The organism is Streptomyces sp. A1277 (assembly GCF_004795015.1).
Classification (GTDB): Bacteria; Actinomycetota; Actinomycetes; order Streptomycetales; family Streptomycetaceae; genus Streptomyces.
Genome location: NZ_SSBI01000002.1, coordinates 228,538 through 284,917, shown reverse-complemented (window position 1 = coordinate 284,917; position 56,380 = coordinate 228,538). Strand labels below are relative to the sequence as shown.

Genomic DNA, 56,380 nt, shown 5'->3' with positions numbered 1-56,380 from the left:
GACCGATGTGTGGCTCTGCTCCGCCGTCCTCGCCGTGACCCTGCTGATCTGCCTCGGCCACGCCCGGACGCTCGACGCGTTCGCCTTCGGCCAGGACGCGGCCGCCGCCCTCGGCGTCCACGTCGGACGCACCCGGACCGTCCTGCTGTGCACGACCGCGCTGCTGACCGCCGCACTCGTCAGCTCGGCCGGCGCCATCGGCTTCGTCGGACTGGTACTGCCGCACGCCGCCCGGGCGCTCGCCGGGTCCGGCCACCGCAGACTGCTGCCGGTCACCGCGCTCGCCGGGGCCGTGTTCCTGGTCTGGGCCGACACGCTCGCCCGCACCGTCCTCGATCCGCAGGAGGTACCGGTGGGCGTCGTCACCGCCCTCATCGGGGTCCCCGCCTTCGTCCTCGTCCTCTACCGCACCAGGCGGGCCACATGACCGAGACCGCATCCGGCGGCCTGCGGGCCGACCGGGTCAGCCGGGAAGCCGGCGGACGCCTCGTCCTGGACGGTGTGACGCTCGCGCCCGAGCCGGCCGGCACCGTCGGGCTGATCGGCCCCAACGGCTCCGGCAAGTCCACGCTGCTGCGCATCCTGGCCGGCGTCCTGGCCCCGCACACCGGCGTGGTCACCCTCGACGGCGACCCGCTGGCCGCCGTCGGCCGGCGCGCGGTGGCCCGGCGCGTCGCCGTCGTGGACCAGCACGCCGTCACGCAGGACGAGCTGAGCGTCGTGGACGTGGTACGCCTGGGCCGCATCCCGCACCGCCGCGCCTGGTCGCCGCCGTCGGAGGCGGACGCGGCGGCGGTGGACGAGGCCCTGGAACGCACCGGTCTCACCGGACACCGCGACCAGTCCTGGCACACGCTGTCCGGCGGGGAGCGCCAGCGCGTCCAGATCGCCCGCGCGCTCGCCCAGCAGCCGCGCGAACTCCTGCTGGACGAGCCGACCAACCACCTGGACATCCAGCACCAGCTGGAGCTGCTGTCCCTGGTCGCCTCGCTGCCGCTGACCGCCGTCGTCGCCCTGCACGACCTCAATCTGGCCGGCATGTTCTGCGACCGGATCGTGGTGATGAGCGGCGGCCGGGTGGTCGCGGGCGGCACCCCGGCCGAGGTGATCACCGAGGAGCTGATCGCGGACGTCTACCGGGTGCGGGCCGTCGTGACACCGGACGGGCCGCAGGGGCGGCCCTCGGTGCGCTTCCGCCCGCGCCGGCCCTGAGCGGGCCCGGTCAGGAAGACGCGCGAGAGGGCGGACCCGGCTGCGGGCCCGCCCCTCGCTCTTCGTGCGGTAAGGCCGGTACGGCGGGTCAGCGGCGGCGTCCGCGGCCGAACTCGCCGCCCGTGTCCTTTCCGCCCGTGTCCTTGCCGCCCTTGGTGGTGCCGTCCGCGTAGTCGATCTGTTCCTTGCGCAGTTCGGCGGAGACCTCCTTCTGCTCCGTCACCTTCTCGGTTTCCATCCGCACGCGTTCGACCGGGACGGCCTCCTTGCGCATGGTGGCGCGCTCGGCGTGCAGTGTGACCTCCACGTCCTGCTCCGTGAGGCCCCCGCGGCCGGTCGTCCGGTCGCCGGGCTGCAGGGGCTCACGGACCACCCGCACCTCTTCGTGCGAGACCGGCACACTGCGCGTGACGTTCTCGGTGACGACGTACTTGTGCAGGCGGGCCTTGCCGCTCTCGTACTCCTCGGTGCCGATGTGCAGCTGTTCCTCGGAGCGGATCAGTTCGTCCTTGCCGCCCGGGTCGGCGGCGGACCGTGAAGTGCCCGCACCGGCTCCGGCCAGCGGACGGGATGTGCCCGCGGCGTCGGCGTCCCGGTGCTTCCCGGTGCCGGCCGTCTGCGTCCGGTCGTTGCCGGACCTGCCGGCCGCACCCATGGCCCCGGCTCCCGCGGCCGCGCCGGTGCCCGCCGCGCCCATGGTGCCGGTGCCCGTGGTGGTCGGTGCTCCGGTGCCGGTCCCGGCGCGGTCGCCGAGATTGCCCTTGGTGTTCCGGGTCAGGCCGTAGTGCCGGTACAGCTCCTCCTCCTCGGACACGGACAGATGTGCGTCCGCGTCCACCCGGGGAGCTTCCTTGACCTGGTCCTTCGGGTGGGAGATGTGCAGGTCGGAGCCCACTCGACGGGCTCCGGCGAGAGGCACGAAACTCTCCTTCATGCCGAACAGGCCGGTCTTCACCGTGATCCAGTCCGGGCGGCCGGTGTTGTCGTCGACATACACCCGGCCCACGTTGCCGATCTTCTCGCCCTCGGTGTCGTACACCGTCAGGCCGTCGAGCTCTCCGGAATCCGTGAAACCGTCAGCGGCTCCCATGTCCGATTCCTCCTCGCCCGGGCGCGTCCTGTGGGTGGGTCCAGCAGAGAAGGCGCGTCCGGATTCCATCGCGCCTCACCCGGATGGACGCTGCAACCGCCCGGCCGCCGGGGGCGGCGCGCCGCATCCGCCTCGGACGGGCGCAGGCCCGGCGTCACGCGGCTGCGGGCCTCCTGAGTCCATTACGCCAATCGAGTGAACGGGCCGGTCGGGGAACGACGGGCACGGGGGAACGGGGCGGCCCCCGGAAGCCCGCGCCCCGGCACATATGATCAGCGGGTCCCATGCCGACCCACGTCCTGCCGCGCCAACCGGGGGTGCCCCATCCGTTCCGTACGCATCCGGCTCCCCGAACAGCGCGGAGAGCTGCTGGCCCGGCGGGAGGACGGCCTGGACCTGCACCACCTCGTGTGGCGGCTGGGACCGGGGTGGCGGGTGTGCAGCAGCGCGGTGCTGGGCGGCGGCATCGGCCCGCGCGAGTGGATCCTCAACGCCCAGGTGCCCGGCGGTTATCCGCGCACGGACCCCGACCGCCACCTGGCCGAGATCGCCGCCGCCGCGCACCTCACCGGCCCCGGCGCGGGACTGATGACGGCCGCCGACGTCACCGCGTACACGGTCGCCGCCGACGAGGGCGTGAGCGCGACCGCCACCTGCGGCCTCGGCGTACGCGGCTGGGCCGCCGCCCCCGCCGAGGGAACCGACGGACCGCCGCGACCCGGCACCGTCAACATCGTCGTCACGCTCCCCGTGCCGCTGTCCGACGCCGCCCTCGTCAACGCCGTCGCCACCGCCACGGAGGCCAAGGTGCAGGCGCTCCTGGACGCGGGGCTCGACTGCTCCGGCACTCCCACCGACGCCGTCTGCATCGCCGCTCCCGACCCCACCGCGGCCCCCGGCCCGGGCGAACCCTTCGCCGGACCGCGCTCCCGCTGGGGCGCGCGACTCGCCCGAGCCGTGCACGCTGCCGTGCTGGAGGGCGCGTCCCGGCAACCCTGAGAGACCAAGCCGCCGCGCACCGGGCCCGGCGCGCGGCCGACGAAGGGAACCCCATGACCTCAGCAGTCCCCGCAGCTCCGCAGCAGCCGGTCGTCGCCGTCCTCGGCACCGGGATCATGGGCGCGGCCATGGCCCGCAGCCTGCTCCGCGCCGGTCTGGAGGTCAGGGCCTGGAACCGTACGCAGGCCAAGGCCGCGCCGCTGGCCGACGACGGCGCCACCGTCACCGGGACCGCCGCCGAGGCCGTGCGCGGCGCCCACCTCGTGCTCACCGCGCTCAGCGACAAGACGGCCGTCGCCGCCGCGCTCACCGGCGCGTCCGAGGGGCTGCACCGGGGCCAGGTGCTGCTGCAGACCTCCACGGTCGGCCCGGACGGCGCCGTCGAACTGGCCCAGCGCGCCGCCGACCTCGGGCTCGTCCACCTCGACGCCCCGGTCTCAGGGACGCGCCGGCCCGCGGAGGCGGGCGCGCTGACCGTCCTGGTCTCCGGCCCCTCGGCCGCCCGCGCGGTGGCCGAACCGGTGCTGGAGGCGATCGGGCAGCGCACGATCTGGGTCGCCGAGGAGCCGGGAGCGGCCTCCCGGCTCAAGCTCGTGATCAACACCTGGGTGATCAACACGGTGGGCGGCGTCGCGGAGTGCCTGAACCTCGCCGAGGGGCTGGGCGTCGATCCGCGTACCTTCCTCGACGTCGTCAAGGGCGGGCCGCTCGACTCGGGTTACCTGCAGACCAAGTCCGCCGCCGTTCTGGACGGTGACCTGACGCCGAGCTTCGGCCTGTCCACGGCACTCAAGGACACCCGGCTCATTCTCGAAGCGGCCGGGCAGGCCGGTGTCCGGCTGGACCTGACCGCCGCGTCGGCCGCCCGGTTCGAGCGGGCGGAGGCGGCCGGGCACGGCGACGAGGACATGGTCGCCACCTACTACGCGGGCCGGGCCCCGGAGCGGGACGGCGACTGATCCGGCCTCGCGCCGCCCGGTCGTACGACGGCGAAGACCGCCCCACCGGTACGGGGGAGCCCGGTGGGACGGCCGCCACCAGAGTGCCACAGGCCGGGGCGCGGCAGGAGCCGACCGGCTCATATCAGGCTGTAGTTGAGTCGAAATCGACGGTCCGGGGAATGGCCGCACGCCACGCGTCCTTGCCGCAGCTGTGGCGCCGGACAGCAGGGCGCCGGAGCACGGAACAGGGGAGAGGGAGCTCATGCCGCGTCCCGGGAGCCCCCGCCCGCCGACTGGGAGGTCGTCTTCCACGCCGAGGGCGTCCAGCTCGTGGACGCGGGCGTGGCGGCGGCCCCGCACCCGGAAGCCGTACGGCTCGGCCCCGCCGACGTGCCGGAGATGCTGGACCTGGTCGCCCGCACCCGGCCGGGACCGTTCGAACCCCGTACCGTGGAACTCGGCACCTACCTCGGCGTCCGGAGGGGCGGAGCGCCCGTCGCCATGGCCGGTGAACGCCTGCGGCCACCGGGCTGGAGCGAGATCAGCGGGGTCTGCACCGACGAGTCGGTACGCGGCCAGGGACTCGGCGGCGGGCTGGTGCGTGCCGTCGCCCACGAAATCGGGCAGCGCGGCGAGACGCCGTTCCTGCACGCCGCCGCCTCCAACACCGGGGCCGTCCGGCTCTACGAATCGCTCGGGTTCGCGCTCCGCCGCCGGACCGTGTTCCTCGCCGCGCTCGTCCCCGGCCGGCCTGTGGTGCCGAAGCCCGGCCGACCGGCCGACGCGACGGTGTCCGGCCGCTGAGGCCACTGCCTTCGCGCCCCGGCCCCGGGGCCCGAAGGCGGCGGCGCGGCACTTCCCGGGACCTTCGGCAGGGGCCATGAGGCCGTAAGCCTCGTGTGCCCCACCCCCTCCACCAGGTCGAATGGAAGGGAACGCCGGCGCCCGGCCGGCAGATTCCGGAAGGAGAGGGCCTTGACGATCGGACTCCTGCGCCGGCCTGCGACACGGCGAGTGCCGCTCCCCGGCACCGACGCGGTGGAGGCTGCCGTGCGCGCCCCGCGTGTCGGGAACGGGGCTCTGTTCGGCGGACTGGCCCTGCTGACCGCCGTGATCGGCGGCCTCGATCTCCTCTCCGGGGACGACCTGCGCCTGGTGCCGCTGCTGGTGGTCGTGCCCGCCCTCGTCTCCGTCTTCGGGACGATCGCGCAGACCGTGGGCGTCGCCTCCTGGGTCATGGTGGTGGCCGTCGTCTCGCGGCTGGTGGCCGGTGGGACCTTCTGGGACATCGTCAGCAGCATCGTCTTCACCGTCCTGGCGTGCCTCCTCGGGATCGGCGCCTGCGCCCTGCGCATCCGGCACGCCACCGAGATCGCCAGGCTCCGGTCCGCCGCCGTCGCGCTCCAGCGCCAGATCCTGCGGCCCCTGCCCATCCCCACCGACCAGATCACCGCCCACGGCACCTACACGCCGATCGAGGAGGACCGCCTGGTCGGCGGTGACATCTACGAGGTCGTCCAGTCGGCCCACGGCACCCGCGTGATCATCGGCGACGTCCAGGGCAAGGGCGTCCCCGCCATCGGGGCGGGCTTCGCCGTCCTCGGCGCGTTCCGCGAGGCGGCCATCCGCGAACCCTCCCTGACCGGCGTCGTGGATGCCCTGGAGGACGCGGTCGTACGGCACAACGCCTTCTCCGCCCAGACCGGCGATACCGAACGCTTCGTGACCGCCCTGGTGCTCGGCTTCGACGGCGACGGCCGGGCCCAGGCCGTGAACTGCGGCCACCTGCCACCCCGCCTGGTGCACGACGGAGTGGCCGTCGCGGTCCCGCTGCGCCACACCTCGGTGCCGCTGGGCATGGCGGAGCTCAGCAGCGAGGGGCGCACGGCGGAACGGCTGGACTTCCCGCCCGGCGCGACGCTCCTGATGTTCACCGACGGGGTGACCGAGGCCCGTGACGCCGACGGCCGCTTCTACCCGCTGGACACCCGGCTGGGCCGTTGGGCGCGCCTGGAGCCCCGGGAACTGCTCGACGCGCTGGAACACGACCTGGAGGAGTTCTCCGGCGGGGTGCGACGCGACGACGTCGCCGTACTGGCACTGCGCCGGACCCCGTGCGCCGTGCCCCGCCCGGCCGAGCCCTCGGGGCGCGACGCGATGCGGGCCGCCGAGGTGGTCAGCGCGCTGTAGCGCAGGCGGACAAGGCACTTCATGTCCCGACGAGACTCATGTCGCGTCGGGACATTTTCGGGTGTACGGTGAAAAACATGCAAGCGGAACAGAAGCTTCCGGAAAGGCGGAGCCGCAAGGCCCGCCGGACCCGGGACGCACTGGCCCGGGCCGCGTTCGAGCTCGTGCTCGACCGGGGCCTGAGGGACGTGACGGTCGAGGAGATCGCGGAACGCGCGGACGTCGACCGCCGCACCTTCAGCCGGTACTTCGCGAGCAAGGAGTCCGCCGTCCTGGACTCGGTCCGGGGCGACGGCGACCGGATCAACGACGCCCTGCGCGCCCGTCCGGCCGAGGAGCCGCCGCTCACCGCCTACCGCCGGGCCGTTCTGGACTGGCTGGCGGACCCCGCCGCACCGGCCTGGCACCGCCGCCCGAGAATCTTCGAACTGCTGGTCCTCGCCGAGCGGGAGCCGACCCTCTACGCCGCGTTCCACCACATCCGGGTGGACGCCCAGGAGGACTCGGTCGCCATCGTCGCCGACCGGCTCGGGGTCGACCCCCGCAGCGATCTGCGGCCCGCCGTCACGGTCGCCGCCGGAGCCGGCGCACTCCTCGCCGCCCAGGCCGCCTGGGTGCGCGGGAACCGCCCCGACGAGCTGCCCCGGCTCGTCGAGCGGGCCTTCGACGCACTGGCCGGCGAGCTGTTCACCTCGCCCGCGTCACAGAGCACCACCAGCACCACGGAAGGAAATGGGACCTCATGAGCACCACCACCCCCGCCCCCGCCGACCAGGAATTCGCCGGCCGAACCGCCCTCGTCACCGGAGGGGCCTCCGGCATCGGCCTGGCCCTCTCCCGCCGGCTCGCCGGCGCGGGCGCCTCGGTCGTCGTGGCCGACTACGACGAGGACAGCGCGCGCAAGGCGGTCGCCGAACTGGAGAGCGCCGGCGGCCGGGCCGCCGCCGTGGTCATGGACGTCACCGACCCCGCGTCCGTCGAGGCGGGCGTGCGGTTCGCCGTCGACACCTTCGGCGCGCTGCACCTCGCCGTGAACAACGCGGGCATCGGCGGCCCCAGCAACCCCACCGGCGAGTACGCCGTCGAGGACTGGGACCGGGTCGTCGCCACCAACCTCAGCGGCGTCTTCTACTCGATGCGCTACGAACTGCCCGCCCTCCTCGCCGCGGGCGGCGGCGCGATCGTCAACATGTCCTCGATCCTCGGCACCAACGGCTTCGCCGGCTCTCCGGCCTACGTCGCGGCCAAGCACGGCGTCGTCGGCCTCACCAAGACCGCCGCCCTCGAATACGCCGCTCAGAACATCCGGATCAACGCGGTGGGCCCCGGCTTCATCGACACCCCGCTGCTGCGCGACACCGAGGGACCGGCCCGCGACCACCTGATCTCGCTGCACCCGGCCGGGCGCCTCGGCACGTCGGAGGAGGTGGCGGAACTCGCCGCCTTCCTGCTCTCGGACCGCGCGTCGTTCATCCACGGCAGCTACCACCTGGTGGACGGCGGCTACTCCGCCTCCTGACCGGCGATCGGGGGCACAACAGGGGGAAACGGGGGGCTCGGGGGCCAGTGAACGAGCGACAGAGGTCAAGGAGGACCCCATGAAAGCCGTCCAGTACCGCGAAATCGGCGCCGCACCCGAGGTCGTCACCGTGCCCGACCCGGAACCGGGCCCCGGACAGGTGCTGCTGAAGGTCACCGCGGCAGGCGTCTGCCACTCCGACATCGCCGTGATGGGCTGGCCCGCCGACCAGTTCCCCTACCCTCTGCCGCTCACCCTCGGCCACGAGGGCGTCGGCACGATCGCCGCGCTCGGTGACGGCGTCAGCGGCCTCAGCGGGCTCACGACCGGCCAGTCCGTCGCCGTCTACGGCCCCTGGGGCTGCGGCACGTGCGTCAAGTGCGCCGAGGGCAAGGAGAACTACTGCCTGCGCGCCCAGGAGTTGGGCATCAACCCGCCCGGCCTCGGCTCGCCCGGTGCCATGGCCGAGTACATGATCGTCGACGATCCGCGCCACCTGGTGCCCATCGGCGACCTCGACCCGGTACGGACGGTGCCGCTCACCGACGCCGGCCTCACCCCGTACCACGCCATCAAGCGCTCCCTGCCGAAGCTGGTGCCCGGGGCCACCGCCGTCGTCATCGGCACCGGCGGCCTCGGCCACGTGGCCATCCAGCTGCTGCGCGCCCTGACGGCCGCCCGGGTCATCGCCCTCGACGTCACCGAGGACAAGCTCGCCCTCGCCCGCACGGTCGGGGCGCACGAGGCGGTGCTGTCGGACGAGCACGCGGCGGAGCGCATCCGTGAGCTGACGGGCGGCATCGGCGCCGAGGTCGTCCTGGACTTCGTCGGCGCCCCGCCGACCGTCGCCACGGCCGGCGCGGCGGCCGCCATCGACTCCGACGTCACGATCGTCGGCATCGGCGGCGGAGTGCTGCCGGTCGGCTTCGGCGTACTGCCGTTCAACACGACGGTCACCGCCCCGTACTGGGGATCGCGCTCCGAACTGGCCGAGGTCCTCGACCTGGCCCACGCCGGCGCGGTCGACGTGCACGTCGAGACGTACTCGCTGGACGAGGCGCCCCTCGCCTACGAGCGACTGCACGCCGGCAAGATCAACGGCCGCGCCGTCATCCTCCCGCAGGGCTGAGCCCGCGAGAAGACCCACGAAAGGAGGCGGGCCGTCGCACGGACGACGGCCCGCCTCCGCCCGTGCGCCCGGTTCAGTCCCCGCCACCCGTCAGATGCGCGCGCAGCCGCTCCACGAAGACCCGCTGCCCCTTCACCAGACGCTCGGCCGCGACCTCGGGGGTGCACCAGGCGAACCGCTCGATCTCCGGGAACTCCCGCACCACCCCGGAGTCGCGCGGCCACTCCATCGTGAACGTGCCGGGCACGGCGGACGCCGGATCGATGTCGGCCCGAAGCGCCCACACCGTCACCGTCTTGCCGCTGGGCTGCCGGGCCTCGCCCAGCTCCACCCACTCACCCTCCGGCACGGGGTGGCCGAACTCCTCCTCGAACTCCCGCCGGGCCGCCGCCCGGGGCGCCTCCTCGGGGGCGTACTCACCCTTGGGCACCGACCACGCGGCCTGCTCGCGGCCCTCCCAGAACGGGCCGCCCATGTGCCCGATGAGGACTTCAAGCCCCTGTTCGGCGCCGGTACGGAACAGGAGCAGGCCGGCGCTGCGGCGGGTGTTCTTCTTGGCCGTCATACCGCCCAGTGTGCGCGGCGCCCGCCCGTTCGTCTCCGAGACAGGCCCTACGCCTTGCGGTAGTCGTACGCCTCCGAGGCGGCGGCCGCGACCGCGTCGAGGTTGCCGCCCGCCGAGGCCGTGACCACGGCCGCCACCGCGCCCTCGACGAAGGGGGCGTCCACCAGCCGTGCCCCGTCCGGGAGTTCGTCCCCCTCGGCGAGCATCGCCTTCACCGTGAGCACCGCGCTCCCGAGATCGACGAGCACGGCGACCCCCGCGCCGCCGTCCACCGACCGGGCGGCCTCGGCGATGAGCTCCGCGCTCGTACCGAGCCCGCCCGCCCGCGTGCCGCCGGCCGCGGCCACCGGCGCGGTCGCACCGCCCGCCGCGAGCCCCCTGGCCAGCTCCGCCACGGCCTCGGCCACCGGTCCGCTGTGCGAGACCAGCACGATGCCCACCTGCGCGTCCGTACTCATGCCCCGCCCCCGGCCGTCTCCTCGGTGTCCGCGAGCGCGGCGATCAGGAGCGCGGCGGACGCGGCCCCCGGGTCCTGGTGTCCGATGCTCCGCTCGCCCAGATAGCTGGCCCGGCCCTTGCGCGCCTGGAGGGGCACGGTCGCCTCCGCACCTGCCCGCGCCGCCTCCCGCCCCGCGGCGAACGAGGTCCGAAGCGCGTCCACGGCCGGCAGCAGCGCGTCGAGCATCGTCTTGTCACCGGCCTGCGCCCCGCCGAGCTGGGCCACCGCCGCGACGCCCGTCCCCAGGGCCCCCGCCAGCTCGTCGGCCGTCACGGCGGGGGCGTCGCCGAGCGCCTTGCCCGTACGCCGCAGCAGCGTCCCGTACAGCGGCCCCGAGGCCCCGCCGACGGTCGAGATCAGCTGCCGTCCGGCCAGCGTCAGCACGGCCCCCGGGGTCTGCTGCGGTTCCTTCTCCAGGGCCGCCGCGACCGCGGTGAACCCGCGCCGCAGGTTGCTGCCGTGATCGGCGTCCCCGATCGCGGAGTCCAGCACGGTCAGACGTTCCGCCTCGCGGTCCACGGCAGCGGTGGCCGCGGTCATCCAGCGGTGGAAGAAATCGGCGTCGAGCACATCATCTCCTTGGTCCGTGGAACGTGCGGTTCAGCGGCCCCAGCGCAGCGCCGGCGTCTCGACCGGCGCGTCCCACAGCCGTACCAGCTCCTCGTCCACCTGGCAGAGCGTCACCGAACAGCCCGCCATGTCGAGCGAGGTCACGTAGTTGCCCACGAGGGTACGAGCCGCCACCACACCCCGCTCACCCAGCACCCGCTGCACCTCGGCGCTGAAGCCGTACAGCTCCAGCAGGGGCGTCGAACCCATGCCGTTGACGAGGGCGAGTACCGGGCCTTGCGGCCGCAGGTCGTCCAGGACGGCGTTCACCGCGAAGTCGGCGATCTCCCGCGAGGTCATCATCGCCCGTCGCTCCCGGCCCGGTTCGCCGTGGATGCCCACGCCCAGTTCGAGTTCGCCGGCGGGCAGGTCGAAGGTGGGGGAGCCCTTCGCGGGGGTGGTGACGGAGCTCAGGGCCACCCCGAAGCTGCGCGAGGACTCGTTCACCCGGCGGGCGATGGCGGCCACCCGGTCCAGCGGGGCGCCCTCGTCGGCCGCCGCACCGGCGATCTTCTCCACGAACAGGGTCGCCCCCGTGCCCCGCCGTCCGGCGGTGTAGAGGCTGTCGGTCACCGCTATGTCGTCGTCCACGAGCACCTGGGCGATGCGCACCCCCTCCTCCTCGGCGAGTTCGGCGGCCATCTCGAAGTTGAGGACGTCACCGGTGTAGTTCTTGACGACGAACAGCACACCCTCGCCGCTGTCCACGGCCGCCGCGGCCCGCACCATCTGGTCCGGCACCGGCGACGTGAACACCTCGCCGGGGCACGCGGCAGACAGCATCCCGGGGCCGACGAACCCGGCGTGCAGCGGTTCGTGCCCCGACCCGCCGCCGGAGACCAGGGCCACCTTGCCCGCCACGGGTGCGTCACGGCGTACGACGACACGGTTGTCCACGTCCACGGTCAGTTCGGGATGGGCGGCCGCGATGCCGCGCAGCGCGTCGGCGACGACGGTTTCGGGCACGTTGATCAGCATGCGCAACGGAATCTCCCAGGAGGGCTGTCGGACCCGGACGGCGTGGACACCACCGTAGGCCGTCATCGGCCTCGTGCGAAGGGCCGCCGGGCTACGCTGACGGGCATCTCCGCGCCCCTCCCTGCCCGTCTGCCTACGAACAGGTGATCGCACTTGCTGTACGTCGCGTTCCTGCGAGGACTGAACGTCCCGGGCCGTTCCGTGAAGATGGAGCGCCTGCGCGGACTGTTCACGGAGCTGGGCCTCACCTCGGTGCGCAGCTACATCCAGAGCGGCAACGTCTTCTTCGAGACCGACGAGACCGACCGGGCCGCGCTCGCCACCCGCATCGGTGACCACCTCGCCGACGCCCTCGGCTACTCCGTCGCGGTGTGCCTGCGTACGGTCCCGGAGCTGGAGGCGCTGATCGCGCTCGACCCGTTCAAGCACGTCACCGTCACCGACGACATGCGCTGCTGCGTGGTGTTCACGAGCGAGCGGATCGATCCGGACCTGGCGCTGCCGCTGCTCTCCCCGAAGAAGGACATGGAGATCATCGGCACCACAAAGTACGACGCCTTCGTCGTCTGGCACCTCGTCAACGGCAAGGCGCCGGCCGCGAAGGGCTTCCAGGAGGGCGTCCTCGGACGGGACGCGACGACCCGCTTCTTCCACACCGTGGTGAAGATCCTGGCCGCGGCCAAGAAAGGCGCGGCCTGAGCCGCCGCCCGTGTCAGGCGCGGTCGATGTGCACGCTGGTCGACTTCACCCGGGCGGTGGCCTGCACGCCGACCTCCAGGCCCAGTTCCTCGACGGCCTCCCGGGTCAGCAGGGACACCAGCCGGTGCGGGCCGGCCTGGATCTCGACCTGCGCCGCCACATCGCCGAGCTTCACGGCGGTGACGATGCCCGCGAACGCGTTGCGGGCGGAGGTGTAGGAGACGTCCCCCTCGCCCGCGCCGCTCTGGGCCACCTCGACGGAGAACGCCGCCAGGTCGCGGCCGTCGATGAGGCGCCGGCCGCCCTCCTCCCGGTGGGTCGCGACGCGCCCGGCGTCGGCCCAGCGCCGGGCGGTGTCGGGGCTGACCCCGAGGAGACGGGCCGCCTGCCCGATCGTGTAGGACTGCATACGCCGTACCTTAACCGGCCCCGGAAACGGCCGTCCGGGCACGGCCGGGTGGACTTGCCGGGATGAGGAATCGCCGCGCGCGGCCTAGGGTGCGAACCATGGCAGAGAGCGCGGCGGACCGGGGTTCTGCGGGGCGGGGTGCGGACTCCGCCTCCGGCCATGACACACCCGACCCCCGGCGATGGCGGGCGCTCGCCGTCTGCCTGGTCGCGGGCTTCATGACCCTCCTGGACGTGTCGATCGTCAACGTGGCGCTGCCGTCCATCAAGGAGGGCCTGCACACCCCGGAGTCCGACCTGCAATGGGTCCTGTCCGGATACGCCCTCGCCTTCGGCCTGTTCCTGATCCCGGCCGGGCGACTCGGCGACGCGCGCGGCCGGCGTGCCGTGTTCATGGCCGGGCTGACACTCTTCACCCTCTCGTCCGCGGCCTGCGGCGCCGCCCAGTCCAGCCTCTGGCTGGTGATCGCCCGACTGGTCCAGGGGCTGGCCGGCGGGATGGTCTCACCGCAGATCTCCGCCCTCATCCAGCAGATGTTCCAGGGGCGCGAACGCGGCCGGGCCTTCGGCATGTTCGGCACGGTGGTCGGCATCTCCACCGCCGTCGGCCCGCTCCTCGGCGGCCTGCTCATCCAGGCGGCCGGAGCCGATGAGGGCTGGCGGTGGGTGTTCTACGTCAACCTGCCGCTCGGCCTGATCTGCCTCCTGCTGGCCCGCCGCCTGCTGCCCGACACCCCGTCCGCAGGGCCGGTCCGGCTGCGGGACCTCGACCCGCTGGGCGTCCTGCTGCTCGGTGCGGGGGTGCTGGCGCTGCTGCTGCCGTTCGTCCAGGCCCGCCAGTGGCCCGGCGACGGCAAATGGCTGATCCTGATCCTGGCCGCGGCGCTGCTCGCCGCCTTCGTCGGCTGGGAGTCCCGGTGCGGGCGGCGCGGCACCCAGCCGGTCGTGGACCTCAGCCTCTTCCGGGTGCGCTCCTACTGGCTGGGCTGCCTGCTGATCCTGCTGTACTTCGCGGGATTCACCTCGATCTTCTTCATCACGACCCTCTATCTGCAGAGCGGTCTGCACTACACCGCCCTCCAGGCCGGTCTGGCCATCACCCCGTTCGCCCTGGGCTCCGCCGTCGCGGCGAGCCCCGGCGGCAGGCTCATCGGCCGGTTCGGCCGCCCCCTCGTCGTCGTCGGACTCGCCGCCGTCGCCGTGGGGCTCGGGGCCACCGCACTCGCCGTCCACCTGGTGCCCGGCCGGGGCGCCGGCTGGGCGATGGCCGCCCCGCTGCTGTTCGCCGGACTCGGCAGCGGCCTGGTCATCGCGCCCAACCAGACGCTGACCCTCTCCGAAGTGCCGGTGGCCACCGCGGGCAGCGCCGGCGGCACCCTGCAGACCGGCCAGCGCGTCGGCTCCGCGATCGGGATCGCCGCCGTCGGCTCGGTGTTCTTCGCCCGGGTCGGCTCCGACGGCTGGCCCACCGCGTACGACCACGGGCTCGTCGTCTCGGTCGCCTTCGTCGTCGCCGGACTGCTCGTCGCGCTGGCCGACGTGGGCGGCTCCCGACGGGGCAGAAGCCGTGGACAGCACTCACCACCTCCCGCAGCCGCCTCGTAAGCCTCGTGAAGGAGAACGCGATGAACGACTCCGCCGGCACCGGATCCGACGGCAACAGCGCGTACGGGCACAAGCCCTTCAAGCGCTCCCGCAGCCACTTCGCCGACCGCGTCACCGCCGACGGCCGCGACGGCTGGCCCGTCGAGGCGGGCCGCTACCGGCTCGTCGTCAGCCGCGCCTGCCCCTGGGCGAGCCGCGCCCTGGTCTCCCGCAGGCTCCTCGGCCTGGAGAGCGCCCTCTCGCTCGCCGTGACCGACCCGCTGCAGGACGACCGCAGCTGGCGCTTCACGCTGGACGCCGGCGGCCGTGACCCGGTGCTCGGCATCCGCTACCTGAGCGAGGCATACGACGCGAGGGAACGCGACTACCCGGGCGGCGTCAGCGTCCCGGCCGTCGTCGACGTACCCACCGGCAAGCTCGTCACCAACGACTACCAGCAGATCACCCTGGACCTCGCCACCGAGTGGACCGCCCTGCACCGGCCCGGCGCGCCCGACCTCTACCCCGAACCGCTGCGCGCGGAGATCGACGAGGTCATGGAAGGCATCTACCAGGACGTCAACAACGGCGTGTACCGAGCCGGATTCGCCGACGACCAGAGCACCTACGAGGCCGCGTACGAGGCGCTGTTCCGCCGGCTGGAGCAGATGTCGCAGCGGCTCGCGGACCGGCGCTACCTCGTGGGGGACACGATCACCGAGGCCGACATCCGCTTCTTCACCACCCTGGTCCGCTTCGACGCCGTCTACCACGGCCACTTCAAGTGCAACCGCCGGAAACTGGCCGAGGACCCGGTGCTGTGGGCGTACGTCAGGGACCTCTACCAGACCCCCGGGTTCGGGGACACGGTCGACTTCCACCACATCAAGCAGCACTACTACCGCGTGCACACCGGCATCAACCCCACCGGCATCGTCCCGGCGGGGCCGGATCTGTCCGGCTGGCTGACCCCGCACCACCGGGAACAGCTCGGCGGCCGCCCCTTCGGCGACGGGACCCCGCCCGGACCGGTGCCGGAGGGTGAGGTGGTCCCGCCCGGCGGCCGCCCGTAGGACGTCTTCCGGCCGGTGTGGGGCAGGGCCCTGTCGAGGCGGCGCCGCTCACGAGATATCTTGATGTCAAGCAATGTTGCAGACGTGGAGCGGAGCACAGGGTGACTGACTCGACCATCATCTATACACACACCGACGAGGCCCCGGCCCTGGCGACGTATTCGTTCCTGCCCGTGATCGAGGCCTACGCCTCCAAGGCCGGGATCACCGTGGAGAGCCGGGACATCTCCCTGGCGGGCCGGATCATCGCCAGCTTCCCCGACCGCCTCCAGGAGAACCAGCGCATCGACGACGCTCTCGCCGAGCTCGGCGAGCTGGCCACCACCCCCGGCGCCAACATCATCAAGCTGCCCAACATCTCGGCCTCGATCCCGCAGCTCAAGGCCGCGATCGCCGAGCTCCAGGGCCAGGGCTACGCCCTCCCGGACTACCCGGACGACCCGAAGACCGACGAGGACAAGGACGTCCGCGCCCGCTACGACAAGGTCAAGGGCAGCGCCGTCAACCCGGTCCTGCGCGAGGGCAACTCCGACCGCCGCGCCCCCGCGTCGGTCAAGAACTACGCCAAGACCCACCCGCACCGCATGGGCGCCTGGACCGCCGACTCCAAGACGAGCGTCGCCACCATGGGCGTCGACGACTTCCGGTCCACCGAGAAGTCCGCGGTCATCGCGGAGCCGGGCAGCCTGCGCATCGAGCTCGCCGGCGACGACGGCACCACCACCGTCCTGCGCGAGTCCGTACCCGTCCTGGCGGGCGAGGTCGTGGACGCCTCCGTGATGCGGGTCGCCGCGCTGCGCGAGTTCATCACCGCCCAGATCGCCCGCGCCAAGGCCGAGGGCGTGCTCTTCTCCGTGCACCTCAAGGCCACGATGATGAAGGTCTCCGACCCGATCATCTTCGGCCACGTCGTGCGCGCCTTCTTCCCGAAGACCTTCGCCGAGCACGGTGACGCGCTCGCCGCGGCGGGACTCACCCCGAACGACGGCCTCGGCGGCATCCTCAAGGGCCTGGACGCGCTGCCCGAGGGCGCGAAGATCAAGGAGTCCTTCGAGGCCGAGCTCGCCGAAGGCCCCGCCCTCGCGATGGTCGACTCCGACAAGGGCATCACCAACCTGCACGTCCCCAGCGACGTCATCGTGGACGCCTCCATGCCGGCCATGATCCGCACCTCCGGCCACATGTGGGGCCCGGACGGCCAGGAGGCCGACACCATCGCCGTCCTGCCGGACAGCAGCTACGCCGGTGTCTACCAGGTCGTGATCGACGACTGCCGCGCCAACGGCGCCTTCGACCCGTCCACGATGGGCTCGGTGCCCAACGTCGGCCTCATGGCGCAGAAGGCCGAGGAGTACGGCAGCCACGACAAGACCTTCGAGATCCCCGCCACCGGCACCGTGCGCGTCGTCGACGCCGCCGGCAACGCCGTGCTGGAGCAGGCCGTCGGCGCCGGTGACATCTTCCGGATGTGCCAGACCAAGGACCTGCCGATCCAGGACTGGGTCAAGCTCGCCGTCACCCGCGCCCGCGCGACCGGCAACCCGGCCGTCTTCTGGCTCGACGAGGGCCGCGCCCACGACGCGAAGCTCATCGAGAAGGTCAGGACGTACCTCGCCGAGCACGACACCGAGGGTCTGCAGATCGAGATCATGACCCCGCAGGACGCCACCGCCTTCTCCCTGGAGCGCATCCGCCGCGGCGAGGACACCATCTCCGTCACCGGCAACGTGCTCCGTGACTACCTGACGGACCTCTTCCCGATCCTGGAGCTCGGCACCAGCGCGAAGATGCTCTCCGTCGTCCCGCTGATGAACGGCGGCGGCCTCTTCGAGACGGGCGCCGGCGGCTCCGCGCCCAAGCACGTGCAGCAGCTCGTCAAGGAGGACTACCTGCGCTGGGACAGCCTGGGCGAGTTCCTCGCCCTCGCGGTCAGCTTCGAGCACCTCGCGCAGACCACGGGCAACGCCCGCGCCCAGGTCCTCGCCGACACGCTGGACCGCGCCACGGCCACGTTCCTCAACGAGGACAAGTCGCCCAGCCGCCGCCTCGGCGGCATTGACAACCGCGGCAGCCACTTCTACCTGTCCCTGTACTGGGCCCAGGAGCTGGCGCAGCAGACCGCCGACGCCGACCTCGCCGCCGCGTTCGCCCCGCTCGCCAAGACGCTGGCCGAGCAGGAGCAGACGATCGTGGACGAGCTGATCGCGGTCCAGGGCAAGCCGGCCGACATCGGCGGCTACTACCAGCCCGACCCGGCCAAGGCCGCGGCCGTCATGCGTCCCTCCACGACGTTCAACCAGGCGATCGCGAGCCTCGCCTGACCTGACGCGTGATGCCCCGGCCGGCCCCGCCGCGCCGGGGCATCGCCGTTCCCGCGGCGACCACCCTGACGGGTGAAAGTCGCGCCACGGCGGGTGCCGGGCCGCGCGCGGGGAGCCCTTCACTGGTTTGCTGCATCCGATAACGCGCGGATGACCAGACCGAAGGAGCGGCCCTGTGACGACGACGGGCACAGCAGGTACGGCGGAGGACGAGGAGTCGTACGCCAACGAGCTACCGGTGCAGGGCAGGGAGCCCGGCAACGTCGTCATCAAGTGGGCGACCACCACGGACCACAAGACGATCGGCACGCTCTACCTGATCACCTCGTTCGCGTTCTTCCTCGGCGGCGGGCTCCTCGCGCTCTTCATGCGCGCCGAGCTGGCCCGCCCCGGCATGCAGATCATGTCGAGCGAGCAGTTCAACCAGGCGTTCACGATGCACGGCACGATCATGCTCCTGATGTTCGCGACGCCGCTGTTCGCCGGATTCGCGAACTGGATCATGCCGCTGCAGATCGGCGCGCCCGACGTGGCGTTCCCGCGGCTGAACATGCTGGCCTACTGGCTCTACCTCTTCGGCTCACTCATCGCGGTGGCCGGCTTCCTCACCCCGAACGGCGCCGCCGACTTCGGCTGGTTCGCCTACTCCCCGCTGACCGACGTGGTCCGCTCGCCCGGGGTCGGCGGCGATCTGTGGATCATGGGTCTGGCCCTCTCCGGCTTCGGCACGATCCTCGGTTCGGTCAACTTCATCACCACGATCATCTGCATGCGCGCCCCCGGCATGACGATGTTCCGCATGCCGATCTTCGTCTGGAACGTTCTGCTGACCGCTGTGCTGGTCCTGCTGGCCTTCCCGGTGCTCGCCGCGGCGCTGCTGGCGCTGGAGGCGGACCGCAAGTTCGGCGCGCACGTCTTCGACGCCACCAACGGCGGCGCGCTGCTGTGGCAACACCTCTTCTGGTTCTTCGGGCATCCGGAGGTGTACATCATCGCCCTGCCGTTCTTCGGTATCGTCTCCGAGATCATCCCGGTCTTCAGCCGCAAGCCGATCTTCGGCTACATCGGCCTGATCGGTGCGACGATCGCCATCGCCGGCCTCTCGATCACGGTGTGGGCGCACCACATGTACGTCACCGGCGGTGTGCTGCTGCCGTTCTTCTCGTTCATGACGTTCCTCATCGCGGTGCCCACCGGGGTGAAGTTCTTCAACTGGATCGGCACGATGTGGCACGGCTCGCTCTCCTTCGAAACACCGATGCTCTGGTCGGTCGGCTTCCTCATGACCTTCCTCTTCGGCGGCCTGACCGGCGTGATCCTGGCGTCCCCGCCGCTCGACTTCCACGTCTCGGACTCGTACTTCGTGGTGGCGCACTTCCACTACGTCGTCTTCGGCACGGTGGTCTTCGCGATGTTCGCCGGGTTCCACTTCTGGTGGCCGAAGTTCACCGGCAAGATGCTGGACGAGCGGCTCGGAAAGATGACTTTCTGGACGCTGTTCGTGGGCTTCCACGGCACGTTCCTGGTGCAGCACTGGCTGGGCGCGGAGGGCATGCCCCGCCGGTACGCCGACTACCTCGCGGCGGACGGCTTCACCGCGCTCAACACCATCTCGACGATCTCCTCGTTCCTGCTCGGCCTGTCGATGCTGCCCTTCCTGTACAACGTGTGGAAGACCGCCAAGTACGGCAAGAAGGTCGAGGTCGACGACCCGTGGGGCTACGGCCGTTCGCTGGAGTGGGCGACCTCCTGCCCGCCGCCGCGCCACAACTTCGTCACCCTGCCCCGCATCCGCTCCGAGTCCCCGGCGTTCGACCTGCACCACCCGGCCGTGCGTGAGCTGGAGGAGGCAGCCACCCGCCCCGACCGTTCCGTGACGGTGGCACCGGGGGACAAGCAGGCGTGAGCGTCAGGGACGGCGGAAAGGAGAACCGGGCCGCCTGCGGCCCGGACACCGAGAGCGCCCGGGGGCTGGCCCAGATGGAGGGCTACCTGCTGTGGAACGCCGAGGTCGAACAGGCGCGCAGGCTCGCCCGCCGCTTCACCGACCAGCTGCCCTGGCTCACGACGGCCCAGCGCGAGGACGTGGAGCGGGCCTACACCGCGGAGCGGACCGCCGAATCCCGGGTGATGCTCGCGCGCATCTCGGCCCGCGCCATGCAGCTGCGCGGCGAGTACAGCGAGCGCTACCGCAGGCTCCGCGCCCGCTGTGTCGCCACGGCGGTGGTGTGCGCGAGCGCGGCGGGCGGAGCCTGCGGCGTGGTGACGTACCTGGCCAGATGAGCGGTAGGTCGTCCGTTCTGCCGTCCCAGCAGGCGGACTCGCACCCCTGTCGTAAAGATGAGAGGTGACGGGCGCGTGTGACGGGGCAGGCGAACGGACGACCGTGCAGACCCCCAGAAGGGACGATCACTGTGGCACGACCCAGGATTCTCGTTGTCGGAGCCGGTTTCGCCGGGGTCGAGTGCGTACGCCGACTGGAACGGGGGCTGCGGCCGGGTGAAGCGGACGTCGCGCTCGTCGCCCCGTTCTCGTACCAGCTCTACCTGCCCCTGCTGCCCCAGGTGGCCTCGGGTGTACTGACCCCCCAGTCCGTCGCGGTGTCGCTGCGCCGCAGCAGCCGCCACCGCACGCGCATCATCCCCGGCGGGGCCATCGGGGTGGACCCCGAGGCCAAGGTGTGCGTGGTTCGCAAGATCACCGACGAGATCGTGGACGAACCGTACGACTACCTCGTACTCAGTCCCGGCAGCGTCACCCGCACCTTCGACATCCCCGGGCTCCTCGACAACGCACGCGGCATGAAGACGCTGGCCGAGGCCGCCTACGTACGCGACCACGTGATCGCGCAGCTCGACCTGGCGGACGCCAGCAACGACGAGGAGGAGCGGGCCTCGCGGCTCCAGTTCGTCGTGGTCGGCGGCGGGTACGCCGGCACCGAGACCGCGGCCTGCCTCCAGCGGCTCACCACCAACGCGCTGCGGCACTACCCCCGCCTCGACCCCAAGCTCATCAAGTGGCACCTGATCGACATCGCGCCCAAGCTCATGCCCGAACTGGGCGACAAGCTCGGCAAGAGCGCGCTGAAGGTGCTGCGCGACCGGGGCATCGAGGTATCGCTCGGGGTGTCGATCGCCGAGGCGGGGCCCGACACCGTGAAGTTCACCGACGGCCGGGTGCTGCCGTGCCGGACGCTGATCTGGACGGCCGGGGTCGCCGCCAGCCCGCTGGTCGCCACCTTCGACGCGGAGACCGTGAAGGGCCGGCTGGCCGTGACCCCCGAGATGACGCTGCCGGGTCACGACGGCCTGTTCGCGCTCGGCGACGTGGCCGCCGTGCCCGACCTGGCCAAGGGCGACGGCGCGGTCTGCCCGCCCACCGCCCAGCACGCCATCCGCCAGGGCCGCAAGCTCGCCGACAACCTCCTGGCGACCCTCCGCAACCAGCCGCTCCAGCCGTACGTCCACAAGGACCTCGGGCTCGTCGTGGACCTCGGCGGCAAGGACGCCGTCTCCAAGCCCCTCGGCATCGAGATGCACGGGATCGGTGCCCAGGCCGTGGCCCGGGGCTACCACTGGACGGCGCTGCGCACCAACGTGGCCAAGGCCCGAGTCATGGCGAACTGGCTGATCAACGCCACCGCCGGCGACGACTTCGTGCGCACGGGGTTCCAGATGCGCAAACCGGCGACGCTGCGGGACTTTGAATATACCGACAGCTACCTCACCCCGGAGCAGGTCCGCAAGCACACCGCCGCGCTGCACGCCCGGATGTGACCGCGCGCCGGTCAGGCGGACGGCACGGTGGTGTGGATCAGCCGCAGGAAGGCGGCGTTGTCCGGGGTGTGCCGGATGCGGTCCAGCAGGGTCTGAAGGGACGTCTGCGCGTCCCGGCCGTGCAGGGCCCGGCGCAGCCCCCGTACGGCGGCCAACTCGTCTGCCGATACGAGGAGTTCGTCGCGGCGAGTGCCGGAAGCGGCGATGTTCACCGCCGGGTGGACGCGCTTCTCGGCCAGTGAGCGGTCGAGCCGGAGCTCCATGTTGCCGGTGCCCTTCAGCTCCTCGAAGAAGTACTCGTCCGCCCGGGAGCCGGTCTCCACGAGCGCGGTGGCCAGGATGGTCAGGGAGCCGCCCTCCTCGGTGAGGCGGGCGGCCCCGAAGAGGCGCTTGGGGCCGAGCAGCGCCGAGGCGTCCACGCCGCCGCTCAACGTGCGCCCGCCGCTGCTCGCCGCGTTGTTGTGGGCGCGGCAGAGCCGGGTGAGCGAGTCGAGCAGCAGGACGACGTCCCGGCCCTGCTCGACCAGCCGCTCGGCGCGTGCGAGCGCGAGGTCGGCGAGGGCGATGTGCTCCTTGGCGGGCCGGTCGAACGTCGAGGCGTAGACCTCGCCACGCACCGAGCGGCGCATGTCGGTGACCTCTTCGGGCCGTTCGTCCAGGAGCACCACCATCAGATGGCTCTCGGGGTGGTTCTCGGCGACGGCGGCCGCGATCTGCTGGAGCAGGACCGTCTTGCCGGTCCTGGGCGGCGCGACGATCAGTCCGCGCTGGCCCTTGCCGACCGGGGCGACGAGATCGACGATCCGGGTCGACGGGCTGCCGGAGGGGGTCTCCAGGCGCAGCCGCTGCCGGGGGTGGAGCGGGGTGAGGTCACGGAAGTGCGGGCGGCCGCGCAGTGCCTGCGGGGGGAGGCCGTTGACGCGTTCGACGGTGCTCAGGGAGCGGGCGCGTTCGCAGTGGCCCTCCACCACGTCGCCCTTGCGCAGGCCGTAGCGGCGGATGAGCGCCGAGGGGACCTGTACGTCGTGGGGGGCCGGGTGGCCCTGGGGCGAGCGCAGGGCGCCGTTCTGCTGGTGCGTGACGTCGAGGATGCCGGCGGCGGCCGTGGGAGCGGGGGGCCGGGAGGTGACGGGGTGTTCGAGTGTGGTGGTCATGCGGGTGGTCCTTTCGCGGACATGCGAATGAAGGGGCCCGGCAGAGACGGGGGCGGATGGTCACGCCCCGGACGACGGGCGGGAAAGCCCGGTGGAGGAGTCCGTACCGGACTGGGGAAACGGTGTGACAAAGCTGGATCACCGGTCGCGAGCGACGGGTGCGTCAGCGTGAGAGAAATGCAAGGGCACCGGCGTCTGAGGAACGAGACGTGCACAGGTACCGATGGAAATGTACCACGCCCACTGGGCAGGACCGCGGAAGCCGCCCGGCCACAGAAGGCCGGGCGGCTGGGTGGATCAGGTGTTCCGGCTGGTCAGGGCGTCGGCCCGGACCCCCTGAACACATCCAGGATCTGTTCGGCGGCCAGGGTCGCCGGCAGCGTCCCCTCCCGCACCCCCCGTTCGAGCTCCGGCGCCAGTGCCCGCACTCCGGCGTGCCCGCGCAGGCTCTCCAGCAGCTCGTCCCGGACCATCGTCCAGGTCCAGTCGACCTGCTGCTCGCTGCGCTTCTGCGCGAGCCTGCCGGTCGACTCCAGCAGTGCCCGGTGCTGTTCCAACCGCTCCCACAGGGTGTCGAGCCCGCTCGACTCGCGGGCGCTGCACGTCAGGACCGGCGGGGTCCACGCCGCGTCCGCCGGATGCATCAGCCGGAGCGCGCCCGCGAGTTCACGGGCGGCGGCGCGGGCGTCGCGCTCGTGCGGGCCGTCGGCCTTGTTGACCGCGATGGCGTCCGCGAGCTCCAGGACGCCCTTCTTGATGCCCTGCAGCTGGTCACCGGTGCGCGCCAGGGTGAGCAGCAGGAACGTGTCGACCATGTTGGCGACCGCCGTCTCCGACTGGCCGACACCGACCGTCTCCACCAGCACCACGTCGTACCCAGCGGCCTCCATCACCACGATGGACTCGCGGGTCGCCTTGGCCACCCCGCCCAGGGTTCCGGCGGTGGGGGAGGGGCGGACGAAGGCTGCCGGGTCCACCGCGAGCCGCTCCATCCTGGTCTTGTCGCCCAGGATGGAGCCGCCGGTACGGCTGGAGGACGGGTCGACGGCCAGCACCGCGACCCGGTGCCCGAGCCCGGTGAGCATGGTGCCGAGCGCGTCGATGAACGTCGACTTGCCGACCCCGGGCACACCGCTGATGCCGACGCGCCGGGCGGTGCCCGAGTGCGGAAGCAGTTCGCGCAGCAACTCCTGTGCCAGCGCCCGGTGGTCGGGGCGGGTGGACTCGACGAGGGTGATGGCGCGCGCGATGTGCGCGCGCTTCCCGTCGAGCACCCCCTTCACATAACTGTCGAGATCGATCCTCGGGGCCATCGGTCAGCGGCTCACAGCTCGTGACCGAGAGCGGAACCGAGGCGCGTCACCAGGTCGTGCGCCGCCTCCGGGATCACCGTCCCCGGCGGGAACACGGCCGCGGCCCCCGCCTCGCGCAGCGCCTCGATGTCCTGCGGCGGAATGACCCCGCCGACCACGATCATGATGTCCTCGCGCCCCTCGGCGGCCAGCTCCTCGCGGAGCGCCGGGACGAGCGTGAGGTGGCCGGCGGCCAGGGACGAGACGCCCACGATGTGCACGTCCGCCTCGACCGCCTGCCGGGCGACCTCGCCCGGCGTCTGGAAGAGCGGGCCGACGTCCACGTCGAAGCCCAGGTCGGCGAAGGCGGTCGCGATGACCTTCTGGCCCCGGTCGTGCCCGTCCTGGCCCATCTTGGCGACCAGGATGCGCGGACGCCGCCCCTCCGCCTCCTCGAACGCGTCGACAAGCACGCGGGTCCGGTCCACGGACGGTGACTGACCTGCCTCGTTGCGGTACACACCGGAGATCGTACGGATCTGGCCGGCGTGCCGGCCGTACACCTTCTCCAGCGCGTCCGAGATCTCGCCCACCGTCGCCATCGCACGGGCCGCGTCCACGGCCAGCGCCAGCAGATTGCCTTCGAGACCGGGGCCGGGGTCCCGTCCGGCGGCGGCCGTCAGGGCGCGCAGCGCGTCCTGGCAGGCATGCTCGTCGCGTTCCTCGCGCAGTCGGCGCAGTTTCTCGATCTGCTGGGTGCGGACGGAGGAGTTGTCGACCTTCAGGACGTCGATCTTCTCGTCGGTGTCGACGCGGTACTTGTTGACGCCGATGACGGGCTGGCGGCCGGAGTCGATGCGGGCCTGGGTGCGGGCGGCGGCTTCTTCGATGCGGAGCTTGGGGATGCCCGCGTCGATGGCCTTGGCCATGCCGCCGGCGGCTTCGACCTCCTCGATGTGCTGCCAGGCCCTGCGTGCCAGGTCGTACGTGAGCTTCTCCACGTATGCGCTGCCGCCCCAGGGGTCGATGACCCGGCCGGTGCCGGACTCCTGCTGGAGGAGGAGCTGGGTGTTGCGGGCGATGCGGGCCGAGAAGTCGGTGGGCAGGGCCAGTGCCTCGTCCAGGGCGTTGGTGTGCAGTGACTGGGTGTGGCCCTGGGTCGCGGCCATCGCCTCCACGCAGGTCCTGGTGACGTTGTTGAACACGTCCTGCGCGGTCAGCGACCAGCCCGAGGTCTGGGAATGGGTGCGCAGGGAGAGGGACTTGGCGTTCTTCGGGCCGAACTCCCTGACCAGCTTGGCCCACAGCAGCCGGGCCGCCCGCAGCTTCGCGATCTCCATGAAGAAGTTCATGCCGATCGCCCAGAAGAACGACAGCCGGGGCGCGAACGCGTCGACGTCCAGACCGGCCTCCCGCCCCGCACGGATGTACTCCACCCCGTCGGCCAGGGTGTAGGCCAGCTCCAGATCGGCCGTGGCCCCGGCCTCCTGGATGTGGTAGCCGGAGATGGAGATCGAGTTGTAGCGCGGCATCTTCGTCGAGGTGTAGGAGAAGATGTCGGAGATGATCCGCATCGAGGGCTTCGGCGGGTAGATGTAGGTGTTGCGGACCATGAACTCCTTCAGAATGTCGTTCTGAATGGTCCCGGCCAGCTTCTCCGGCGCTACGCCCTGTTCCTCGGCGGCCACGATGTACAGCGCGAGGACCGGCAGCACCGCGCCGTTCATCGTCATCGACACCGACATCTTGTCGAGCGGGATGCCGTCGAAGAGCCGGCGCATGTCGTAGATCGAGTCGATCGCCACACCCGCCATGCCGACATCGCCCGTCACCCGGGGGTGATCGCTGTCGTAGCCGCGGTGCGTCGGCAGGTCGAAGGCGACCGACAGACCCTTCTGCCCGGCCGCGAGGTTACGCCGGTAGAAGGCGTTGGACTCCTCCGCGGTGGAGAAGCCCGCGTACTGCCGGATCGTCCAGGGCTGGTTGACGTACATCGTCGGGTACGGACCGCGCAGATACGGCGCCATACCCGGATACGTACCCAGGAAGTCCAGCCCCTCCAGGTCACGGCCGGTGTACAGCGGCTTGACCGCGATGCCCTCAGGGGTCTCCCACAGCAGGTCGCCGTCGGAGCTGCCGCAGGACTCCTTGACCGCGGCACGCCACTGGTCCTCGGTCACCTCGGCGCCGCCGCCCGGACCGAGCTCGATGTCGGAGAAGTCGGGGATCCGCATTACGCCACACCCATACGGTCGAGAAGGGAAGAGAGCACGGCCACCGCGTCGCAGCCGGCGAAGACGTACTCGTCGACGCCGCTGTACTCGCCGGGCCGCCCCGCCAGGTACAGGCGCCGCGCGCCCGCCGCGACCAGCGCCCGGGCGACCTCGTCGGCCTGTTCGGCGTAGAGGGCGTCGGTGGAGCACAGGCACGCCACATCCGTCCCCGAGGCCGCGAAAGCCTCGGCCACCGACGACGCGTCCACCCGCACCGGCTCGTGCACGGGCTCGATGCCGCCCGCCTGGAAGAGATTCGCGGCGAACGAGGCCCGCGCGGTGTGCGCCGCGGCCGGGCCGAGCGCCGCGATGAACACCCGCGGCCGGCTGCCGGTCGCCGCCAGACGGGCGTCCGAGCGCGCTCGCAGCGCCTCGAACGCCTCGTCGCGCCGGACCACGGGAAGCCCGCCGCCCACGGGGACCGCCGGCAGCGGCTCGCGCTCCACCGGGCGCTCGTTCAGCGAGGGGAACTCGCTGACGCCGGTGATCGGCTCCTTGCGCCGCGCCAGGTCCTTGCTGCGCGCCTCCCAGGTGGCCGCGATCCGCTCCGCGACCAGCCCCGAGCCCAGCGCGGCCGCCTGGCCGCCCGCCCGCTCGATCTCCTGGAAGAACGCCCAGGCGGCGCCCGCGAGTTCGTCGGTCAGCCGCTCCACGTACCAGGAACCGCCGGCCGGGTCGATGACCCGGGCCAGATGCGACTCCTCCAGCAGGATCGTCGAGGTGTTGCGGGCGATGCGCCGGGCGAACGCGTCGGGCAGGCCCAGCGCGTGATCGAAGGGCAGCACGGTCACCGCGTCGGCTCCGCCGACCCCCGCGCCGAGACTCGCCAGCGTGGTGCGCAGCATGTTCACCCACGGGTCGCGCCGCGTCATCATCACCGGCGACGTCACCGCGTGCTGCCGCTGGGCGCCCGTGCCCGGGGCTCCGCATGCCTCGGCGACCCGCGCCCACAGCCGGCGCGCCGCGCGCAGCTTGGCGATCGTCAGGAACTGGTCGGCGGTGGCCGCGTACCGGAATTCCAGCTGCCCGCACGCCTCTTCGAGGCCGAGCCCCGCATCCGTCAGCGCCCGCAGATAGGCGACGCCCGTGGCCAGCGACGCGCCCAGCTCCTGGGCCGCCGAGCCGCCGGCCTCGTGGTACGGCATGGCGTCCACGACGATCGCCCGCAGCCCGGGGTACTCCTGCGCGCAGCGCCGCGCCCAGCCGACGGCCGCCGTCAGCTCCGGCTCGGTCCCGGTGCGCGCGGCCCGCCCCAGCGGATCGGCGCCGAGGCTGCCCCGCACCTGCCCCGCCGGTACCCCGCGCTCCGCGTGCAGCCGCAGCAACTCGGTTGCCGCCGCGTCCAGTTCGGCGCCCGCGTCCAGGACGATGGGCGCCAGGTCGAGGAGTACGCCGTCCAGAGCCCGCTCCAGACCGGACACCGGTACGCCGTCGGCGCCGCCGACGGCCAGCCACAGCGAGGTGACACCGTTCTCCAGGTCCGTGAGCACGGCCTCGTTGAGGCGGGCGGGATCCGTGTACGCGTGCCGCTGGCGTACCCCCCAGCCGTCCGTCGTGGACCCCTCGGGCTTGCTGCCGCGAGTGAAGGGGGCGAAGCCGGGGAGACCGGTATCGGGCGCGTCGTCGCGCGAGGTGTAGAGGGGGCGGGTGATGAGCCCGTCCTCCACCGTGGTGGACAGCGCTTCCTCGGCGGCCGGTCCCGAGACATCCTTGCCCGATTTGCGAAGCACACCCTCGACGAGGCTCTGCCATTGCTCATGGGCGGGGTCAGGGAATCCGGCGGCCAGCGAAAGCCCGTCAGCAGGCTGGACCGTCATGGCCCAGATGCTAGGGCAGGTCCCGTGGGTGCAGCAGTGCGTCGGCCTGTGACCTTGCCCTCCCTCACAGCACCTGATCCTTCACACACGGTCGCGTCGGCCCTGCCTTTCGCCGGGTGGCGCTTTGTCATAGTGCACCACTGAATGCCCGAAGTTATGCTGCTGGCAATCCATCCATCCGGAGAGGACACGCCCGTGGCTGTGGGACCAGTGGAGCACCTCGTCGCCGCCTTCCCGGCAGCCGGTTCGGCGATGCCCTCGCGCCGGCCCCGGCCCCGGAGCAGGCCGTCGCGCTGAAGCGGCGGGGCGTTCTCGCCGACGCGGAATCCGAGGCCCGGAGGGAGTGGGCAATGGCGGAATGAGGGGGGTTTGCGGGCGCCACGCCCCACAGGCACTCCATTCCGCCGCTATTCCGCCTCCAGGTCATCTCCAGGTGAACAGGAGGGGGAGCGGGAAACGGCGCCTCCGCCGGCCGTCCGCCCTGCCGCGCCCGATCGAAGATCCCCGGCGTTTTACTTTGTCGATTTGCCGACATCATGCGACTTTTGATCCGGCCAAGCCGAACAGTCGATTCGGATTCGTGTCGGGAAAAGAGGAAACCCATCGTGCAGACCGTCAGGGCCGTCCCGACCGCTTCCGCCCTCAATCTGCGCGACCTGGGAGGCATCCCCCTGGGCCCCGGCCGGCAGGTGCGACAGGGTGTGCTGCTGCGCTCCGGCCGGCTCAGCGGGCTGGACCCGGTGGACGACGCCGCCGTGGCCGCACTCGGCATCCGTACGGTCGTCGATCTGCGCAGCGCGGACGAGCGCGGCTCGGCGCCCGACACCCTCCCGCCCGGCGCCCGGCTGTTCGTCGCCGACGTGCTGGGGGAGAACCCGGGTGTGGCCCCCGCCCGTTTCCGCGCGCTGCTCGCGGACCCGGTGGAGGCCGAACGACTGCTCGGGAACGGCAGGGCCGAGGAGGTGTTCGCCCAGTCCTACCGGCAGATGGTGCTCTCACCGGGTGCCGCGGCCGCGTACCGCGCCTTCATCGACACGGCCGCCGACACCGCCGCGCGCCCGGTGCTCTTCCACTGCGCGACGGGCAAGGGCCGCGCCGGCTGGGGGGCCGCCCTATTGCTCCTGATCCTCGGCGCCTCACGGGACGTCGTGCGCCAGGAGTTCCTGGCGGTGAACCCGGTGGTGCGGGCCGCCTACCGGCCGTACGTGCAGGGCTTCCTCGACGCGGGCGGCGACCCCGAGATCGCGTCCGCCATCATCGAGGTCCGCCCCCGTTACCTCGACACGGCGCTGGACGCCATGGACGAGCGCTGGGGCGGTCTGGACGGCTATGTGCGCGACTGCCTGCGCGTCCCCGGCCCCACGCTGCGGCGCCTGCGCAGCGAACTGGTCGTCTACGCCCGCCCGTAGCGGCCTCCCGGCACGGCACTCTGCCCCCGGCACGGGATGTGCCGGGGGCAGAGTGCCGGGTGTGGGGGAGCCGCGCCCCTCACACCTTCAGAAGCCGTTCGGTGATGTCGCGGTAGTGCTGCAGGGTGACCCGCAGCTCCTCGGTCCGCGTCCCGGGGTCCCCGTCGTCCTGCCCCGCGACGTGCAGGGTGCGGCGGCGCTCCTGGAGCGCGTCCGTGAGCCCGGTGACGACCGCGTCGAAGGTGGATTCGGCCTCCTCGACGGCCCGGTGCGGGCTTTCGACGAAGTCCGCGACCGCCTGCTGGAGGCGGTGGGCCAGCTTGTCCTGGTCACCGGTCGGCAGCAGGGGCTGCGCCGCGTCGGGCGCGCCGTGCGCCGTGGCGCCGTCGGCCGGTTCGTGTCCGGTCGCCGTTCGGTCGGTGTCCGTTGCGCCGGTCGGGGTGTCCGGTGCCGTGCGCCCGGTGTCAGCGGCCCGGGTCGAGACCTCCGGCGCCGCGTGCCCGGTGCCCGAGGGGGCGGGGGCCGCCATCTGCGGGGGGCGGGCCGGGACGTCGTCCGAGGGGCGCGCGGCCCCCGTACCGGTGTCGGCGACGGCCGGGCGGTTCGTGGGCGCTCCGGGAGCCGCGGCGGGGGTCCGCGGTGTGCGGTCGGTGTCCTTCGTCATGCCGTGCCACTTCCTTCCGCATGGTGGGGGTCCCGGCTAACCGGGGCGTCCGTGCCGTTCGATACGAGGACGTCGAAGAGGCCGCGGGCCTCGACCAGGGCCTCCCTCATCTCCTCCGTGTCGCCCTCGCCCCGCCGGGCGGCGTGGACGCGCCGGTAGCCGTGGACGTGTTCGGCGTGGTGGACGGAGAGCGCGTCGCTCTGCTCGCCGAAGTCCTTGCCGTCGGGGAAGCCCAGGTCCCGGGCCAGTTCCGCGAGGAGCGCGTCGGCATCGGCCACCGCCTGCTGCGGCGAGTCGACGAATCGGTCCTGGATCCGCGCCCAGCGGGCGGTGTACTCGTCCCTGGCCTCGGGGGTCAACGGGCGCTCGTCCAGCGAGCGGTGACGCTTCAGCCGCTCGCTCAGCTCGTGTTCGGCGGCCTTGGTGTCGCCGTCGTGCCGGTCGACGGCACGGTCGTACTCGGGCCCGAAGCGGCGCCGCAGCCCATGCCCGCCGGTCTTCCGGCCGAAGGCGAAGAACAGTCCGGCGGCCACCACCACGACGACCGCGAGGATGATCACGAGGGTCGTCATGGTCACCACCCCCGGCGGTAGTCGGTCCGCAAGTCGCTGTGTTCCACTCCCACCATCCCTTTCGGTTGGTCGCCCGGCTCCGTTCTCGGCCGGGCGTGACGCTCGTGTACCCCTGCGAACGCGTTCGACGCGTTCGGGACGCGCCCGTCGCCGATGGGCCGCCCCGGTAGGCTGGTGGGGCCGCAGCAGGAGTCCTCCGAGAGGGGCGGATCACGGTGACCGAGCGCAAACCCGCGGGTGTCAGCTTCGAATCCTGGGTCGACCAGCAGATCCGGGAGTCGGAACAGCGTGGTGACATCTCCCGGCTGCCAGGATTCGGCAAGCCCCTCGAAGCGCTGAGCGCCCCGTACGACGAGACGTGGTGGATCAAGGCGAAGATGCAGCGCGAAGGGGTGTCGGTGCTCCCGCCGGCGCTGGCGCTGCGCAAGGAGGCCGAGGACGTCCTCGCCCGTCTGCCGGAGATCCGGACGGAGGCCGAGGTGCGGCGGGTGCTGACCGAGGTGAACGAGAAGATCCACGCGGCCGTGCGCCGTCCACCGCCCGGACCGCTGCTCAACCTGCGGCCGTTCGACGTGGCCGCCCTGGTCGAGGAGTGGCGCGAGGCGCGCGCCTCCTGAGACCGGCCCGAGTCCCTGTCGCCGGCGGATGCGTAATACTCGCCCCATGAGATCAAGCGTTACGCCGACGGGCCGCCGCACGTCCGGCGGCCCGGTCCGTATCCGGCGGGCGACCGCGCGGGACGCGAAGCGCCTCACCCGGCTGGTCCGGTCCTCGCGTGCGTACGAGGGCCCGTACGCACCCATGGTCGCCGGATACCGGGTGGGGCCGGACTACATCGAGGCGCACGCGGTCTTCGCGGCCGAGCAGGAGACGACGGGGCGGGTGCTCGGTTTCTACGCGCTGGTCCTGGACCCGCCCGAGCTGGACCTGCTCTTCGTCGCCGACGACGCGCAGGGCACCGGCACCGGGCGGCTCCTGATCGGCCACCTGCGCCAGGAGGCCGTCGCCCGGGGGGTGCCCGGCGTACGCGTCGTCTCGCACCCTCCGGCGGAGGGCTTCTACCTGAGCGTGGGCGCGCAGCGGACCGGCACCGTGCGGGCCACGCCCCCGGCGGTGATGTGGGACCGCCCCGAGCTGGTGCTGCCGGTCGCCTGAGCGTGCTGTCAGGCCGGGCCGGCGTCCGAGGCGCGGTGGACGTCCGTGACGGTGAACAGTCCATCGACCTGGTGCTGCCGGTCGCCTGAGCGTGCTGTCAGGCCGGGCCGGCGTCCGAGGCGCGGTGGACGTCCGTGACGGTGAACAGTCCGCCGTCCGGGTCGATCAGCGTCGCCTCCCGGCCCTCGGCGCGGGTCAGCTCCTCCACGAGCGAGCCCCCGTGCTCGCGTGCCGTTTGGATCGTGGCGCCCACGTCGGCCACGGGGAAGTTCACCTGCCAGTGCGGGCGGACCAGCGGGTCCGGGGCCGTCTCGACCGCACCCGAGCTGATCCGGGCCAGCTGGCGCCCCCCGCACCGCACGACGACCTCGTCCTTGGCGTAGGCCACCTCGCAGGCGCCCGGCTTTCCGCTCGCCCAGTCTAGGACCTCGCCGTAGAAGATCGCGGCGTCGAAGGCGCTGCGGGTGCGCAGCCGCAGCCACGCGTGCGCATGGCCGTCCGGCGCGGGCGGTGACGTCGTCGGCTCGGTCCGCTCCCAGATGCCGAACCCGGCACCGTCCCGGTCGGCGGCCAGCGCGCCGCGCCCCTTGCCGAGCGCCAGCGGCCCCACCGCCACCGTGCCGCTGCGCTCCCGGATGCGGGAGGCGGCCACGTCGGCGTCCCGGACGGCGAAGTACGGGGTCCAGGCCACCGCGACGCGGAAGGCTGTGGCCACGGCGCCGATACCGGCGACCGGGACGTCACCGCGGCGGGCCACCGAGAAGTCCTGGCCGAGCCGGCCCGGGCGGAAGGTCCAGCCCATCACCGGGCCGTAGAACTCCTGGGCGGACTCCAGGTCCCGGGTCATGAGATTGACCCAGCAGGGGGCCGCAGACCCGGTCAGAGCCGCCCGTGCGGGCGCCGCGCCGGAGGTGCTTGGGGTCATGGTGCTACTGCCTTCATCAGGGGTGCGGCAGGTGTGCCGGGGCCCTCACCAGCCTCACCGCGGGCGGCGGCGCCCGCAACACGCGCCGCCGCCCGCCGCTCGGGGGTCACTCGCGCTTGTCGTCGTCCTCGTGGCGGATCGGCTCGTTGCCGCTGTCGCCGAGCTCGTACGGCGAGAGTCCCCTGCCGTCGGCCGGGAAGTGGTCGTCGCCGTGGACGTCGTTCTGCTCGGCGTGGCTGCGGTGCTCCGGCCCGACCGGCTGCTCGTCCGGCCGGGGCGGGGGCAGCTCCTGGTCGTGCCGTCGCTTGCCCAGCCAGAAGGCGCCGATCAGCAAAGCCACCAGGAGCACACCGATCACCCCCAGCACGATTCCGGTCGCTCCGCGTCCGTCCGCGAGGGTGACTGCCAGGGAATTCAGGGCTCCATCCGAAACATCCATGCTTGCCGGATACCCCAGGACGCGGGCGTCACTCGGAGTGGAGATCGAATTCATGTTTTAAGTGGATATACATACAGAAAAAGTTTCGGCCGGCGTACGGTCCGATCGGCCGCCGTGGCGGGGCCCCGGGCCGCTCATGTCGCACCCGCCTGCTCACGGGGTAAGCCTGGAGGGGACGGCATTGATCCCTTCGGAAGGAACAGCGTGAACAGCACACAGGAGCAGCAGGCGGCGGAGAACCACCACGACCAGGAGGTCTCGGTCGTCGTCAGCGACTGCCCGGAGGACGACGCGCGTACGGTCTTCGACGTGCTGCGGGCCGCCTTCACCACCGACCGGTCCTCGGCCGACATTCCCCACGAGGCCGCGTCCAAGCGGCCCACCGCCTGGACCGCCACCGTCGATGTGTCCGAGACCCGGACGGTCTCGGGCTCCGTGACCCTAGGTGCTCCCGTCACCGCCGAGGTCCAGGGCGGCTACCAGGCCGTGGACCGGCTCCGGCAGGGCCTGGCCGACGCCTTCGCGGTGCAGGTCGTGGGCACCGTCTCCGGCGACCAGGAGGAAGAAGTGCGGCTGCGGCTGGACAACAAGTAGGCCGAACGCCTGCGGCGGTCCCGGTGGGGCACGGTACGACGACTCACATCTGGTAGAAATCGGACAAAGTGACTTCGTCGAAAGGTGCCGCACGTGGACCCGACCAGTGGGTGGGAGGGCGGCGCCGGACAACCGCAGGCGCCCGGCGACCTCCCCTCCGCCACCCTGACCCTGAACATCAACGGCGCGGAGCGGACCCTGACGCTGGACCACCGCACCACCCTCCTGGACGCCTTGCGCCACCACCTGGACCTGACCGGGGCCAAGAAGGGCTGCGACCACGGCCAGTGCGGCGCCTGCACCGTCCTGGTGGACGGCCGCCGCGCCAACAGCTGTCTGCTCCTGGCCGTCGCCCAGGAAGGCTCCCGCATCACCACGATCGAGGGACTGGCGGACGGCGACCGGCTGCACCCCCTCCAGGAGGCGTTCCTGGACCGCGACGCCCTCCAGTGCGGCTACTGCACACCCGGCCAGATCTGCTCCGCCGCCGGCGTCCTCACCGAGGCCGGCCAGGGCTTCCCCTCGCACGTCACCCCGCCGGGCGCCCCCGTGGGCCTCCCGGCACGGCTCGACGCCGAGGAGATCCGCGAGCGGATGAGCGGCAACCTCTGCCGGTGCGGCGCCTACCCCCGCATCGTCGAAGCGATCGAGGACGTGGCGTCGTGAAACCCTTCGGCTACCTGCGCGCCGCATCCGTCGCCGACGCGGTCCGCGCCTGCGCCGCCCACCCCGGGGCCAGATTCCTGGGCGGCGGCACCAACCTGGTCGACCTGATGAAACTCGGCGTCGAGACGCCCGGCATGCTCGTGGACGTGAGCCGGCTGCCGCTGGACCACGTCACGGACACCGCAGACGGCGGGCTGCGCGTCGGCGCCACCGTGCGCAACAGCGACCTGGCCGCCCACCCCGCCGTACGCACCCGCTATCCCGCCCTGTCCCAGGCCCTGCTCGCCGGCGCCTCCGGGCAGCTGCGCAACATCGCGACCACCGGCGGCAACCTCCTCCAACGCACCCGCTGCACCTACTTCCAGGACCCGTCCAAGCCCTGCAACAAGCGGGAACCCGGCACCGGCTGCCCCGCCCGCGAGGGCGCCCACCGCGACCTCGCCGTCATCGGCCACTCCGAGGAGTGCGTCGCCACCCACCCCTCCGACATGGCCGTGGCGCTGGCCGCCCTGGACGCGGACGTCGTCCTGCACGGACCGGAGGGCGAACGGACCGTCGCCGTGACCGACTTCCACCGGCTGCCGGGGGACAACCCCGACGCCGACACGGTCGTCCGGCCGGGCGAACTCGTCACCGAGGTGCTGCTGCCGCCCCTGCCCGACGGCACCGTCTGCCTCTACCGCAAGGCCCGCGACCGCGCCTCGTACGCCTTCGCCCTGGCCTCCGTCGCCGCCGTCCTGCGAGTAAGCGACGGACGCATCGAGCACGCCGCGCTGGCCTTCGGCGGGCTCGCCCACCGGCCCTGGCGGGCCCGCGCCGCCGAGCAGATCCTCCGCGGCGCGCCCGCCACCGACGCCACCTTCCTGCGGGCGGCCGACGCCGAACTCGCCGCGGCCCGCCCCCTGCGCGACAACGCCTTCAAGGTCCGCCTCGCCCGCCACCTGGCAGTCGACGCCCTCGCCGAACTCGCCGCCCGATCCTAGGAGGTGTCTTGCCATGAGCCACGCCCCCCAGCCACTGGGTGCCCCCGTCGTCCGCCGCGAGGGCCGGGACAAGGTCACCGGCGCCGCGCGCTACGCCGCCGAGCGCGGCCTGCCCGGCTGCCTGTACGCCTGGCCCGTGCCCGCCGCCGTGCCGGCCGGCCGGGTCACCGCAGTCCGCACCGTCGACGCCCTGGCGCAGCCCGGCGTCCACAGCGTCCTCACCCACGACAACGCGCCCCGCATCGAGGATCCGGACGACCCGGTCCTCGCAGTCCTCCAGAACGACCGGGTGCCCCACCGCGGCTGGCCGGTCGCGCTCGTCGTGGCCGACACCCTGGCGAGCGCCCGGGCCGGTGCCCAGGCGCTGCACATCACTTACGAGACCGCCCCGCACGACGTCGTGCTGACCGAGGACCACCCGGGCCTCTACACCCCCGAGAACGCCAACGGCGGCTACCCGGCCGTCCGTGAACGCGGCGACTTCGACCGGGGCTTCGAGGCGTCCCCCGTACGCATCGACGTCACCTACACCCTTGAGGCGCTGCACAACCACCCGATGGAGCCGCACGCCTCGACCGCCCACTGGTCGCCCGAGGGCCACCTCACCGTGTACGACTCCAGCCAGGGCGCCACCACGGTGCGCGACAGCCTCGCCGCCGCCTTCCGGCTGCGACCGGACCAGGTCACCGCGGTCTCCGAACACGTCGGCGGCGGTTTCGGCTCCAAGGGCACCCCGCGCCCGCAGGTCGTGCTCGCCGCGATGGCCGCGCTCCACACGGGGCGTCCCGTCGAACTCGCCCTGCCCCGGCGCCAGATGCCCGCGATCGCCGGACACCGGGCGCCCACCGTGCAGCGCGTCAGGCTCGGGGCGCGGCCCGACGGCACCCTCACCTCTCTCGCCCAGGAGGTCGTCACCCACACCTCCACCGTCAAGGAGTTCGTGGAGCAGGCCGCCGTACCGGCCCGCGTCATGTACGGCTCGCCGGACAGCCGGACCGCGCACCGGGTCGTCGCCCTGGACGTGCCGACCCCGTCGTGGATGCGCGCCCCGGGCGAGGCCCCCGGAATGTACGCCCTCGAATCCGCCATGGACGAACTCGCCTCGGAACTCGGCATCGACCCCGTCGAACTGCGGCTGCGCAACGACCCGGCCGACGAACCCGACTCCGGGAAGCCCTTCAGCAGCCGCGGCCTGGCCGCCTGCCTGCGCGAGGGCGCCGCACGCTTCGGCTGGCCCGAGCGCGACCCCGCCCCGGGCGCCCGCCGCGAGGGCGCCCTTCTGCTCGGCTCGGGCGTCGCCTCCGCCACGTACCCCGTCTACGCCAGCGCCTGCCACGCCTCCGCGCACGCCGCAGCCGACGGGTCCTACCGGGTCGCGGTCAACGCGACCGACATCGGTACCGGGGCCCGCACCGTCCTCGCGCAGATCGCCGCGGACGTGCTGCGCACCCCGCTGGACAACGTGGTGATCGACATCGGCGACAGCGACCTGCCCGACGCCCCGGTGGCCGGCGGCTCCTCGGGCACCGCCTCCTGGGGGTGGGCCGTGCACAAGGCCGCCTCAGGGCTGGTCGAACGGCTCGCCGCGCACACCGGGCCGCTGCCCGCCGAGGGAGTGACCGTCACCGCCGACACCTCCGAGGAGACCGCCGAGGAATCCCCGTACGCCCGCCACGCCTTCGGCGCGCACTTCGCCGAGGTCGCCGTCGACACCCGCACCGGCGAGGTCCGCATGCGGCGCATGCTCGGCGTCTTCGCGGCGGGCCGCATCCTCAACTCCCGTACCGCACGTTCCCAGTTCATCGGCGGCATGACCATGGGGCTCGGCATGGCACTGACCGAGGGCAGCACCATGGACCCGGTCTTCGGCGACTTCACCGAGCGCGACCTCGCCTCCTACCACGTGCCCGCCTGCGCCGACGTGCCCGACATCGAGGCGCACTGGATCGAGGAGGACGACCCGCACCTCAACCCCATGGGCAGCAAGGGCATCGGCGAGATCGGCATCGTCGGCGCAGCCGCGGCCGTCGCGAACGCCTTCCACCACGCCACCGGAGTCCGGCTGCGCACCCTGCCGCTCACCCCCGACCGGGTACTCACCCATCTGCCCTGACCGCCGCGCGCACCCCGGAGACGCCAAAGCGCCGGTCACCCGGGGTGCGGGCCCGACGTGTTGCGCGACCGGCTCAGCCGGGTCACCCTGTGGAGTGACCCAGAAGAGACATCTGCTCACTCTTCGTATTCGGGGGTCGTTGGTTCAACGGGGCGAAGAACGTGGGCCTCGATGTGAGGAGCCTCGACGATGACCGTTCCACTCGACCGGCACTATCTGGTCGAACTCCAGGTTTCCGCAGACCGTGTGGACCAGCTGCGACGGATAGTCGCCGCCCACCTGCGCCACTGGAGTCTCGAACTCCACATCCGGCCCGTGTGCCGTGCTGTGGAGGAGCTGCTGACCAATGTCCAGCGGCATGTCGGCGACGACAACCGCTGCGTCGTCGAACTCCGCTGGACCGGACGGCACCTCACGGTCTCCGTCGCAGACAACGGTTCCGAGATGCCGCGCCTGCTCCATGAGGGCGGCGGCCTGAGCCGGGTCATGGCCCTCAGCGACAGCTGGGGCACCTGCCGGACCGCCGAGGGCAAGGTCGTCTGGTTCACCCGCTACGCCCAGGAGCCGCAGCACATCGAGCTGGTCCCGCTGCCGCCGCTGCCCGGCGTCCGCGAGTTCCGCCGCCCGCCGGCCGTGGTCGCGGAGATCCCCGACCCCGTCCCGGCAGGCACCGACGAGCCCGTCCGCGTCCACGACGCCGCCCCCGCCCTCGTCTGAGGCGCGCGGCCCGGCACGGTGGCGCACACCGGCCCCCGCACCGCAGCCCTCCCGGCGCGGATCGCGTGCGCACCGCACGCATGATCCGCGCCGGCCGGGTACGCGGCGGCGGGGGCCGGTGTGCGCCACGGCCCGCGTTGCGGCCCGGCGTGCGGCGCGGCACGGTCGAAGTACCGAGGCAAGGAGGCCACAGTCATGCCCATCGCGACGGTCAATCCCGCGAACGGCGAGACACTCAGGACGTTCGACGCGCTGGAAGCCGACGGGATCGAGCGGCGGCTCGCCGCGGCCGACGCCGCCTTCCGCGAATACCGCACCACCACATTCGGTGAACGCGCCCGGCTGCTCAACCGGGCCGCCGACCTCCTCGACGAGGACCAGCAGGACATCGCGCGCACCATGACCCTGGAGATGGGCAAGCCCATCACGGCGGCCCGCGCCGAGGCCGCGAAGTGCGCCAAGGCCATGCGCTGGTACGCGGCGCACGCCGAGGGACTGCTCGCCGACGAGCACCCCGCGCCCGCCGACGTCGAGGACTCCGGCGCCTCCCGCGCCTACGTCCGCTACCGCCCGCTCGGCCCCGTGCTCGCCGTGATGCCGTGGAACTTCCCGCTCTGGCAGGTCGTGCGCTTCGCCGCCCCCGCGCTCATGGCCGGCAACACCGGACTGCTCAAGCACGCGTCGAACGTGCCGCAGACCGCGCTGTACCTGGGCGACCTCTTCCACCGCGCAGGCTTCCCGGCCGGCTGCTTCCAGACCCTCCTGGTCGGCTCCAAGGCCATCGAGGGCATCCTGCGCGACCGCCGGGTGGTCGCGGCCACCCTGACCGGCAGCGAACCGGCCGGACGCTCCGTCGCATCCATCGCGGGCGACGAGGTCAAGCACACCGTCCTGGAACTCGGCGGCAGCGACCCCTACCTCGTCCTGCCCTCGGCGGACGTCGCCAAGGCCGCCCGCACCGCCGTCACCGCCCGGGCCCAGAACAACGGGCAGTCCTGCATCGCCGCCAAGCGGTTCATCGTGCACACCGAGGTGTACGAGGAGTTCGCCGAACGCTTCACCGTCGGCATGCGCGACCTGGCCGTCGGCGACCCGCTGGAGGAGTCCACCGACGTCGGGCCGCTCGCCAGCGAGCAGGGCCGCGCCGGCCTGGAGGAGCTGGTGGACGACGCGGTGCGCCAGGGGGCGAGCGCCCTGTGCGGCGGCGGCCGGCCCGAGGGCCTGGGCGGCGGGCTGGAGAACGGCTGGTTCTACGCCCCCACCGTCCTCGCCGGAATCACGCCCGCCATGCGCATCCACCGCGAGGAGACCTTCGGTCCCGTCGCCGCCCTCTACCGGGTGGACAGTCTGGACGAGGCCGTGGAGCTGGCCAACGACAGCCCGTTCGGCCTCAGCTCCAACGTGTGGACCCGCGACGCCCAGGAGACCGAGCGCTGCGTCCGCGACCTGGAGGCGGGCGGTGTGTTCTTCAACGGCATGACCGCCTCGCACCCCGCGCTGCCCTTCGGCGGGGTGAAGCGCTCGGGCTACGGGCGCGAGCTCGCCGGACACGGCATCCGCGAGTTCTGCAACCCCACCACCGTGTGGTTCGGCCCCGAACCGCAGTGACCGCACGCGAGACGCCCCCGCACCCGCCCGCTGAGAGGTGACCATGAGCGATGCCCCACCGTCCTCGCCGACGGCCGGCCCTTCCGACGAGGAGCTCGACGCGCTGGACGCGCACTGGCGGGCCGCCAACTACCTGGCCGTCGGGCAGATCTACCTGATGGACAACCCGCTGCTGACCCGGCCGCTCGCACCCGAGCACATCAAGCCGAGGCTGCTCGGGCACTGGGGCACCTCACCGGGCCTCAACCTGGTGTACACCCACCTCAACCGCCTCATCAGGGCGCGCGGCACCCACGCCCTGTGCATCTGGGGCCCGGGCCACGGCGGGCCCGCCGTCCTCGCCGGCTCCTGGCTGGAGGGCAGCTACTCCGAGACGTACCCCGACGTCAGCCGGGACGCCGAGGGCATGGGCCTGCTGTTCAAGCAGTTCTCCTTCCCCGGCGGCGTACCCAGCCACGTCGCGCCCGAGACACCCGGCTCCATCCACGAGGGCGGCGAACTCGGCTACTCCCTGGGCCACGCCTACGGCGCCGCCCTCGACCACCCCGAGCTCCTGGTCACCTGCGTCATCGGCGACGGCGAGGCGGAGACCGGGCCGCTCGCCGGGTCCTGGCACGCGAACAAGTTCCTCGACCCGGTCCACGACGGGGCCGTCCTGCCGGTGCTCCACCTCAACGGCTACAAGATCGCCAACCCCACGGTGCTCGCCCGCCTCCCGCAGACCGAGCTGGACGCCCTGCTGCGCGGCTACGGGCACGAGCCCCTGTACGTCGAGGGGGACGACCCCCGCGCCGTGCACCGCGAGATGGCCCTCGCGATGGACCGGGCCGTCGACCGCATCCAGGAGATCCAGGCCGCCGCCCGGACCGGCGGCGCGACGCAGCGGCCCCGGTGGCCCATGATCGTGCTGCGCACCCCGAAGGGCTGGACCGGCCCCGCCGAGGTGGACGGGCTGCCCGTCGAAGGCACCTGGCGCGCCCACCAGGTCCCGCTGCCCGGCGTCCGGGACAACCCCGACCACCTGCGCCAGCTGGAGGCGTGGCTGCGCTCCTACCGGCCCGATGAGCTCTTCGACCCCGAGGGGCGCCCCACCCCGCAGGTCCTGGCCTGCGTACCCGAGGGCGCCGCCCGGCTCGGCGCGTCCCCGTACGCCAACGGCGGCCTGTTCCTGCGGGACCTGCCCATCCCGGACCTCGACGGGTTCGCCGTCCCGGTGGACCGGCCCGGCACCTCGCTGCGGGAGCCGACCCGGGTGCTCGGCGGCCTCCTGGAAGCGGTCATGGCGGCCACGGCCGACCGCAGGGACTTCAGGGTCGTTGGCCCCGACGAGACCGCGTCCAACCGGCTCGACGCGCTCTACGAGGCCAGCGGCAAGGCATGGCAGGCCCGTACGCTCCCGACCGACGAGCACCTGTCCCGCGACGGCCGCGTCATGGAAGTCCTCTCCGAGCACCTGTGCCAGGGCTGGCTGGAGGGCTATCTGCTGACCGGCCGGCACGGGCTGTTCTCCTGCTACGAGGCATTCGCGCACATCGTGGACTCGATGGTCAACCAGCACATCAAGTGGCTGCGGACCTCGCGCCGCCTCGCGTGGCGCCGGCCCATCGCCTCGCTCAACTACCTGCTCACCTCGCACGTCTGGCGCCAGGACCACAACGGCTTCTCGCACCAGGACCCCGGCTTCGTGGACCACATCCTCAACAAGAGCCCCGAAGTCGTACGCGTCTACCTGCCGCCCGACACCAACACCCTGCTCTCGGTGGCCGACCACGCCCTGCGCAGCCGGGACTACGTCAACGTCATCGTGGCCGGCAAGCAGCCCAGCTTCGACTGGCTCAGCCTCGACCAGGCCCGGGTGCACTGCGCGCGCGGCGCCGGGGTGTGGGAGTGGGCGGGCACCGAGGACGGCACCCGGGAACCCGACGTCGTGCTCGCCTGCGCCGGGGACGTACCCACGCTGGAGACCCTGGCGGCCGCCCAGCTTCTGCGGCGCCACCTGCCGGAACTCGCCGTGCGGGTGGTCAACGTCGTGGACATGGCCCGGCTCATGCCGCACTCCGAGCACCCGCACGGGATGCCGGACTCCGAGTACGACGCGCTGTTCACCCGGGACAGGCCCGTCATCTTCGCGTACCACGGCTATCCCTGGCTGATCCACCGGCTGGCCTACCGCCGGGCCGGCCACAGCGACCTGCACGTGCGGGGCTACAAGGAGGAGGGCACGACCACCACGCCCTTCGACATGGTCGTCCGCAACGACCTGGACCGCTACCGCCTGGTCATGGACGTCATCGACCGGGTGCCCGGCCTCGGCGTGCGTGCCGTGGCGGTGCGTCAGGAGATGGTGGACACCCGGACCCGCCACCACGCCTGGATCCGGGAGCACGGCACCGACCTGCCCGAGGTGGCCAACTGGGCCTGGGAGGGCTGAGGCGGCGCGGGTCACGGCGAAGGCCCGGACGGTGCGATCCCGTCCGGGCCTTCGCCGTGACCCGCGCCGACGCCTCAGAAGCGCAGCGCCGCGGCGACCCGGCCGTGCTCCTTGAGCGAGTCGTCCGCGACGAAGACGACGTCCGCGCCGTTGTCCAGCGCCGCCTCGACCAGCTCGTCGACGATGTCCTCGCGTACGTCCGGGTCCGTCAGGTCCGCGCTGTCCGCGCCGACCGGCTTCAGGTGCTCCTGGTCGACCCGGACCGTCTGCTGGTAGTGCTCCTCCACCGCCACCAGACCGGCGCGGCCCTCGCGGACGGCGGCCCACACCTCGTCGAGTCCGCCGGCGAAGGCCCTGCGCCCGCGCGCCTCGTCCAGCTTCCCGTCGATCTCCGCCGCGAACCGCTCGCGCCGGGCCTCCAGGGCCGGGCGCAGCTCGGTCAGCAGGTCGCCGGGCCCCGAGTTCTCGGCCGGAGCGCCCTTGGTGACCCGGCCGGCCGCGCCCTTCGCGCTCTCGCCGACCTCGTCGAACAGGGCGAGCGCCGGGGCGAGCCCGACCAGGTACAGCGGGCGGGGGTCGGTGGCCAGGACGGCGCGCAGCTTCTCGTCCACATCGCGCAGGAAGTTGCGGGTGTCCTCGTTGGTGAAGTTGCTCGGCGTGTCGCCGATCCGCTCCACGCGCTGCGGGTTGGGGTCCCAGTGCGGGGCGGCCAGCGGGAAGCCGCCGACGTGCGCCTCCTGCGCGGAGTCGGCCGTGCCGCTGTAGAGGGCGGCGTGGTCGGACGACACGGTGAGCGCCCAGAAGGGCTGGGCCTGCGCCTTCGCGGCGACGAGGTTGCGGGTCAGGTAGCTGTCGCTGAGCACCACCCGTTCGGGTGCGGTACGGGGCAGCCGCCAGATCTGGTACTCCTCGGCCGTCGCCAGGAGCACCAGCGCGTCCAGGGCCCGGCGCTGATCGAGTTCGCCCACCGCGCGGTCGAGCTGCTGCCTGATCGCGGTGCGCGCCTCGCGGGTGACCGCCGGGTCGGCCTCCAGCCTGTTGCCCGCCTCGGAGAGCAGGTTGCGCAGCCGGACGGCGTCCTGGGCGTTGTCGGGGGCACTTCGGTGGGTCGGCATGGTCAGGGAGAGGGCCGGATAGGGCTTGGCCGCGCGCAGTTCCTGCAGCAGGCCGGCGGTCAGGGCGTCCGTGTCCATCAGTTCCCTCCCGGGGGAATTACGCGCACGGCGTGCGGAGCGGGTGATTCAACGAGTCAATTCATACCTTTTGATCGTAATATGGGCGAGTTGGTCATTCCGGGTGCGGGAGGCCCTGCCTCCGTGCGTCCCTTCAGCAGGCGGAGCGCTTGTGGACCGGACCAGCCCCGTGCGGCGAGCCCTCGGCGGCGCAGTGGGGCCGACGCCCTGGCCCACGGGCCAGGGCGTCGGCCGCCCCGGTCACCAGATGGCGTCCACCCATTCGGGGTGGTCGATGAACGGGTTCCGGTTGTGCTGGTACTGGTCGAATATGACGTCGTTGCGCCGCTTCTCGAAGGAGTCCGGCGGGTCCTGCTCGCTCCAGGTCTTGAGCACCGAGAGCCGGCCGATGTGCGGGGCGGAGCCGTTCGACACGCTGTCGTTGGGCTCCAGGTCGGCGAACGAGTCGCCGCCCTCGTAGCGCACCGCCATGTACAGGATCATGCGCGCCACATCGCCCTTGACGGCGTCGCGCGGCTCGAAGGAGTCGCCGTCGGTGTAGTTGCCGGGCGCGCCGCTCACCGCGCTGCCGCCGTTGTCGAAGTCCTTGTTGCCGCGCGTGGAGTTGACCTGGACGTCCGACGGGCGCAAGTGGTGGATGTCGGTCCCGGGGCCGGTGGCCGTGCCGAAGTCGCCGTGGGACTTGGCCCAGACGTGCTCGCGGTTCCATTGGCCGACGCTGCCGCCGTTGTTGCTCTTGGGCTCGGAGCGGCCCGTGTACAGCTCGATCACATTCGAGGAGTTGGCGGGATCCTCGTCGGTGTCCTTCAGGGCGTCCCACACCTGGCTGTAGGTGAGCTTGCTCTGGTCGCTGATGATCGTGTGCAGCGAGCTCTTGAGTGCCGTGCCGGTCTTGCCGACCGCGTCCTGGTAATAGGTGTCGTCCAGCGAGGCGAACGGGCCGGCGGCGGCGGTCGGCGGGGCGGGGGCCGGTGCGGCCGCGGCGGTGCCGGTGAGTACCGCGAGGACGGCGAGCGCGGCGGGCAGTGAGCGCCGCAGGGGAAGGTGGCGACGGGACATGTGGGGTGTCCTCTCCGGGAATGCGCACACCGCGGCGCCGACGCGAGGTGGGGGAGGCGGCTCCGCGGTGGTCGTGTTCGCTATGTGGTACGCGGAGCCTTCCATGCGGACCGTGACGATGTGTGAACACGGCGTATCTATCATGTGCAGGTCAAGTAAGGGTCCGGAGTCTCCTCTGCGGCCCCACCCGGCATCGGATGCGCGCCCGGCGGCGGAGGGCGAGAATGACGGGAAGGACAAGGAGGCGGCATGAGCGACGAGCCCGAATCCGTATCCAGTACCCGGGGCGTGACCCCGGACGGCCTGCTGCACACCGGCGCCAGCGACGATCCGTCGGCGGAGGACCTGGTGCTCGCGTCCGGGCGCGATCTGACCCCGGAGAACATCGAGTGGGCACGGCGCACCCTGGCCAGAGAGGGCCGGGCGGCCATCGACAAGCGACTGCCGTAGGAAGGGGCGTGGCGCGGCGGCCACGGCCGTCGCGCCGCGGCGCTGGTTCGGGCGCCGGGCGCCGCTCGGTTAGCCTGAACGGACAATGAACCGTTTGACGACGTCAGGGGCCGGTTACGACCTCGCCCGACACCCCGAGGACCCTCGCGACCCCTTCCGTGCCTGGGATGCGGCCGACGCCTATCTGCTCCAGCACCTGGAGGGGACGGACGGGGCGGACCCGGTCGACCTCTCCGGGCGCGTCGTCGTGGTCGGGGACCGCTGGGGCGCGCTGAGCACCGTGCTCGCAGCCCACCGCCCCGTACAGATCAGCGACTCCTGTCTCGCGCAGCGGGCGACCGAGGCGAACCTCGAACGCAACGGGGCGGACGCGGACGCCGTGCGCCTGCTGTCCTCGCGCGACACCCCACCGGACCGCATCGACGTGCTGCTCGTACGCGTGCCCAAGAGCCTCGCGTTCCTGGAGGACCAACTGCACCGGCTGGCACCCGCCGTGCACGCCGGCACCGTCGTCGTCGGCACCGGCATGGTCAAGGAGATCCACACCTCCACGCTCAACCTCTTCGAGCGGATCATCGGCCCCACCCGCACCTCCCTCGCGGTCCGCAAGGCCCGGCTCATCCACTGCACGCCCGACCCCGCCCTGCCCCGCACCCCGAGCCCCTGGCCCCTGCGCTACGCGCTGCCCGCCGACGCCGGACCGGTCGCCGGGCGCACCGTCACCAACCACGCCGGCATCTTCTGCGCCGACCGGCTCGACATCGGCACCCGCTTCTTCCTGAAGCACCTGCCGGCCCGCAGCGGCCCCGACCGGGTCGTCGACCTCGGCTGCGGCAACGGCGTCGTCGGCCTCGCCGCCGCCCTTACCAACCCCGACGCCACCCTCACCTTCATCGACGAGTCCCACCAGGCCGTCGCCTCGGCCGAGGAAACCCTCCGGGCCAACACCGGCCCCGGGGCCCGCGCCCGCTTCATCGTCGGCGACGCCCTCGCCGGCGCCGAGCCCGGCAGCGCGGACCTCGTCCTGAACAACCCGCCGTTTCACTCCCACCAGGCCACCACCGACGCGACCGCCCGGAACATGTTCTACGGGGCGCGTCGCGCCCTGCGCCAGGGCGGCGAACTCTGGGTGGTCGCCAACCGGCACCTCGGCCACCACACCGCCCTGCGCCGCATCTTCGGCAACTGCACCACGGTGGCGGGCGACCCCAAGTTCGTCGTGCTGCGCGCCGTCAAGCGCTGACCCGCGCACCGGGGGCCGTGCCCCTTCCGGATTCTTGCAACACGTTCTACTGTGTGCGCCGCCGCACACCAGCGACGCGACCGTAAGCATCCCGGAGGGGCCGTGCACCTCGAATACACGCCGCAGCAGCAGGAGTTGCGCGCCGAACTGCGTGCGTACTTCGCCGCCCTGGTCCCCGACAACGCCTACGCCCGCTACGGGGACCCGGCCGCCCAGAAGCGCTTCTACCGGGACACGATCCGGCGCCTGGGCGCCGACGGCTGGCTCGGCGTCGGCTGGCCCACCGAGTACGGCGGCCGGGGCCTGTCGCCGACGGAGCAGTTCATCTTCTTCGACGAGGCGGCCCAGGCGGGCGTGCCGCTGCCGCTGATGGCCCTCAACACCGTCGGCCCGACGCTCATGCGGTTCGGCACCGACGAGCAGAAGGCCGCCTTCCTGCCCGGAATCCTCAAGGGCGAGACCGACTTCGCGATCGGCTACAGCGAACCCGGCGCGGGCACCGACCTCGCCGCCCTCAGGACCCGGGCCGTACGCGACGGCGACAGCTATGTCGTCAACGGGCAGAAGATCTGGACGACCAACGGCGACACCGCCGACTGGGTCTGGCTCGCCGCCCGCACCGACCCGGACGCCCCGGCCCACAAGGGCATCACCATGCTCCTCGTCCCGACCTCCGACCCCGGTTACTCCTGCACCCTGATCAACACCCTCGCCTCGCACGACACCACCGCCAGCTACTACGAGAACATCCGCGTCCCCGTCTCCCACCGGGTCGGCGAGGAGAACAAGGGCTGGCGGCTCATCACCAACCAGCTCAACCACGAACGCGTCACGCTCGCCGCCCACGGCACGATGGCCATCCGCGCCCTGCACGACGTCCGCCGCTGGGCCGCCGAGACCCGCCTCGGCGACGGCCGCCGCGTCATCGACCTCGGCTGGGTCCGCACCCGCCTCGCCCGCACCCACGCCCGGCTCGACGCGATGAAGCTCCTCAACTGGCAGATGGTCTCCGCAGTCCAGCACCAGACCCTGACCCCCCAGGACGCCTCCGCCGTCAAGGTCTACGGCTCCGAGGCGCGCCGCGACGCCTACGCCTGGCTCATGGAGGTCGTCGGCTCCGCGGGCCCCCTCAAGGAGGGCTCGGCCGGCGCCGTCCTGCACGGCGAACTCGAACGCGGCTACCGCTCCGCCGTCATCTTCACCTTCGGCGGCGGCAACAACGAGATCCAGCGCGAGATCATCTCCTGGGTCGGCCTCGGGATGCCGCGCGTACGGCGCTGAGAGATTCCAGGCGGGCCGGCTGGTCCGCGAGTGCGACCGGTTCCTGAGCGCCGGCCCTCAGGCGCGAGCCCGCCCCCGGCCTCAGTCCTCGCCCACCGCGGGCAGCGGTTCCCGGGCCTCGTGCCAGGCGGGCGGGAGCGCGGCGACACCCGTGCGGGCGGCGATCACCCCTCCCGCGATGGCGCACGTGGTGTCGATGTCGCCGCGTCCCGCCACGGTGAACCACAGGCCCTCCTGCAGATCGTCCAGGTGCCCCGCCGCACACCACAGGGCGAAGGGGACGGTGTCGGGCCCGGACATCCGGTAGCCGGAACCCAGGACCTCCGCGGCATGCCGGAGCGAGGTGCGGGCCGGCATCCGGGCCGCGACCCGCACTCCCGACCGGACATCGCTGTCGGGGAGCCGGGCGGCGACGGCCTGGAGGAAGTCCGCACGGGCCGGCGCCGGCCCGCCCCGGCTGCGCGTGGCCAGCGCCGCCGCGAGGGCGACCGCCACCGCGCCGGCGACCGCCTCCGGGTGGTGGTGCGAGACCTCGCTCTGGCGGGCGGCCTGCTCGGCGGCGGCATCGAGGTCGGCGGCGTGCCAGGCGCCGAGCGGGGCGACGCGCATCGCCGCGCCGTTGCCCCAGGAACCCATGCCTTCGAACTGCCCGGTCACCACATCCCGCCATGGCTCACCCGCGCCGATCCGGCGGAGCACGTCGTGCATCGAGGCGCCGTAGCCGCGGTGTGCGTCGGCGGCGTAGGCCCCGGCGAGGCGCCGGGCGAAGCGGTCCTGGTCGACGGTGCCGCCGCCCTCGACGAGTTCACGGACCAGCACGATCGCCTGGGCGGTGTCGTCGCTCCACTGCCACACCGGCTCCGGCGGCAGGACCCGTGCCTCCAGGGCCGCTGTGCCCTCGCGGCGCAGGATCCCGAACCACCGGTCACCGAAGGCGTCACCGAAGGCGAGCCCGGACAACGAATCCAGCGCGGGGACAGGCAGATCGGTCATCGGAGCAGTATGACAAGGCGGGGGCTTCGACGGGGCCGCCGGCTCCCGGTCAGCCCGTTCCGGTGCGCCGGGCGCAGGCCGCCGCACCGGCCGCGCCGAGGGACAGCAGGGCGCAGAGCAGCCAGACCGCGACGTACCCGGACTCACTCGCCGCCTCCGCCGCGTCGAAGACGGCGGCCTCCGTCTCCGGCGCGGGGGTCGCCAGGATGACGGCGATGACGGCCCAGGCGACCGCCCCGCCCAGGGCCTTGACGTCGTTGTACAGGGCCGAGGCGATGCCCGTGCGGGAGGGGGCGCCGGCCTCGGCGATCACCGTGGGCAGCGCGCCGAGCGCCACGCCCATGCCGATACAGGGGGCCGCTCTTCGCCGCCGAGATACCGGTCAGCAGCAGAAGCACGGCCAGGCTCAGCAGGCCCACGCCGGGCCAGTCGAGCCGGCCGCCCGGCGTCCTCGTGGACCCCACCTCGCCGAGCGCACCGGCCTCGGCCCCACGACCGTCCGCCGCCGCCTGGACCGCCTCGACGCCGACCAGGCGCTCTCCTACCGCTGCGAGGTGGCCCGGTCGCTCTCCGGCCGGCCCGTCTCCGTCTCCTACTGGGGCGCGGTGCCGCAGAGCCGGGCGCCCCAGCTCGCCAAGAGCATCAGCCAGATCCGCGAGATCCGGCTCTGCGCCTCGCTCACCGGACCCCGCAGCCTGCTCCTGGCTGCGCTCGGCCGACGACATCGGCACCCTCGAGTCCAGGCTCACCGCCCGCCACCCCGAGCTGACCGCGGCGGACCGGGCGATCACGCTCTGGCCGATGAAGCTCGCCGGCCACCTCCTCGACCCCCGGGGCCGCCACCTGCGGGCGGTCCCGCTGAGCAGCCGGCAGGACACCCGGTCGGACACCGCGGAGGCGTCCCTCCTCGCCCGGCTGCGGACACCGCCGGTGTGACGTCCGCGCCGCACGGGTGCCCCCGGGCGCACCCCCGGCCACACTGGGGGCGTCCGGCGGACCGCCCCCGGACCGCCGCCGAGCCGGAGGTACACGCACATGACGGAAGCCGACCCCGGGCTCTTCGGCCCCGCATCGGTCACCTGGCAGCTGCACGGTGACCCGATGATGTGGGTCGCCGGCGTGCGCGCCCTGTACCTCCAGGCGCTCCACCCGCTCGCGGTGCGCGGGGTGATGCAGAACTCCGACTTCCGCGAGGACGCCTGGGGCCGGCTCATGCGCACGGCGGACTTCGTCGGCACCATCACCTACGGCACCACGGACGCCGCCGAGAAGGCCGGGGCCCGGGTCCGCAGGATCCACCGGCTCCTCAAGGTCACCGACCCGGAGACCGGGCGGACGTACGGCGTCGACGACCCCGGCCTGCTGCTGTGGGTGCACTGCGCCGAGGCCGACTCCTACCTCCAGGTCCTGCGCCGCTCCGGCTACCCGCTCACCGCCCGGCAGGCCGACCAGTACATCGGCGAACACCGCCGCGGCGCGCGCCTCGTCGGCCTCGACCCGGACCGCGTACCCGCGACGACCGCGCAGCTGGCCGCCTACTTCGCACGCGTACGCCCGCAGCTCGCCCGGACGCCGGAAGCCCAGGACGTCGACAGCTTCCTGCGCAAGCCGCCCGTCCACCCCCTGCTCGTACCCGCACGGACCCTGTTGTGGCGGCGCGTCGCGACACTCGCCTACCAGTCGCTGCCGCCGTTCGCGCATGAGCTGTACGGCAGATCCGCGCCGCCGCCGGCCGCCGTGGACCGCCGCCTGCGGGCCACCGGCACGGTCCTGCGCGCCGTCCCCGCGCGCCTGCGCCGGCGGCTTCCGCCCGGTCACATCATGAACGCGATGGCGCGCCTGGGACCCGGCAGCCGCCCCACCCCGTACACACTGAAGAGGCAGGCAGCCATACTGGACGCTCCGGGGAGGGTGCGGCGGCGACAGCAGGCGGAATGACGGGGGCGGCAACGGGGATGGCGGAAACCAGGCTGATCCAGAGCCGGTACCGACTGCTCGACCTGATCGGGCGCGGCGGCATGGGCGAGGTGTGGCGCGCCCGCGACGAATCGCTGGGCCGCCAGGTCGCCGTCAAGTGCCTGAAGCCGATGAGCCCGCAGCACGACGAGGACTTCACCCGCATCGTCCGCGAACGCTTCCGCCGCGAGGCCCGCGTCGCCGCCGCCCTCCAGCACCGGGGCGTCACCGTCGTCCACGACTTCGGCGAGTACGAAGGCGTGCTCTACCTCGTGATGGAGCTCCTGGACGGCCGCAACCTGAGCCAGCTCCTGGAGGACAACGAGCAGCACCCGCTGCCGGTGGACGACATCGTCGACATCGCCGAACAGGTCGCCGACGCCCTCGGCTACACCCACCAGCAGGGCATCGTCCACCGCGACCTCAAGCCCGCCAACATCATGCGGCTGTCCGACGGGACGGTGAAGATCTGTGACTTCGGCATAGCCAGGCCCGGCCACGGCATCCCCATCACCTCCCGGCTCACCGGCGTCGGCGTCGCCATGGGCACCCCGCACTACATGTCGCCGGAGCAGATCAGCGGCGGCCAGGTCGACCACCGCAGCGACCTCTACTCGCTGGGCTGTGTGCTCTACGAGATCGCGACCGGGGCCCCGCCCTTCGACCTGGAGGACTCCTGGGGCATCCTCGTCGGCCACCGCGACACGCCACCGGAACCGCCGCGCTCCCACCGCGCCGAACTCCCCGGATTCTTCGACCGGGTGGTCCTGGACCTGCTCGCCAAGACCCCGGAGGAGCGGCCGGCCGACGCCCACGACCTGCGCCGCCGCATCGCCGTCGGCCGTACCGGCGAGCAGCCCTTCCTGGAGCCGACCGGCCAGGTGCCGCTCGCCCCGCCCGTCCCCGTCGCGTTCCCCGGCCCGCCCCACGCCGCACCGCGGCTGCCCGCATGGGCGGCGGCGATGACCGGCGGCCACAAGGCGACGGGTACGGCGGACCCCGCCCTGACGCCGCCCGACCGCTCGGCCGGCCTGACCTGCGCCTGGACCACCGGTACCGGCCCCGCGACGCCCCCTGCGCACGGCACCCTCGCCGGCCGCCACGAGCGGGAGACCGGGCCGAGCCGCAAGTCCCGGGCGCAGGACGCACTGCGTGAATTCGGCCGGATCGCCGAGGACCGCGAACGCACCCTGGGTCCCGACCACCCGGAGACCGTCGCCGCCCGGCAGCAGACGGCGTACGCGCTGGGCCGCCTCGGCCGCCACGCCGAGGCCCACGAACTGCACGTGGCCGTGCTCATGTCGCGGGAGCACGCGCTGGGCCCCGAACACCCCGACACCCTGCGCTGCCGCCACAACCTGGCCTTCAGCCTCAGCAGGCTGGGACACCTGGAGGACTCCTACCGCACGGCCCGCGACGTGGCGGCGGCCCGCGCCCGGGTGCTGGGGGCCGGCCACCCCGACACACTGGTCACCCTCTACGAGGTCGGTTACGCGCTGGGGCGCCTCGGCCGCTGGACGGAGGCCCTGCACACCTACCGGCAGGTCGCCGAGGCACGGACCCGGCTGCTGGGCGCCGACCACGCGGACACCCTCGCCACCCGCTACGAGGTCGGCATCAGCCTGGGGCGGCTCGGCCGCAGCGCCGACGCGCTGGAGCTGTACCGCGTGCTCGTCGCCGACCGCACCCGGGTCAACGGCCCGGACGACCCGGAGACCCTGCGAGCCCGCCACGGACTGGGCGTCAACCTCGGCCGGCTCGGGCGCTGGGAGGAGGCCCTGGCCGAGGCGCGGGCGGTGTGCGGGGCCCGCGAGCGCGTCCTGGGCGCCGACCACGCCGACACCCTCGTCAGCCGCCGCGAGGTCGCCGTCGCCCTCGGCTGGCTGGGCCGGTGGACACAGGCCCTGCACACCTACCGGCAGGTCGCCGACGCACGCACCCGGCTGCTGGGCCCCGGCCACCCCGACACGCTCGCCGGCCGCGACGACGAGGCGCACTGCCTCGAACAGCTCGGCCGCAGCCGCGAGGCGGCCGACCTGTACCGCGAGGTGGCGGCGCTCCGGCAGCGGAGCGGCCAGCCGCCGCCCCCGTGACCGGCACCGGGTCCGGCCGGGCCGCCGCCTCCGTGTTACCAAGGGGCATGACCGTACGGGACAGCTATGACGCGGTGATCGTGGGCGGCCACAACGGCCTGGTCGCGGCGGCCTATCTCGCCCGCGCCGGACAGACCGTCCTCCTCCTGGAGCGGCTCGCCACCACCGGGGGAGCGGCCGTCTCGACCCGCCCCTTCGCCGGCGTGGACGCCCGGCTCTCGCGCTACTCCTACGGAGCCGGTCGCCGACTGCCTGGCGCTCGACGCCTACGGCGAGCCGTGCATCGAGGCGAAGACCCCGCTGGACCTCGAACGGGACCTGCGGCTGCCCGGCGGCCACATCTTCCACCGCGACCTCTCCTTCCCGTACGCCACCGAGGGGACCGGCCGCTGGGGCGTGGAGACCGCGCACCCCAACGTCCTGCTGTGCCGGGCGGGCGCGGTGCGCGGCGGCGGGGTGAGCGGCGTCCCCGGCCACAACGCCGCGATGGCGGCGCTCGGCGGCTGAACCGGGCACGCCACGCGGGGCGGGCGGCCGGGCCCGTCCGCCCCGCGTACGCGGTGGTGCGCCGGTCAGTCGGCCGACGCGGCCCAGCCGTTCGCCTCGATGCGCCGTGCGTCCGAGGGCCGGGCCTCGTCGAAGACCGTCCGGTTGCCGTCCTCGACCCGGATGGCGTCCACGTACACCCCCCGGCCCACGTACAGCTGGTCCGTGGTGTAGCGCCACCTGAGCCGGACCCCGGCGCCGCGCCGGTCGCCGAGGGCGGCTTCGAGGCGGTGCCAGACCCGGCCCGACCAGCCGGAGAGTGAGCCCGCCGGATGCGGCTCGGGCTGCGGCCGACGGCCCTGCTCCGTGGGGGTGGTGGTGAACGGGACGGGCTGCCAGGTGGCCCCGGCGTCCGTCAACGCCTCCAGGAAGAGGAAGTCCGACGCGGGTTCGGTGTCCCACCACAGCGCGCAGCTCAGCCGGGCGCGCGAGGAGGTGAGCGCCAGGGACGGGAGCGCCAGGGTGGCGGTGGCGGCACTGGCCATCCCGGAGAACCAGGCCGTACGGCCCCGGGCCGGCCGGACCGCGACGGCCCGGGCCATCTGGTTGGCGGTGGCGACGCGCGGCGCGCTGCCGGAGCGCCAGTTGCGCACCGGGTGCACCGAGTTGCCGAGCACGATCAGGAACGAGTCCGTGCTCGGGTCCAGGACCAGGCTGGTGCCGGTGAAGCCGGTGTGGCCGGCCGTCCGCGGCGTCGCCATCGCGCCCATGTACCAGTGCTGGTAGAGCTCGAAGCCCAGGCCGTGCGCGTCACCGGGGAACGCCGTGTTGAAGTCGGTGAACAACAGGTCGACCGAGGCGGCCGAGAGGATGCGCGCCCGCCCGTAGACCCCGCCGTTGAGCAGGGTGCGGGCGAGGACCGCCAGGTCCCAGGCGCACGAGAACACCCCGGCGTGGCCGGCGACCCCGTCGAGGCTGTACGCGTTCTCGTCGTGCACCTCGCCCCAGACCAGGCCGCGGTCGAGACCGGACCAGGGGAGCCGGGCGTCCTCGGTCGCGGCGATCTTCGGCTTCCAGGAGGCGGGCGGGTTGTAGCGGGTGCGCTGCATACCGAGCGGAGCGGTGATCCGTTCGCGGAGCAGTACGTCCAGGGTCCGGCCGGTCAGCTTCTCCAGCACCAGCTGGAGCGAGATCAGGTTGAGGTCGGAGTAGAGGTAGACCGTGCCGGGCGGGTTCTCCGGCACCTCGTTCCACAGGAGCTCCAGCTTCCCTTCCCGGGTCGGCGCGCTGTAGAGCGGAATCCAGGCGGTGAACCCCGAGGTGTGCGTGAGCAGCTGACGGATCGTGATGTCCTGCTTGCCGCCGCCGGCGAAGTCCGGCAGATAGGAGGCGACCGTCGCCTCCAGCTCCAGCGTGCCGCGTTCGATCTGCTGCACGGCCAGGATCGAGGTGAACAGCTTCGACACCGACGCCAGGTCGAAGACCGTGTCCTCGGCCATGGGGATCTGCTGGTCCGCCGGGAACTCCACACCGGTGTCGGTCGTCTCGTCGTACGCCGCGTAGCGCACCGCCTTGCCGATCGGCCGGTGCAGTGCCACCGTCCCGCCCCGGCCCGCGAGCAGCACCGCCCCCGCGTACCACGGGTGTTTCGGTGAGGCGGCCAGATAGCGCTCCGCCTCCGTGACCAGCTGGTCGAGCGGTTCCGGCAGCAGGCCCGCACGGGCGGCGGAGCCGCGCCGCAGGGTCGGCCGCGCGCCGTGCCCCGGCCCGCTTTGCGCGCTCATGTCCGACGACCCCGCCCCCGACTCCGTGGCAGACGCCGTGCCCGCGAACGGGATGGGCGCCAGGGCGAGTGCTCCGCCCAGGGCCAGCATCCCACCCCCCAGCCGCCGCCGGCTGATGCCCCCGCCCGCCGTGTCCTCCGTCATCCACATCCCCTTCCCACTGCCTGAAAGTAACTTTCGAAATCTCTTCCGAGCGTGAAACTTCCTGCCGAGGCAGAGAGTACTGTCGGCGCCCGCCGTCCCGTAGGGGGTGGAGCCACAAAGAATCTGACGCAGCATCAGAAAATGTCTTCCCTCGACCGCCGGACTGCGGCATCCTGCCGCCCATGGAGACGGAGCTGAGCCAACAACTGGGGATCGAGCACGCCATCTTCGGCTTCACGCCGTTCCCCGCGGTGGCCGCGGCCATCACCCGGGCCGGCGGATTCGGCGTGCTCGGCGCGGTCCGCTACACCGCCCCCGCCGACCTCGCACGCGACCTCGACTGGATGCAGGAACACACAGACGGCAAGCCCTACGGCCTCGACGTCGTCATGCCCGCCAAGAAGGTGGAGGGCGTGAGCGAGGCCGATGTGGAGGCGATGATCCCGCCCGGCCACCGGCAGTTCGTCCGAGAGGCCCTGGCCAAGCACGGTGTGCCCGCCCTCGCCGAGGGGGAGCCCTCCGGCTGGCGCATCACGGGCTGGATGGAGGAAGTCGCCCGCAACCAGCTCGACGTGGCCTTCGACTACCCCATCAGACTCCTCGCCAACGCGCTGGGCTCCCCGCCCGCCGACGTCGTCGCCCGCGCCCACGACCGCGGCGTCCGCGTCGCCGCACTCGCCGGAAGCGCCCGGCACGCCCGCCACCACGCGGACGCCGGCATCGACATCGTCGTCGCCCAGGGCTACGAGGCGGGCGGCCACACCGGCGAGATCGCCTCCATGGTCCTCGTTCCGGACGTGGTGGACGCGGTCGGACCGCTCCCGGTCCTCGCGGCCGGCGGCATCGGCAGCGGCGAGCAGATCGCCGCCGGGCTGGCCCTCGGCGCCCAGGGCGTCTGGCTCGGCTCGCTCTGGCTCACCACCGAGGAGGCCGACCTGCACTCCCGGGCACTGACCGCCAAGCTCCTCGCCGCCGGCTCCGGCGACACCGTCCGCTCCCGGGCCCTGACGGGCAAACCCGCGCGCCAGCTGCGTACCGAGTGGACCGACGCCTGGGACGACCCGGCCGGGCCCGGCACCCTGCCCATGCCCCTCCAGGGCCTCCTGGTCGCCGACGCCCTCTCCCGCATCCAGAAGTACGAGACACCGGCCCTGCTCGGCACCCCTGTCGGCCAGATCGTCGGCCGGATGAACACCGAACGCCCGGTACAGGCCGTCTTCGACGACCTGACCCGCGGCTTCGAACGGGCCGTGGACCGGATCAACCGCATCGCCGGACGGAGCGCCTCATGAAC

General features: G+C 72.8%; 52 protein-coding genes and 2 pseudogenes (2 of these 54 running past the window's edge). 35 read left to right on the top strand and 19 right to left on the bottom strand.

The features are described from left to right. Together E6R18_RS02700 and E6R18_RS02695 are read left to right on the top strand one after the other, a co-directional pair. A protein-coding gene (locus tag E6R18_RS02700) for an iron chelate uptake ABC transporter family permease subunit (RefSeq protein WP_136315183.1) crosses the window boundary here: on the top strand, positions 1 to 427 show its end. It extends 665 nt beyond the left edge of the window; 427 of the gene's 1,092 nt are visible here — the last part of the coding sequence; its start codon lies beyond the left edge, outside the window; it ends in the stop codon at positions 425 to 427. After that, complete coding sequence (locus tag E6R18_RS02695) at positions 424 to 1,212, top strand: ABC transporter ATP-binding protein (protein WP_136315182.1); 789 nt, start codon at positions 424 to 426, stop codon at positions 1,210 to 1,212. The genes E6R18_RS02700 and E6R18_RS02695 overlap by 4 nt, the downstream gene beginning before the upstream one ends. An 88-nt stretch (positions 1,213 to 1,300) precedes the next feature. Here the strand turns inward: E6R18_RS02695 and E6R18_RS02690 are convergent, their stop codons facing one another. After that, the gene (locus E6R18_RS02690) at positions 1,301 to 2,302 is read right to left on the bottom strand and encodes a PRC and DUF2382 domain-containing protein (protein ID WP_136315181.1); all 1,002 of its coding nucleotides are present in this window, start codon (positions 2,300 to 2,302) and stop codon (positions 1,301 to 1,303) included. 366 nt (positions 2,303 to 2,668) lie between these two features. Here E6R18_RS02690 and E6R18_RS02685 point away from each other — a divergent pair, with 366 nt between their 5' ends. The 7 genes and pseudogenes from E6R18_RS02685 to E6R18_RS02655 all read left to right on the top strand — a co-directional run bounded on the left by E6R18_RS02685 (position 2,669) and on the right by E6R18_RS02655 (position 9,080). Continuing rightward, positions 2,669 to 3,301: an adenosylcobinamide amidohydrolase gene (locus tag E6R18_RS02685; RefSeq protein ID WP_168712268.1), complete on the top strand. Its 633-nt coding sequence runs from the start codon at positions 2,669 to 2,671 to the stop codon at positions 3,299 to 3,301. Positions 3,302 to 3,354: 53 nt separating this feature from the next. Beyond that, positions 3,355 to 4,260, top strand: coding sequence for an NAD(P)-dependent oxidoreductase (locus E6R18_RS02680; protein ID WP_136315180.1), 906 nt, complete (start codon positions 3,355 to 3,357; stop codon positions 4,258 to 4,260). A 249-nt stretch (positions 4,261 to 4,509) separates the two neighbouring features. After that, positions 4,510 to 5,046, top strand: a pseudogene (locus E6R18_RS02675) (GNAT family N-acetyltransferase); the annotation flags it as partial. A gap of 171 nt (positions 5,047 to 5,217) precedes the next feature. Continuing rightward, positions 5,218 to 6,432 (top strand): PP2C family protein-serine/threonine phosphatase, encoded by a 1,215-nt coding sequence (locus E6R18_RS02670; RefSeq protein ID WP_136315179.1) that lies wholly within the window; start codon positions 5,218 to 5,220, stop codon positions 6,430 to 6,432. A 77-nt stretch (positions 6,433 to 6,509) separates the two neighbouring features. Further along, complete coding sequence (locus tag E6R18_RS02665; RefSeq protein ID WP_136315178.1) at positions 6,510 to 7,178, top strand: TetR family transcriptional regulator; 669 nt, start codon at positions 6,510 to 6,512, stop codon at positions 7,176 to 7,178. Next, entirely contained in the window at positions 7,175 to 7,951 is a 777-nt protein-coding gene (locus tag E6R18_RS02660; protein WP_136315177.1) for an SDR family NAD(P)-dependent oxidoreductase, read from the top strand. The genes E6R18_RS02665 and E6R18_RS02660 overlap by 4 nt, the downstream gene beginning before the upstream one ends. 79 nt (positions 7,952 to 8,030) lie before the next feature. Further along, positions 8,031 to 9,080, top strand: a complete 1,050-nt coding sequence (locus E6R18_RS02655) for an NAD(P)-dependent alcohol dehydrogenase (RefSeq protein ID WP_136315176.1) — start codon at positions 8,031 to 8,033, stop codon at positions 9,078 to 9,080. Positions 9,081 to 9,153: 73 nt separating this feature from the next. Here the strand turns inward: E6R18_RS02655 and E6R18_RS02650 are convergent, their stop codons facing one another. From E6R18_RS02650 to dhaK, 4 genes are read right to left on the bottom strand one after another with little or no spacing between them, the layout of a single operon-like run. Further along, on the bottom strand, positions 9,154 to 9,645 hold the full coding sequence (locus E6R18_RS02650) for an NUDIX domain-containing protein (RefSeq protein ID WP_136315175.1): 492 nt from the start codon (positions 9,643 to 9,645) through the stop codon (positions 9,154 to 9,156). Between the two features lie 47 nt (positions 9,646 to 9,692). Continuing rightward, on the bottom strand, positions 9,693 to 10,103 hold the full coding sequence (locus E6R18_RS02645) for a PTS fructose transporter subunit IIA (protein ID WP_136315174.1): 411 nt from the start codon (positions 10,101 to 10,103) through the stop codon (positions 9,693 to 9,695). Continuing rightward, positions 10,100 to 10,714 carry a dihydroxyacetone kinase subunit DhaL gene (gene dhaL, locus E6R18_RS02640; RefSeq protein WP_136315173.1) on the bottom strand — a complete coding sequence of 205 codons (615 nt, stop codon included), beginning with the start codon at positions 10,712 to 10,714 and terminating at the stop codon, positions 10,100 to 10,102. Before dhaL ends, E6R18_RS02645 begins: the two co-directional genes overlap by 4 nt. A gap of 30 nt (positions 10,715 to 10,744) precedes the next feature. Beyond that, on the bottom strand, positions 10,745 to 11,737 hold the full coding sequence (dhaK, locus tag E6R18_RS02635; protein WP_136315207.1) for a dihydroxyacetone kinase subunit DhaK: 993 nt from the start codon (positions 11,735 to 11,737) through the stop codon (positions 10,745 to 10,747). Between the two features lie 147 nt (positions 11,738 to 11,884). On the opposite strand from dhaK, the gene E6R18_RS02630 reads away from it, so the two are divergent. Next, entirely contained in the window at positions 11,885 to 12,430 is a 546-nt protein-coding gene (locus tag E6R18_RS02630) for a DUF1697 domain-containing protein (RefSeq protein WP_136315172.1), read from the top strand. Between the two features lie 13 nt (positions 12,431 to 12,443). On the opposite strand, the gene E6R18_RS02625 is transcribed toward E6R18_RS02630, so the two are convergent. Next, the gene (locus E6R18_RS02625; protein ID WP_136315171.1) at positions 12,444 to 12,839 is read right to left on the bottom strand and encodes a helix-turn-helix transcriptional regulator; all 396 of its coding nucleotides are present in this window, start codon (positions 12,837 to 12,839) and stop codon (positions 12,444 to 12,446) included. 98 nt (positions 12,840 to 12,937) lie between these two features. Between E6R18_RS02625 and E6R18_RS02620 the strand changes: the two genes are divergently transcribed. From E6R18_RS02620 to E6R18_RS02595, 6 genes are all read left to right on the top strand, one after another. Continuing rightward, entirely contained in the window at positions 12,938 to 14,443 is a 1,506-nt protein-coding gene (locus E6R18_RS02620) for an MFS transporter (protein WP_136315170.1), read from the top strand. 20 nt (positions 14,444 to 14,463) lie between these two features. Then, positions 14,464 to 15,495, top strand: coding sequence for a glutathione S-transferase C-terminal domain-containing protein (locus tag E6R18_RS02615; protein WP_136315169.1), 1,032 nt, complete (start codon positions 14,464 to 14,466; stop codon positions 15,493 to 15,495). A gap of 101 nt (positions 15,496 to 15,596) precedes the next feature. Then, entirely contained in the window at positions 15,597 to 17,816 is a 2,220-nt protein-coding gene (locus E6R18_RS02610; protein WP_136315168.1) for an NADP-dependent isocitrate dehydrogenase, read from the top strand. A gap of 175 nt (positions 17,817 to 17,991) precedes the next feature. Further along, complete coding sequence (ctaD, locus tag E6R18_RS02605) at positions 17,992 to 19,722, top strand: cytochrome c oxidase subunit I (protein ID WP_136315167.1); 1,731 nt, start codon at positions 17,992 to 17,994, stop codon at positions 19,720 to 19,722. A 74-nt stretch (positions 19,723 to 19,796) separates the two neighbouring features. Further along, positions 19,797 to 20,099 (top strand): hypothetical protein, encoded by a 303-nt coding sequence (locus E6R18_RS02600; RefSeq protein ID WP_168712267.1) that lies wholly within the window; start codon positions 19,797 to 19,799, stop codon positions 20,097 to 20,099. Positions 20,100 to 20,230: 131 nt separating this feature from the next. Further along, positions 20,231 to 21,592: an NAD(P)/FAD-dependent oxidoreductase gene (locus tag E6R18_RS02595; protein ID WP_136315165.1), complete on the top strand. Its 1,362-nt coding sequence runs from the start codon at positions 20,231 to 20,233 to the stop codon at positions 21,590 to 21,592. Positions 21,593 to 21,603: 11 nt separating this feature from the next. Here the strand turns inward: E6R18_RS02595 and rho are convergent, their stop codons facing one another. The 4 genes from rho to mutA form a co-directional block, all read right to left on the bottom strand. Then, positions 21,604 to 22,746, bottom strand: a complete 1,143-nt coding sequence (gene rho / locus E6R18_RS02590) for a transcription termination factor Rho (RefSeq protein WP_136315164.1) — start codon at positions 22,744 to 22,746, stop codon at positions 21,604 to 21,606. Between the two features lie 314 nt (positions 22,747 to 23,060). Beyond that, positions 23,061 to 24,059: a methylmalonyl Co-A mutase-associated GTPase MeaB gene (gene meaB, locus E6R18_RS02585; RefSeq protein ID WP_136315163.1), complete on the bottom strand. Its 999-nt coding sequence runs from the start codon at positions 24,057 to 24,059 to the stop codon at positions 23,061 to 23,063. Positions 24,060 to 24,070: 11 nt separating this feature from the next. Beyond that, positions 24,071 to 26,272 carry a methylmalonyl-CoA mutase gene (gene scpA / locus E6R18_RS02580; protein WP_136315162.1) on the bottom strand — a complete coding sequence of 734 codons (2,202 nt, stop codon included), beginning with the start codon at positions 26,270 to 26,272 and terminating at the stop codon, positions 24,071 to 24,073. Next, the gene (mutA, locus tag E6R18_RS02575) at positions 26,272 to 28,128 is read right to left on the bottom strand and encodes a methylmalonyl-CoA mutase small subunit (RefSeq protein ID WP_136315161.1); all 1,857 of its coding nucleotides are present in this window, start codon (positions 28,126 to 28,128) and stop codon (positions 26,272 to 26,274) included. The genes scpA and mutA overlap by 1 nt, the downstream gene beginning before the upstream one ends. A 605-nt stretch (positions 28,129 to 28,733) precedes the next feature. On the opposite strand from mutA, the gene E6R18_RS02570 reads away from it, so the two are divergent. Next, entirely contained in the window at positions 28,734 to 29,537 is an 804-nt protein-coding gene (locus E6R18_RS02570; protein WP_136315160.1) for a tyrosine-protein phosphatase, read from the top strand. Positions 29,538 to 29,616: 79 nt separating this feature from the next. On the opposite strand, the gene E6R18_RS02565 is transcribed toward E6R18_RS02570, so the two are convergent. Both E6R18_RS02565 and E6R18_RS02560 read right to left on the bottom strand, forming a co-directional pair. Beyond that, complete coding sequence (locus E6R18_RS02565) at positions 29,617 to 30,201, bottom strand: hypothetical protein (protein ID WP_136315159.1); 585 nt, start codon at positions 30,199 to 30,201, stop codon at positions 29,617 to 29,619. Beyond that, positions 30,198 to 30,773 carry a hypothetical protein gene (locus E6R18_RS02560; RefSeq protein WP_240799572.1) on the bottom strand — a complete coding sequence of 192 codons (576 nt, stop codon included), beginning with the start codon at positions 30,771 to 30,773 and terminating at the stop codon, positions 30,198 to 30,200. The genes E6R18_RS02565 and E6R18_RS02560 overlap by 4 nt, the downstream gene beginning before the upstream one ends. A 215-nt stretch (positions 30,774 to 30,988) precedes the next feature. Here E6R18_RS02560 and E6R18_RS02555 point away from each other — a divergent pair, with 215 nt between their 5' ends. Next, on the top strand, positions 30,989 to 31,390 hold the full coding sequence (locus E6R18_RS02555) for a DUF1992 domain-containing protein (RefSeq protein WP_136315157.1): 402 nt from the start codon (positions 30,989 to 30,991) through the stop codon (positions 31,388 to 31,390). A 46-nt stretch (positions 31,391 to 31,436) separates the two neighbouring features. Then, positions 31,437 to 31,928: a GNAT family N-acetyltransferase gene (locus tag E6R18_RS02550; RefSeq protein WP_136315156.1), complete on the top strand. Its 492-nt coding sequence runs from the start codon at positions 31,437 to 31,439 to the stop codon at positions 31,926 to 31,928. Between the two features lie 97 nt (positions 31,929 to 32,025). On the opposite strand, the gene E6R18_RS02545 is transcribed toward E6R18_RS02550, so the two are convergent. Further along, entirely contained in the window at positions 32,026 to 32,853 is an 828-nt protein-coding gene (locus E6R18_RS02545) for a VOC family protein (protein ID WP_136315155.1), read from the bottom strand. A 106-nt stretch (positions 32,854 to 32,959) separates the two neighbouring features. Beyond that, positions 32,960 to 33,292, bottom strand: coding sequence for a DUF6479 family protein (locus E6R18_RS02540; protein ID WP_136315154.1), 333 nt, complete (start codon positions 33,290 to 33,292; stop codon positions 32,960 to 32,962). Between the two features lie 204 nt (positions 33,293 to 33,496). On the opposite strand from E6R18_RS02540, the gene E6R18_RS02535 reads away from it, so the two are divergent. The 7 genes from E6R18_RS02535 (at position 33,497) to E6R18_RS02505 (ending at position 42,404) form a co-directional block, all read left to right on the top strand. After that, positions 33,497 to 33,886, top strand: a complete 390-nt coding sequence (locus E6R18_RS02535) for a hypothetical protein (RefSeq protein WP_136315153.1) — start codon at positions 33,497 to 33,499, stop codon at positions 33,884 to 33,886. Positions 33,887 to 33,979: 93 nt separating this feature from the next. Then, positions 33,980 to 34,552, top strand: coding sequence for a 2Fe-2S iron-sulfur cluster-binding protein (locus tag E6R18_RS02530; protein WP_136315152.1), 573 nt, complete (start codon positions 33,980 to 33,982; stop codon positions 34,550 to 34,552). Next, positions 34,549 to 35,535, top strand: coding sequence for a xanthine dehydrogenase family protein subunit M (locus E6R18_RS02525; RefSeq protein ID WP_136315151.1), 987 nt, complete (start codon positions 34,549 to 34,551; stop codon positions 35,533 to 35,535). The genes E6R18_RS02530 and E6R18_RS02525 overlap by 4 nt, the downstream gene beginning before the upstream one ends. A 13-nt stretch (positions 35,536 to 35,548) precedes the next feature. After that, positions 35,549 to 37,648, top strand: a complete 2,100-nt coding sequence (locus E6R18_RS02520) for a xanthine dehydrogenase family protein molybdopterin-binding subunit (RefSeq protein ID WP_136315150.1) — start codon at positions 35,549 to 35,551, stop codon at positions 37,646 to 37,648. Between the two features lie 189 nt (positions 37,649 to 37,837). Next, entirely contained in the window at positions 37,838 to 38,365 is a 528-nt protein-coding gene (locus E6R18_RS02515; RefSeq protein WP_136315149.1) for an ATP-binding protein, read from the top strand. Positions 38,366 to 38,560: 195 nt separating this feature from the next. Then, entirely contained in the window at positions 38,561 to 39,973 is a 1,413-nt protein-coding gene (locus E6R18_RS02510; RefSeq protein ID WP_136315148.1) for an NADP-dependent succinic semialdehyde dehydrogenase, read from the top strand. 43 nt (positions 39,974 to 40,016) lie between these two features. After that, a complete protein-coding gene (locus tag E6R18_RS02505) occupies positions 40,017 to 42,404 on the top strand; it encodes a phosphoketolase family protein (RefSeq protein WP_136315147.1) in 2,388 nt (795 codons plus the stop codon). 74 nt (positions 42,405 to 42,478) lie between these two features. On the opposite strand, the gene E6R18_RS02500 is transcribed toward E6R18_RS02505, so the two are convergent. Then, on the bottom strand, positions 42,479 to 43,597 hold the full coding sequence (locus E6R18_RS02500) for a chemotaxis protein (protein WP_136315146.1): 1,119 nt from the start codon (positions 43,595 to 43,597) through the stop codon (positions 42,479 to 42,481). Positions 43,598 to 43,837: 240 nt separating this feature from the next. After that, positions 43,838 to 44,656, bottom strand: a complete 819-nt coding sequence (locus E6R18_RS02495; RefSeq protein WP_136315145.1) for an endonuclease — start codon at positions 44,654 to 44,656, stop codon at positions 43,838 to 43,840. 249 nt (positions 44,657 to 44,905) lie between these two features. Here E6R18_RS02495 and E6R18_RS02490 point away from each other — a divergent pair, with 249 nt between their 5' ends. From E6R18_RS02490 to E6R18_RS02480, 3 genes are all read left to right on the top strand, one after another. Then, positions 44,906 to 45,106: a hypothetical protein gene (locus E6R18_RS02490; protein ID WP_136315144.1), complete on the top strand. Its 201-nt coding sequence runs from the start codon at positions 44,906 to 44,908 to the stop codon at positions 45,104 to 45,106. Positions 45,107 to 45,191: 85 nt separating this feature from the next. Continuing rightward, positions 45,192 to 46,349: a methyltransferase gene (locus E6R18_RS02485; protein WP_136315143.1), complete on the top strand. Its 1,158-nt coding sequence runs from the start codon at positions 45,192 to 45,194 to the stop codon at positions 46,347 to 46,349. A gap of 102 nt (positions 46,350 to 46,451) precedes the next feature. Then, positions 46,452 to 47,630, top strand: a complete 1,179-nt coding sequence (locus E6R18_RS02480) for an acyl-CoA dehydrogenase family protein (protein WP_136315142.1) — start codon at positions 46,452 to 46,454, stop codon at positions 47,628 to 47,630. Between the two features lie 81 nt (positions 47,631 to 47,711). On the opposite strand, the gene E6R18_RS02475 is transcribed toward E6R18_RS02480, so the two are convergent. Both E6R18_RS02475 and E6R18_RS02470 read right to left on the bottom strand, forming a co-directional pair. Beyond that, positions 47,712 to 48,623, bottom strand: a complete 912-nt coding sequence (locus E6R18_RS02475; RefSeq protein ID WP_136315141.1) for an ADP-ribosylglycohydrolase family protein — start codon at positions 48,621 to 48,623, stop codon at positions 47,712 to 47,714. Between the two features lie 49 nt (positions 48,624 to 48,672). Then, positions 48,673 to 48,966, bottom strand: coding sequence for a hypothetical protein (locus E6R18_RS02470; RefSeq protein ID WP_240799571.1), 294 nt, complete (start codon positions 48,964 to 48,966; stop codon positions 48,673 to 48,675). 458 nt (positions 48,967 to 49,424) lie between these two features. On the opposite strand from E6R18_RS02470, the gene E6R18_RS35220 reads away from it, so the two are divergent. From E6R18_RS35220 to E6R18_RS33935, 4 genes and pseudogenes are all read left to right on the top strand, one after another. Further along, the gene (locus E6R18_RS35220; RefSeq protein WP_276607249.1) at positions 49,425 to 49,559 is read left to right on the top strand and encodes a hypothetical protein; all 135 of its coding nucleotides are present in this window, start codon (positions 49,425 to 49,427) and stop codon (positions 49,557 to 49,559) included. Positions 49,560 to 49,658: 99 nt separating this feature from the next. Next, positions 49,659 to 50,561, top strand: coding sequence for an oxygenase MpaB family protein (locus E6R18_RS02460; RefSeq protein WP_136315140.1), 903 nt, complete (start codon positions 49,659 to 49,661; stop codon positions 50,559 to 50,561). 17 nt (positions 50,562 to 50,578) lie between these two features. After that, complete coding sequence (locus tag E6R18_RS02455; protein WP_136315139.1) at positions 50,579 to 52,672, top strand: serine/threonine-protein kinase; 2,094 nt, start codon at positions 50,579 to 50,581, stop codon at positions 52,670 to 52,672. Positions 52,673 to 52,906: 234 nt separating this feature from the next. Beyond that, positions 52,907 to 53,179: pseudogene (locus E6R18_RS33935) on the top strand (FAD-dependent oxidoreductase); the annotation flags it as partial. Positions 53,180 to 53,244: 65 nt separating this feature from the next. On the opposite strand, the gene E6R18_RS02445 reads toward E6R18_RS33935, so the two are convergent. Then, positions 53,245 to 55,086 carry a serine hydrolase domain-containing protein gene (locus E6R18_RS02445; protein ID WP_136315137.1) on the bottom strand — a complete coding sequence of 614 codons (1,842 nt, stop codon included), beginning with the start codon at positions 55,084 to 55,086 and terminating at the stop codon, positions 53,245 to 53,247. 182 nt (positions 55,087 to 55,268) lie between these two features. Between E6R18_RS02445 and E6R18_RS02440 the strand changes: the two genes are divergently transcribed. Next, a complete protein-coding gene (locus E6R18_RS02440; protein ID WP_136315136.1) occupies positions 55,269 to 56,378 on the top strand; it encodes a nitronate monooxygenase family protein in 1,110 nt (369 codons plus the stop codon). Next, on the top strand, positions 56,375 to 56,380 hold the beginning of the coding sequence (locus E6R18_RS02435) for an acyl-CoA synthetase (RefSeq protein ID WP_136315135.1). It continues 1,536 nt past the right edge of the window; 6 of the gene's 1,542 nt are visible here — the first part of the coding sequence; its start codon is at positions 56,375 to 56,377; its stop codon lies off the right edge, out of view. Before E6R18_RS02440 ends, E6R18_RS02435 begins: the two co-directional genes overlap by 4 nt.

Coding starts and splice junctions, on each gene's coding strand:
- E6R18_RS02490 (WP_136315144.1), top strand. CDS start 44,906: ATGAGCGACGAGCCCGAATCCGTATCCAGTACCCGGGGCGTGACCCCG.
- E6R18_RS02660 (WP_136315177.1), top strand. CDS start 7,175: ATGAGCACCACCACCCCCGCCCCCGCCGACCAGGAATTCGCCGGCCGA.
- E6R18_RS02510 (WP_136315148.1), top strand. CDS start 38,561: ATGCCCATCGCGACGGTCAATCCCGCGAACGGCGAGACACTCAGGACG.
- E6R18_RS02625 (WP_136315171.1), bottom strand. CDS start 12,839: ATGCAGTCCTACACGATCGGGCAGGCGGCCCGTCTCCTCGGGGTCAGC.
- E6R18_RS02560 (WP_240799572.1), bottom strand. CDS start 30,773: ATGACGACCCTCGTGATCATCCTCGCGGTCGTCGTGGTGGTGGCCGCC.
- scpA (WP_136315162.1), bottom strand. CDS start 26,272: ATGCGGATCCCCGACTTCTCCGACATCGAGCTCGGTCCGGGCGGCGGC.
- E6R18_RS02475 (WP_136315141.1), bottom strand. CDS start 48,623: ATGACCGATCTGCCTGTCCCCGCGCTGGATTCGTTGTCCGGGCTCGCC.
- rho (WP_136315164.1), bottom strand. CDS start 22,746: ATGACCACCACACTCGAACACCCCGTCACCTCCCGGCCCCCCGCTCCC.
- E6R18_RS02650 (WP_136315175.1), bottom strand. CDS start 9,645: ATGACGGCCAAGAAGAACACCCGCCGCAGCGCCGGCCTGCTCCTGTTC.
- E6R18_RS02460 (WP_136315140.1), top strand. CDS start 49,659: ATGACGGAAGCCGACCCCGGGCTCTTCGGCCCCGCATCGGTCACCTGG.
- E6R18_RS02615 (WP_136315169.1), top strand. CDS start 14,464: ATGAACGACTCCGCCGGCACCGGATCCGACGGCAACAGCGCGTACGGG.
- E6R18_RS02485 (WP_136315143.1), top strand. CDS start 45,192: ATGAACCGTTTGACGACGTCAGGGGCCGGTTACGACCTCGCCCGACAC.
- E6R18_RS02665 (WP_136315178.1), top strand. CDS start 6,510: ATGCAAGCGGAACAGAAGCTTCCGGAAAGGCGGAGCCGCAAGGCCCGC.
- E6R18_RS02445 (WP_136315137.1), bottom strand. CDS start 55,086: ATGACGGAGGACACGGCGGGCGGGGGCATCAGCCGGCGGCGGCTGGGG.
- E6R18_RS02545 (WP_136315155.1), bottom strand. CDS start 32,853: ATGACCCCAAGCACCTCCGGCGCGGCGCCCGCACGGGCGGCTCTGACC.
- E6R18_RS02680 (WP_136315180.1), top strand. CDS start 3,355: ATGACCTCAGCAGTCCCCGCAGCTCCGCAGCAGCCGGTCGTCGCCGTC.
- E6R18_RS02695 (WP_136315182.1), top strand. CDS start 424: ATGACCGAGACCGCATCCGGCGGCCTGCGGGCCGACCGGGTCAGCCGG.
- meaB (WP_136315163.1), bottom strand. CDS start 24,059: ATGGCCCCGAGGATCGATCTCGACAGTTATGTGAAGGGGGTGCTCGAC.
- mutA (WP_136315161.1), bottom strand. CDS start 28,128: ATGACGGTCCAGCCTGCTGACGGGCTTTCGCTGGCCGCCGGATTCCCT.
- E6R18_RS02440 (WP_136315136.1), top strand. CDS start 55,269: ATGGAGACGGAGCTGAGCCAACAACTGGGGATCGAGCACGCCATCTTC.
- E6R18_RS02520 (WP_136315150.1), top strand. CDS start 35,549: ATGAGCCACGCCCCCCAGCCACTGGGTGCCCCCGTCGTCCGCCGCGAG.
- E6R18_RS02495 (WP_136315145.1), bottom strand. CDS start 44,656: ATGTCCCGTCGCCACCTTCCCCTGCGGCGCTCACTGCCCGCCGCGCTC.
- E6R18_RS02500 (WP_136315146.1), bottom strand. CDS start 43,597: ATGGACACGGACGCCCTGACCGCCGGCCTGCTGCAGGAACTGCGCGCG.
- E6R18_RS02600 (WP_168712267.1), top strand. CDS start 19,797: ATGGAGGGCTACCTGCTGTGGAACGCCGAGGTCGAACAGGCGCGCAGG.
- E6R18_RS02655 (WP_136315176.1), top strand. CDS start 8,031: ATGAAAGCCGTCCAGTACCGCGAAATCGGCGCCGCACCCGAGGTCGTC.
- E6R18_RS02690 (WP_136315181.1), bottom strand. CDS start 2,302: ATGGGAGCCGCTGACGGTTTCACGGATTCCGGAGAGCTCGACGGCCTG.
- E6R18_RS02470 (WP_240799571.1), bottom strand. CDS start 48,966: ATGGGCGTGGCGCTCGGCGCGCTGCCCACGGTGATCGCCGAGGCCGGC.
- E6R18_RS02565 (WP_136315159.1), bottom strand. CDS start 30,201: ATGACGAAGGACACCGACCGCACACCGCGGACCCCCGCCGCGGCTCCC.
- E6R18_RS02455 (WP_136315139.1), top strand. CDS start 50,579: ATGGCGGAAACCAGGCTGATCCAGAGCCGGTACCGACTGCTCGACCTG.
- E6R18_RS02620 (WP_136315170.1), top strand. CDS start 12,938: ATGGCAGAGAGCGCGGCGGACCGGGGTTCTGCGGGGCGGGGTGCGGAC.
- E6R18_RS35220 (WP_276607249.1), top strand. CDS start 49,425: ATGAAGCTCGCCGGCCACCTCCTCGACCCCCGGGGCCGCCACCTGCGG.
- E6R18_RS02540 (WP_136315154.1), bottom strand. CDS start 33,292: ATGGATGTTTCGGATGGAGCCCTGAATTCCCTGGCAGTCACCCTCGCG.
- E6R18_RS02645 (WP_136315174.1), bottom strand. CDS start 10,103: ATGAGTACGGACGCGCAGGTGGGCATCGTGCTGGTCTCGCACAGCGGA.
- E6R18_RS02515 (WP_136315149.1), top strand. CDS start 37,838: ATGACCGTTCCACTCGACCGGCACTATCTGGTCGAACTCCAGGTTTCC.
- E6R18_RS02550 (WP_136315156.1), top strand. CDS start 31,437: ATGAGATCAAGCGTTACGCCGACGGGCCGCCGCACGTCCGGCGGCCCG.
- E6R18_RS02505 (WP_136315147.1), top strand. CDS start 40,017: ATGAGCGATGCCCCACCGTCCTCGCCGACGGCCGGCCCTTCCGACGAG.